This is a genomic window from Xanthobacter tagetidis, assembly GCF_003667445.1.
GTDB classification, from domain to species: Bacteria; Pseudomonadota; Alphaproteobacteria; order Rhizobiales; family Xanthobacteraceae; genus Xanthobacter; species Xanthobacter tagetidis.
The window spans coordinates 168,403-213,363 of record NZ_RCTF01000009.1; the positions used below are offsets into that span (position 1 = coordinate 168,403).

37 protein-coding genes, 3 tRNA genes and 3 pseudogenes (1 of these 43 only partly in view) are annotated in these 44,961 nt (G+C 66.6%); 24 read left to right on the top strand and 19 right to left on the bottom strand.

The features are described 5' to 3' along the window. On the bottom strand, window positions 1-182 hold the 5' end (the start) of the coding sequence (locus D9R14_RS12805; RefSeq protein WP_121623721.1) for a YeiH family protein. The gene continues 883 nt to the left of window position 1, outside the view; the window shows 182 of its 1,065 coding nt (coding positions 1-182); it begins with the start codon at window positions 180-182; the stop codon falls past the left edge of the window. Window positions 183-221: 39 nt separating this feature from the next. Next, window positions 222-389 carry a hypothetical protein gene (locus D9R14_RS23125; protein ID WP_170168600.1) on the bottom strand — a complete coding sequence of 56 codons (168 nt, stop codon included), beginning with the start codon at window positions 387-389 and terminating at the stop codon, window positions 222-224. Between the two features lie 100 nt (window positions 390-489). Here D9R14_RS23125 and D9R14_RS12810 point away from each other — a divergent pair, with 100 nt between their 5' ends. Further along, complete coding sequence (locus D9R14_RS12810; RefSeq protein WP_121623722.1) at window positions 490-1,311, top strand: GntR family transcriptional regulator; 822 nt, start codon at window positions 490-492, stop codon at window positions 1,309-1,311. A gap of 80 nt (window positions 1,312-1,391) precedes the next feature. On the opposite strand, the gene D9R14_RS12815 is transcribed toward D9R14_RS12810, so the two are convergent. Continuing rightward, window positions 1,392-2,408, bottom strand: coding sequence for an LLM class flavin-dependent oxidoreductase (locus D9R14_RS12815; protein ID WP_121623723.1), 1,017 nt, complete (start codon window positions 2,406-2,408; stop codon window positions 1,392-1,394). A 161-nt stretch (window positions 2,409-2,569) separates the two neighbouring features. Here D9R14_RS12815 and D9R14_RS12820 point away from each other — a divergent pair. Beyond that, a tRNA-Lys gene (locus tag D9R14_RS12820) sits at window positions 2,570-2,645 on the top strand. Between the two features lie 135 nt (window positions 2,646-2,780). Here the strand turns inward: D9R14_RS12820 and D9R14_RS22920 are convergent. After that, window positions 2,781-3,212: a hypothetical protein gene (locus D9R14_RS22920; protein WP_147453024.1), complete on the bottom strand. Its 432-nt coding sequence runs from the start codon at window positions 3,210-3,212 to the stop codon at window positions 2,781-2,783. A 345-nt stretch (window positions 3,213-3,557) separates the two neighbouring features. Here D9R14_RS22920 and D9R14_RS12825 point away from each other — a divergent pair, with 345 nt between their 5' ends. The 7 genes and pseudogenes from D9R14_RS12825 (at window position 3,558) to D9R14_RS12855 (ending at window position 15,422) form a co-directional block, all read left to right on the top strand. Then, entirely contained in the window at window positions 3,558-4,862 is a 1,305-nt protein-coding gene (locus D9R14_RS12825; RefSeq protein WP_121623724.1) for a hypothetical protein, read from the top strand. A 682-nt stretch (window positions 4,863-5,544) separates the two neighbouring features. Then, window positions 5,545-6,725: pseudogene (locus D9R14_RS12830) on the top strand (Fic family protein). Between the two features lie 74 nt (window positions 6,726-6,799). Beyond that, a complete protein-coding gene (locus D9R14_RS12835) occupies window positions 6,800-8,620 on the top strand; it encodes an SIR2 family protein (protein ID WP_170168601.1) in 1,821 nt (606 codons plus the stop codon). Next, window positions 8,620-10,068, top strand: a complete 1,449-nt coding sequence (locus D9R14_RS12840; protein ID WP_121623726.1) for an argonaute/piwi family protein — start codon at window positions 8,620-8,622, stop codon at window positions 10,066-10,068. Before D9R14_RS12835 ends, D9R14_RS12840 begins: the two co-directional genes overlap by 1 nt. A gap of 161 nt (window positions 10,069-10,229) precedes the next feature. Further along, window positions 10,230-11,045, top strand: a complete 816-nt coding sequence (locus D9R14_RS12845) for a Hachiman antiphage defense system protein HamA (protein WP_121623727.1) — start codon at window positions 10,230-10,232, stop codon at window positions 11,043-11,045. 46 nt (window positions 11,046-11,091) lie between these two features. Beyond that, window positions 11,092-14,154 carry a DEAD/DEAH box helicase gene (locus D9R14_RS12850; protein ID WP_170168602.1) on the top strand — a complete coding sequence of 1,021 codons (3,063 nt, stop codon included), beginning with the start codon at window positions 11,092-11,094 and terminating at the stop codon, window positions 14,152-14,154. Window positions 14,155-14,331: 177 nt separating this feature from the next. Further along, window positions 14,332-15,422, top strand: a pseudogene (locus tag D9R14_RS12855) (IS3 family transposase). A 215-nt stretch (window positions 15,423-15,637) separates the two neighbouring features. Here the strand turns inward: D9R14_RS12855 and D9R14_RS12860 are convergent. The 4 genes from D9R14_RS12860 to D9R14_RS12870 form a co-directional block, all read right to left on the bottom strand. Then, the gene (locus tag D9R14_RS12860; protein ID WP_121623729.1) at window positions 15,638-16,672 is read right to left on the bottom strand and encodes an AAA family ATPase; all 1,035 of its coding nucleotides are present in this window, start codon (window positions 16,670-16,672) and stop codon (window positions 15,638-15,640) included. Between the two features lie 178 nt (window positions 16,673-16,850). Then, window positions 16,851-17,132, bottom strand: coding sequence for a helix-turn-helix transcriptional regulator (locus D9R14_RS12865; RefSeq protein ID WP_245420793.1), 282 nt, complete (start codon window positions 17,130-17,132; stop codon window positions 16,851-16,853). Window positions 17,133-17,194: 62 nt separating this feature from the next. Continuing rightward, a complete protein-coding gene (locus tag D9R14_RS22925; RefSeq protein WP_147453025.1) occupies window positions 17,195-17,983 on the bottom strand; it encodes a hypothetical protein in 789 nt (262 codons plus the stop codon). After that, window positions 17,983-19,266 carry a tyrosine-type recombinase/integrase gene (locus tag D9R14_RS12870; RefSeq protein ID WP_121623731.1) on the bottom strand — a complete coding sequence of 428 codons (1,284 nt, stop codon included), beginning with the start codon at window positions 19,264-19,266 and terminating at the stop codon, window positions 17,983-17,985. Before D9R14_RS12870 ends, D9R14_RS22925 begins: the two co-directional genes overlap by 1 nt. 147 nt (window positions 19,267-19,413) lie before the next feature. On the opposite strand from D9R14_RS12870, the gene D9R14_RS23130 reads away from it, so the two are divergent. The 4 genes from D9R14_RS23130 (at window position 19,414) to D9R14_RS12885 (ending at window position 22,954) form a co-directional block, all read left to right on the top strand. Further along, window positions 19,414-19,495 (top strand) — tRNA-Ser (locus D9R14_RS23130). A gap of 233 nt (window positions 19,496-19,728) precedes the next feature. Further along, the gene (locus tag D9R14_RS12875; protein WP_210313932.1) at window positions 19,729-20,691 is read left to right on the top strand and encodes a sensor domain-containing diguanylate cyclase; all 963 of its coding nucleotides are present in this window, start codon (window positions 19,729-19,731) and stop codon (window positions 20,689-20,691) included. Between the two features lie 86 nt (window positions 20,692-20,777). Next, window positions 20,778-21,368, top strand: coding sequence for a phospholipase D-like domain-containing protein (locus D9R14_RS12880; protein ID WP_121623733.1), 591 nt, complete (start codon window positions 20,778-20,780; stop codon window positions 21,366-21,368). A gap of 407 nt (window positions 21,369-21,775) precedes the next feature. Beyond that, window positions 21,776-22,954, top strand: a complete 1,179-nt coding sequence (locus D9R14_RS12885; protein WP_121623734.1) for an amidohydrolase — start codon at window positions 21,776-21,778, stop codon at window positions 22,952-22,954. Between the two features lie 9 nt (window positions 22,955-22,963). Here the strand turns inward: D9R14_RS12885 and mazG are convergent, their stop codons facing one another. Next, window positions 22,964-23,857, bottom strand: coding sequence for a nucleoside triphosphate pyrophosphohydrolase (gene mazG, locus D9R14_RS12890; protein WP_121623768.1), 894 nt, complete (start codon window positions 23,855-23,857; stop codon window positions 22,964-22,966). Between the two features lie 69 nt (window positions 23,858-23,926). Between mazG and D9R14_RS12895 the strand changes: the two genes are divergently transcribed. After that, window positions 23,927-24,421, top strand: coding sequence for an SAM-dependent methyltransferase (locus D9R14_RS12895; protein WP_121623735.1), 495 nt, complete (start codon window positions 23,927-23,929; stop codon window positions 24,419-24,421). A gap of 295 nt (window positions 24,422-24,716) precedes the next feature. On the opposite strand, the gene D9R14_RS12900 is transcribed toward D9R14_RS12895, so the two are convergent. Both D9R14_RS12900 and D9R14_RS12905 read right to left on the bottom strand, forming a co-directional pair. Continuing rightward, window positions 24,717-25,538 carry an MBL fold metallo-hydrolase gene (locus D9R14_RS12900; protein ID WP_121623736.1) on the bottom strand — a complete coding sequence of 274 codons (822 nt, stop codon included), beginning with the start codon at window positions 25,536-25,538 and terminating at the stop codon, window positions 24,717-24,719. A 404-nt stretch (window positions 25,539-25,942) separates the two neighbouring features. After that, window positions 25,943-26,020: transfer RNA gene (locus D9R14_RS12905), tRNA-Pro, on the bottom strand. Between the two features lie 253 nt (window positions 26,021-26,273). Between D9R14_RS12905 and D9R14_RS12910 the strand changes: the two genes are divergently transcribed. Further along, window positions 26,274-26,633 carry a septal ring lytic transglycosylase RlpA family protein gene (locus D9R14_RS12910; protein ID WP_121623737.1) on the top strand — a complete coding sequence of 120 codons (360 nt, stop codon included), beginning with the start codon at window positions 26,274-26,276 and terminating at the stop codon, window positions 26,631-26,633. A 1,821-nt stretch (window positions 26,634-28,454) separates the two neighbouring features. Here D9R14_RS12910 and D9R14_RS12915 read toward each other — a convergent pair. The 7 genes and pseudogenes from D9R14_RS12915 to D9R14_RS12945 form a co-directional block, all read right to left on the bottom strand. Next, window positions 28,455-28,733 (bottom strand): annotated as a pseudogene (locus D9R14_RS12915) (MerR family transcriptional regulator); the annotation flags it as partial. A 429-nt stretch (window positions 28,734-29,162) separates the two neighbouring features. After that, on the bottom strand, window positions 29,163-29,744 hold the full coding sequence (locus D9R14_RS12920) for an HXXEE domain-containing protein (protein ID WP_121623738.1): 582 nt from the start codon (window positions 29,742-29,744) through the stop codon (window positions 29,163-29,165). 279 nt (window positions 29,745-30,023) lie between these two features. Next, window positions 30,024-30,341, bottom strand: a complete 318-nt coding sequence (locus tag D9R14_RS12925) for an integration host factor subunit alpha (RefSeq protein WP_121623739.1) — start codon at window positions 30,339-30,341, stop codon at window positions 30,024-30,026. Between the two features lie 211 nt (window positions 30,342-30,552). Beyond that, window positions 30,553-31,527, bottom strand: coding sequence for a beta-ketoacyl-ACP synthase III (locus tag D9R14_RS12930; RefSeq protein WP_121623740.1), 975 nt, complete (start codon window positions 31,525-31,527; stop codon window positions 30,553-30,555). Beyond that, complete coding sequence (plsX, locus tag D9R14_RS12935) at window positions 31,524-32,591, bottom strand: phosphate acyltransferase PlsX (protein ID WP_121623741.1); 1,068 nt, start codon at window positions 32,589-32,591, stop codon at window positions 31,524-31,526. The genes D9R14_RS12930 and plsX overlap by 4 nt, the downstream gene beginning before the upstream one ends. Before the next feature lie 222 nt (window positions 32,592-32,813). Continuing rightward, complete coding sequence (locus D9R14_RS12940) at window positions 32,814-33,335, bottom strand: YceD family protein (RefSeq protein WP_121623742.1); 522 nt, start codon at window positions 33,333-33,335, stop codon at window positions 32,814-32,816. Beyond that, window positions 33,332-33,883, bottom strand: a complete 552-nt coding sequence (locus D9R14_RS12945) for a ubiquinol-cytochrome C chaperone family protein (RefSeq protein WP_121623743.1) — start codon at window positions 33,881-33,883, stop codon at window positions 33,332-33,334. The genes D9R14_RS12940 and D9R14_RS12945 overlap by 4 nt, the downstream gene beginning before the upstream one ends. 126 nt (window positions 33,884-34,009) lie before the next feature. Here D9R14_RS12945 and D9R14_RS12950 point away from each other — a divergent pair, with 126 nt between their 5' ends. Beyond that, window positions 34,010-34,525, top strand: coding sequence for an outer membrane protein assembly factor BamE (locus tag D9R14_RS12950; RefSeq protein WP_121623744.1), 516 nt, complete (start codon window positions 34,010-34,012; stop codon window positions 34,523-34,525). A 71-nt stretch (window positions 34,526-34,596) separates the two neighbouring features. Here the strand turns inward: D9R14_RS12950 and tpiA are convergent, their stop codons facing one another. After that, window positions 34,597-35,355, bottom strand: coding sequence for a triose-phosphate isomerase (tpiA, locus tag D9R14_RS12955; protein WP_121623745.1), 759 nt, complete (start codon window positions 35,353-35,355; stop codon window positions 34,597-34,599). 232 nt (window positions 35,356-35,587) lie between these two features. On the opposite strand from tpiA, the gene D9R14_RS12960 reads away from it, so the two are divergent. From D9R14_RS12960 to lexA, 8 genes are all read left to right on the top strand, one after another. Continuing rightward, the gene (locus D9R14_RS12960; protein ID WP_121623746.1) at window positions 35,588-37,483 is read left to right on the top strand and encodes a peptidylprolyl isomerase; all 1,896 of its coding nucleotides are present in this window, start codon (window positions 35,588-35,590) and stop codon (window positions 37,481-37,483) included. Window positions 37,484-37,491: 8 nt separating this feature from the next. Next, a complete protein-coding gene (trpE, locus tag D9R14_RS12965; RefSeq protein ID WP_121623747.1) occupies window positions 37,492-39,003 on the top strand; it encodes an anthranilate synthase component I in 1,512 nt (503 codons plus the stop codon). Between the two features lie 129 nt (window positions 39,004-39,132). Continuing rightward, complete coding sequence (locus tag D9R14_RS12970; protein WP_121623748.1) at window positions 39,133-39,735, top strand: anthranilate synthase component II; 603 nt, start codon at window positions 39,133-39,135, stop codon at window positions 39,733-39,735. A 169-nt stretch (window positions 39,736-39,904) separates the two neighbouring features. Further along, on the top strand, window positions 39,905-40,939 hold the full coding sequence (gene trpD / locus D9R14_RS12975) for an anthranilate phosphoribosyltransferase (protein ID WP_121623749.1): 1,035 nt from the start codon (window positions 39,905-39,907) through the stop codon (window positions 40,937-40,939). Then, the gene (gene trpC, locus D9R14_RS12980) at window positions 40,936-41,727 is read left to right on the top strand and encodes an indole-3-glycerol phosphate synthase TrpC (protein WP_121623750.1); all 792 of its coding nucleotides are present in this window, start codon (window positions 40,936-40,938) and stop codon (window positions 41,725-41,727) included. Before trpD ends, trpC begins: the two co-directional genes overlap by 4 nt. A gap of 106 nt (window positions 41,728-41,833) precedes the next feature. Continuing rightward, window positions 41,834-42,331, top strand: coding sequence for a cyclic pyranopterin monophosphate synthase MoaC (gene moaC, locus D9R14_RS12985; protein WP_121623751.1), 498 nt, complete (start codon window positions 41,834-41,836; stop codon window positions 42,329-42,331). A gap of 16 nt (window positions 42,332-42,347) precedes the next feature. Then, entirely contained in the window at window positions 42,348-43,562 is a 1,215-nt protein-coding gene (locus tag D9R14_RS12990; RefSeq protein WP_121623752.1) for a molybdopterin molybdotransferase MoeA, read from the top strand. A 208-nt stretch (window positions 43,563-43,770) separates the two neighbouring features. Continuing rightward, the gene (gene lexA, locus D9R14_RS12995) at window positions 43,771-44,481 is read left to right on the top strand and encodes a transcriptional repressor LexA (RefSeq protein ID WP_121623753.1); all 711 of its coding nucleotides are present in this window, start codon (window positions 43,771-43,773) and stop codon (window positions 44,479-44,481) included. Window positions 44,482-44,961 lie beyond the last annotated feature (480 nt).

A 44,961-nucleotide genomic window follows, 5' to 3' on the forward strand; every position in this document is an offset into this window, starting at 1 on the left:
ATGGCGATGACGAGCGGGCTCAGCGCAGACAGGCCCGGCAGAAGCCGCGCGAGATAGGCCGCGCCGGCTATGGCGATGCCCAGCAGAAGGCCGGGGACGATGTTCGTGCCGTCGCGCCGGCCGAGCCGGTCGAGGGACAGCTTCTTGCGCGGGCTGGCGGGGATGAGGGTCGTTTCGGCCATGGTCGGTGCTCCTTGGGGCCGGACCATCGCCGCAGCGAATCAATCAATCAATCGAGTTGTTTTTCTAAAAACAATCATGATTATCGATTGATCGCGATCGCAGCCGCCGTGCACGTCCGGCGTCGGCACGAGGCAATCCATGCGCCGGACAGCGTGGCGCGTGCGCATGCGTGCCGCGTGCAGAACTGCATTCAGAATGCGGTTCATTCAGGCGCCATCCGTCCGTTGATGAGCCGGCATCGCCGCGTTATGGCTTGAAGCGGTCGAGGACAGGCCGCTCTCGGCGGTCGCAGGCGAGGTGGCTTTGATGGCGCGCGAGAACGGCGGGGCGGAGGGTCCATCCGACCGGGTGGGAACGATCTGCCGGGCGCTGCGCCGCGCCATCATCGAGCAGGCGCTGGAGCCCGGCACAAAGCTGCCCGAGGACGCGCTGGGCGAGCGCTTCGGCGTCAGCCGCACCATCGCCCGGCATGCGCTGGGGCAGCTCGCGGCGGAAGGACTGGTGGAGCTGCGCCGCAACCGCATCGCGGTGGTGGCGACCCCGTCCTGGCGCGAGGCACGCGATGCCTTCGACATCCGCATCGAGCTGGAGCGGCTCGTGGTCCGCCAGCTCGCCGGCCGGCTCACCAGGGATCAGGTGGCGCGCCTGAACGCGCATGTGGCGGCGGAGAAGGCGGCGCACGGCGGCCCAGATTCGGTCTCCATCCGCCTCGCCACCGAATTTCATATCCTCCTGGCAGAGATGACACAGAGCCCGATCCTCATCCGCTATGTGAGCGAGATCGCCTATCGCTGCTGCCTGACCCTGTCGCTGTTCAGCCGCCCCCATTCCTCGGAATGCGCGGTGAGCGAGCACCGAGCGCTGATCGACGCATTGGTCGACGGCGACGAGGCGCGGGTGATGAGCTTGATGCACGACCACCTCGAATCGGTGGCCAACCGGGCGCTCGTGCAGCACGCCAAGCCGCGCGGCCGCGACATCATGGACATCCTCGCCCCCTATGCGGGGGAGGGCCGCAGCCCGCCGGCCATGGCCGCGGTCCAGCCGGCGGCGGCGGGGCGGCCTGCGGCAGCGCCCGACGCCACGCCGCGGCGCGCCAAGCGTGCCTCCCGGCCGGGCGCCGGCTGACCGCATGCGCCGACTGCATGCGGGACGGGGCACCGATCCGCTCCAAACTGCATGCAAAATACAGTTCCGGCAGCCGCCGCTCAGCCTGCGGCGAGGGCGGCTTCCGCCGCACCCGAATTCAGCCCCAGCGAGCCGATGATCTCGAACGAGCGCAGCCGCTCGGCATGGTCGTAGACATCCGAGACGATCATCACCTCGTCGACGCCGGTCTCCGCGATGAATGCCGAGATGCCGGCGCGCACCGTCTCCGGGCCGCCCACCACCGAGCGCGCGAGCTTGCGCCGGGCCTGGATCTTCTCCATGGGCGTCCAATAGGTCTCGATGTCGTCGATGGGCGGCTTGCTCAGGCCGCGCGCGCCGCGGAACTGGTCCGCCGCGCTCATCTGCTGGGTGGTGGCGAGGCGGCGCGCCTTCTCGTCGGTTTCCGCCGCAATCACGTTGAGGCCCGCCATGGCATAGGGCCGGGAGAGCACGGCCGAGGGCTGGAAGCGCTCCCGATAGACCGCGAGCGCGTCCAGGAGCTGGTCGGGTGCGAAGTGCGAGGCGAAGGCGTAGGGCAGGCCGAGGATCGCCGCCAGCTGCGCCCCGTAGGTGCTCGAACCGAGGATCCAGAGCGGCACCTGCGTCCCCGCAGCCGGCACCGCCTGGATGCGCCGGTCGGCGGCCTCCGGAGAGAGATAGGCCTGCAGCTCCAGCACGTCCTGGGGAAAGGCGTCGGCGGCCTCATAGGTACGCCGCAGGGCGCGCAGGGTCTCGCCGTCGGTTCCCGGCGCCCGGCCGAGCCCGAGGTCGATGCGGCCGGGGAACAGCCGTTCCAGGGTGCCGAACTGCTCGGCGATCACCAGCGGCGAATGGTTCGGCAGCATGATCCCGCCGGCGCCCACGCGGATGGTGCGGGTTCCGGCGGCGATATGGCCGACCACCACCGCCGTCGCGGCGCTGGCGATGCCCGCCATGTTGTGGTGCTCGGCCACCCAGAAGCGGGTGTAGCCCCATTGCTCCGCATGGGCGGCGAGGTCGCGCGCGTTGAGCAGCGCGCCGCGCGCGTCGGTGTCCTGGGTGATGCGCACCAGATCGAGAATGGAGAGGGAGGCCATGAGAAGGGTTCCGGAATCTGTCCACAGCCGCGCCGCCCCCGGCCGCGACCTTCCCCATCATATGGTGCGCGTTTGCGGCGGCGCGATGGGGGAGGGCACGTCGATCCGTCCGCCCAGCCTTGACGCTGCCCTCCCGGCAGCCTAACCACGCTTGCCCAAGTGAGCCCGTAGCTCAGCCGGTAGAGCACGTGACTTTTAATCATGGGGTCTCGGGTTCGAATCCCGACGGGCTCACCAAAACTCCCATAAAAATCAAATGATTAAATAAATGAATTCAAGGGGTCGCGACATTTTCCGTTTACCGGGTCACGTGGGGGTCACAAATCATCCCCGCACGCTCCCGAACCCATCAATGCAGAAGCGGCGACCCAGTCAGGCGCCCAACTCGATCATGGTTCCGACGATCTGGTGTTCGCCCGCCAGAAGGATCGGCGTTCGCCTTCGGAAACGAGCCTGCCAGTTCTCCGGCTCCGCTTGAAGGTAGATTCCATCGTAGACCGCTTCCGATCCATCATCTGAGGTTGGGTCTGGCGGTACCATGTCGTCCCCTGGGAAGGTATTGAATCCGCACTCGCTCATCCAGCTGGGTATGCCACGGAGGCCGCACTTCGGCGCTCCGAAGCCCCGGAGAAACGACTGGAACGCGTGGTGGCCTGACAGTTCGATGAGCTTGCAGCCGATGTGCCATCGCTTTGCATGCGGCGCGACGACGTCGCTGCCGCAATGCGCGCGCATCAACGGCGCTGGGACGACGCAGATCGTGCCATCGGCTGTTCCGTTACCCGACAGGAAGACACGGGGCATCTGCCGCTGAAGCGCGCGAGATCGCGATGCTTCTTTCGATAGATACCGCGTCTCTTCGCGGTCTCTCCGCAAAGCTCGGCGTGCTGATTGCCGTGGAGGGCCGATGGCGCCGAGGGGCGGCATTTTCCGCGGCCGAACAGCGGCGCATTCGCAGGGATGTAGCGCGCTTGGAGCAATTGCAGCTGCCGAAGTCGATCTACTCTACGGCTTGAAGCAGTTCTCGGGATGCGGATGCTTCGACGCCCATTGCGGGGCGATTGTCTCCCCCGGCGTAGCAGCGGGCGCTGTGAGATTGTGAGCGACATGGGATTGCGAACCCGACCATCGGCACAGCATAGATCAGGCATGAATGAAGCCGATCTCAAAGAGCTCAAGAAGGCGAGCCTCGCACTTCTGCGCCTCACCGACGCCGAATGGCGCGCTATTTCGGGGACGAGGCGGCGCGGTGAGCACTTTTCCCTTCACTTCGCGCACAAGATTGCGCGGGAAGCGCAGCGCGGGGGCCTCGTTCTGGTCGCGGCGCCGGAAGCCGAACTGCGTTTGGGAACGGTAACCTCGATCAACGCGACATCCACCTTCGACTCGCGGGTCGTCTTCGACCGGCTGACCCCTATAGTGCCGGTATCGCTCGAGGAGCTGCTCGCCGGCATCGCGCGCGCGGCGCTCAAGACACCGCGCGCGCGTCTGGAGGCGGCTGGCGCCGGCTTTCATCGAATCTCGGAGAAGCTAGGCGAGGCCATTGTAGACGAGCTGGCGCGGAAGGCGGAGAACGGTCCTGCGCTCGCTCGAACTCTCGCTTACCGACGGCGTCCTCGACGGTTTGACAATGCGAGGGCTCTGCAAGGCGACGCCGTCGCCTTGGCGATCAAGGCCTTCGGCGGATCGAGCGAAGCGGCTGCGGTGAGTTTACCGGGTGGTGATACGGCGCTGGGCTTTGTGCGCCTGCTTGAGGACGCGGTGATTGAGCACGATGCTCGCTGGATGCCGGGCTGGCGACTTTCGGACAGCGATCTGACCGGCCGGGCCACTTTCGAGCGGCGGGGCGAGCGGCTCGATGTCTTCACCGCCAACAAGCGCCCACTGGAGGAGCTGTTTGGCGTGGACCTGATCTACCTGAACGAAGCGCGCGGCGCACTCGTGATGGTCCAGTACAAGATGCTTGAGCCGGAAGAACGCGGACGCCGTCGGATTGAATTCGGTCCATACACCTATGACGTGGTCGACGATCAGGAATGGACGGTGCACATCGACCATCAATTTTTGGACGAGCTGGGCCGGATGCGTCGGTTTGGTCGCGATCTCGAGCCTGACAGCGCGTATAGGCTCCATCCCGGAGCCTTCTTCTTCAAGTTCGTCCGGCGGCGAGCTGCGGCAAATAGCGCCGGCATTCTGCTCAGCATGGGCCATCTCGAGCAGCTTATGGCAGCGGGAGAGCTTGCAGGAGCGCGGGGTGGACTGCGGTTGAGCTATCGCAGCCTCGACGGGCACTACCTGCGAAGCGAGCCGTTCGTCGAACTTGTGCGGTCCGGTTATGTCGGAACGCGGGGAGCGACCACCAAGCACCTACAAACCCTGATCAAGTCTTCGCTGCAGGGCGGCAGAGCCGTCGTGGCGGGTGTGCAGTCTGCTCTTGACGATCTCAGACGTTAGAACCCTGTCGAGGCAGCGCCAAACGAGCCGCCAGGCCCGATAAGCCCTCGATACGGCTGAAAGAAATGATCTACTCGTTTTCGGCCACAACCGTAAATCGAGTGAGATTACCATGTGCTCAACCTGAGTGAGGCCGAGCTGGGCGATGAGTAGGGCCTCTCGGCGCTTCGTTTCGAAGCGCACGTTAATAGCTCGCGACCCGTGCGCGGATGGACTGACATTAGAGACGTCCCAAAAGCCGACATTGCTTGTGAAGCTGCCGACCGCCTGTAAATTTTTGTTGGCGTATGTGTGCGAATCCCCCGCGATCCGCCATCCCGCCGATTGCCCTCTGTAGTGCGATATTGCCGCCGATAACCGCCGATGGCCGCAACGTCATCAAGTAGCATACGCACCGTCGATCACCGCCGTTTCTACGTTACAGCCCTACATATCAGCGTCTACATCGATGATGATCTCGATGGATTGTTCGTTCTAGACAGTGTTTTTGGGGAGGTACTACTCTGCGAATGCAGGTGTAAATTGTACCGCCACTGAAAGCGGAATAATACTGTTACAAACCGTGCACGTGTTCGCGCCCGTGTTGGCATCGACCGTTATTTAAGAACGCTTACCTTAGGCCAACGCCTATTTAGGCCAAGAGCCGATTGCTTAAATAAGGCCACTCCCGCATGGTAGGATCATGTCCGAATCAGCATCCAGCCTCCGGCTAGGCCGCTTTGTCGAGACCGTGTTGCGGGGGAAATCGTGCGCGCATTCGTGCCGCCCTCACTGCCGCCCGAACCGCCGATCGACGTACTAGCCCTTCTGGAGCGGCTAGGCCTGGCCGAACGCGCGTTGGGTCGTCTGGACGGGATCACGATGTTGCTCCCGCGTCAGGAGCTGTTCCTCCACATGTATGCAAGGAAGGAAGCAGTCCTCTCGTCCCAGACCGAAGGAACGCAGTCCACCTTTTCGGACCTGCTCCGCTTCGAGACCGAGGCGCGTGCCGGTCAGCCAATCGACGACATTATAGAAGTCTCGAACTACGTCGATGAAATGATGTATGGGCTGGACCGGCCGGAAAACCTGCCGCTGTCGCTGCGCCTGATCCGCGAGATGCACCAACGGCTACTTCAAAGCGGGCGTGACGGCACTAAAAATCCCGGCGAGTTTCGGCGGTCTCAGAACTGGATCGGTGGGTCACGTCCAGGCAACGCGCTGTTCGTGCCGCCGCCGCCGGCCGAGATGGATGTTTGTCTCGATGCGCTTGAGCGTTTCATGCATGACGACGGCTCCCCTCTACCTGCCCTGATTAAGGCCGGCCTGCTGCATGTCCAATTCGAGACCATCCCCTCGTTCCTTGATGGCAATGGCAGGATCGGTCACTTACAGGTCACGTGGTACCTGTGCGTCAACGGTGTGCTGCGCAAGCCGCTACGCTATCTGAGCCTTTACATGAAAACGCATCGCGCCGACTATTACCGCCTTCTTCAGGAGGTGCGCCAGCATGGGGCATGGCAAGCCTGGCTCGATTTCTTCGTCACCGGTGTTGCGGATACCGCCAATCAGGCATTGGAGGCCGTCACCCGGATTGTCGATCTGTTCAAGGAAGACCGCGAGCGGATTACGATAGAGAGCGACCGGGCAGGCTCCGCGCTGCGTATCCGCGATCTGTTTCAGGAAAACCCGTTCCTGACGGCCAGCCAACTCGTTCAGCAAACAGGTCTCTCAGCCCCCACGGTCAATGCGGCGCTCGCCGATTTGGAACGGTTCGGCATCGTCGAAGAAATCACTGGGCGCAAACGGGGGCGCGTGTTCAGTTACCGGCGATACCTCGCCATCTTGAGCGAGGGAACCGACCCGCTCCTCACGACGGCCTGAAAGGGGAGACTGTGCCGATAAAAACTATCTCCGCCGCACAATTCGCGACAGCGTTCGATCTTAGGCCAAATCTTGTGGCGTGGTTCCTCGGCGCAGGCGCATCGGCCGCCTCCGGCATTCCGACCGGCTATGCCATGATCCGCGATTTTAAGGCGCAAATCTTTTGCCGCGAAACCAACCTGTCAAAGCGCGAGATTGATACGGCTGATCCGATCTGGATCGACAGGATCGATGCCTTTTTCCGCCAAAATTCGCAGTTGCCGCCTGACGGTGATCCTACCGAATATGCCAAGGCTTTCGAAGCGGTTTATCCTGAGGCCCGGCATCGCCGACAGTATATAGACGATGCGATCTCCAAGGGCACTCCCTGTTTTGGACATAAGGTGCTTGGAAGTCTTATGGCTGCCGGCAAGGTCGATTGCGTTTTCACGACCAACTTCGATCCGCTCATCGAGGAGTCGGCGCTTTCGGCAAACGGGATTCTGCCAGCAGACAACCAGAACCGCGCAACTGTGGCGGCGATCGATTCTGCCGACCGTGCCATGCGGTGCCTCAATGAATCGGACTGGCCATTGGTCGCTAAGCTCCACGGTGATTATCAGTCGATCGCGATTAAGAACACGGGATCAGAACTGGAAGAACAGGACGCCCGGATGCGGCATGTGCTGGTGGAATCCGGCAAGCGCTTTGGAATGATCTTCGTCGGCTATAGCGGACGCGACGCTTCGATCATGGAGGCGCTGAACACGGTTCTCGATGCGCCGTCGCCATTTCCGAACGGAGTGCACTGGCTCACCTCTTCAGCTTCCCGTTTACTGCCCGCCGTGATCGAATTCCTAGAGCGCGCCGAAGCGGCTGGCGTGGACGTGGCCGTCGTTGAGTGCGCTACCTTTGACGAACTGGCTGCTGATATCATCAAGGTTACCGATATACCTAAGCCGCTTCTTGATCGGGTGATGGAAGGGCGACCTACGCCGCGCCTCGTACCCGTTCGGATTCCAAATGCCAAAGCCCGCGCCTTCCCGGTGCTGCGCTATTCGGCAATTCTGGTCCAGTCGATGCCGGCCGCAGCCAGACGCATCAGGCTGAGCCAATCGACGACGTCGGCAGAGGTGCGCGAGATCTTCAAGGCGAAGAGATGTCGCGCGACGGCGGCCGCTTTGGGGCGTGAGCTAGCGGCGTTCGGTCGGGACCAAGAAATCCTGGATGCCTTGGCTCCGCTCGGCCCATCGCTCGCTGGAACGGTCGATCTGGATCCGGTCGCCGATAGCTGGGCGATGGGGTTGCTATACGACACGCTCGTGCGATCGCTCGCCCGACAGCGCCCGCTCATCCCACGCTACAGGCGTTCGGGCCATTCGCTCGTCGTTGCGATACCGCGCGACGGCGATGATCCTGATCGAACGCTGCGTCAGCAGCAAACCCTATCCCGGCTGCGCGACGCCTACGGCACCGGCCTGTTTGGCGCAGTGCCCAAGCTTGGCTTCCCGTTTCAGGAGGGTGTCCACCTCAAGCTGGAACAAGTCGATGGAAAGTGGTGGTGCGGCTTCGAGCCTTACACGTTCGTCCAGTTGCCCCGACAAGATACTCCACAAACGGAGAGTGCGGAGGATCTGGTCGTGCAAGAAGCTGCGGCTGAAATGGGCATGCAAGCCGAGCGACGGGGTGATCCTGCCGGTGACTGGCGCCGCGAGCGATGGGCCCCGCGATATAACAGGAATTGGGCCAGCATTATTGGGGCCTGGGCACAGCTTCTGACCGAGACGGGCGGCCCGCTCAGAACCGCTTTCGGACTCGAAGATGGCTCTGGCATTGATGCCGTGTTCAAGGTGTCCCCCGTTACAGGGTTTAGCCGACCGTCGCATCACCATACCTACTTCGACAGGAGCAAATGATGGCGAACCCAGCCCTCACTGAGCTGCCGCCATTCACGCTCTTGGATGAGCCGAACCTGCCGTTTTCGCCATCCGACGCCACCCAGGTAGATGTTCATCCATTGCGCGGCCTCCTGAACTTTGGGCCGTATTCGAAAGGATCGTTTAGCGGATACACTCCTCGCATTCGAATCGCGACGGTTGGCCCGGAAAGCGCTTTCCATCGTCGTGGCGATCTGATGAAGCTGTTGCGCGGCGCGCATCGGCCTTCCGACCGATCAGAATATGTGCCGGAATATCCCGGTTTTGATCGCCTGTTCCGCGTGTCGCTCGATCCCGCGCCAGCGAGCGCTCACATCAAGTGGCCTGAACACCTCGACCAGTTGCCGGGTGACGGCAACGCGCAGCATCGCCTATACCTTGCAATGGATGCCGCGCTCCGCCGCCTTGACGCCGTTCGTAACGAGTTCGACGTTGTGCTGGTCCACTTTCCCGACAACTGGGCCACAGCGACACGCGGAAAATTCTTTGACGCACACGACGTGCTGAAAGCTCTGGGCGCCAAGTATAATATTCCGACCCAGGTTCTGAATGATCGCGTCTTCACATTCAGCTTTAAGGCCTCGCTCGCGTGGCGTCTTTCAACCGCACTTTATGTGAAGGCGGCGGGTACGCCATGGAAGCTCGCGCCGCTGAAGGGTGTGCCAGCAGACACCGCCTACATCGGATTGGCTTATGCCCTGCGCGGTGACCAACAAGACGCGCATTATGTGACGTGCTGCTCGCAGGTCTTCGACATGGACGGTGGTGGCATGCAGTTCGTCGCGTTCGAGGCGCGAGACCCGGTGGCCGACGTGGCTGAAGCCCGCCGGAACCCCTTTCTAAGTCGCGACGACATGCGCGCGGTCCTCGCCCGTAGCCTGGAACTCTATCAGGGGCGCAATGGTGGCAACCTACCAAAACGCATGGTCATTCACAAAACAACCGCCTTCAAGGAGGCAGAAATCGAGGGCGCGTTCGACGCGCTTACCGGCGTAGCGGAAATCGAGTGTGTCGAGGTGAGCTCGGCGTCGTGCTGGCGAGGCGTCTGGCTCATCAAGTCGGGAGTAGTGAAGCCGCCGTCAAAACCGTCGGGATTTCCCGTACCGCGCGGGACGATGGTGATTCGCACGGGCAATTCTGTCTTGGTATGGGTGGCGGGCAATGCTCCCGAGGTTTCAACCAAAGGAGATTACTATCAGGGCAAGAAGAGCATCCCCCGGCCGCTGCAGCTGATCCGTCATGCAGGCAGCGGGCCACTCGAACTCACAGCCCATGAAGCTTTGGCTCTCACGAAGATGGATTGGAATAACGACGCGCTCTACGACCCAGTACCGGTTAGCATTCGCTATTCGCAGAAACTGGCCCGCACGATAGCGAATGTCCCGGACCTGCCGCGAAATGTTTATCCTTATCGATTGTTCATGTGAGAAGATTACCGCAAATGAAAAAAGAAGTAAAATTTTTGTATTTCTAAGGAATATTTCTGACATCTAATTTCAATTATATTGTCTAAGAGGAGTGCATCCAGCATTGCAAAGCTGGATTCAAATTGAGGCCATTTTAGTTATCGCCTTCGGGGGGGCATACTGTGACGACGCCGAGCTATCTGAACTGGCTGGTCGATACTGGAGAGCGTCAGGCAACGGCGTGTGGCCGTGTAATCGAGATATGGAAAATAAATCCTGAAGATGACGCTGAAATTCTTTCAAACTGGGCTCGGCATTTCCGTAACCACTACATAGCTGATGCCGATTTACCGTTCATGGCCGGTGGCACGGGACTCAGCCATACCGATTATCTGAGGAGCATTCTCTTCCCCGATGCGAAGGTAGCACCTGGACCGAGTCTCCGATCGGGAGACTTTGGCGAGATCGTTGTCGCCGACTTCATCGAATATTTCCTAGGATATTGGTGCCCACGCGAGCTGCGCTACCAGGATCGTTGGAATCGAAATGACTCGACAAAGGGTTGCGATGTTATCGGGTTCAAGTTCGCGAACGAGGACAACCCCGGTCCGGCCGACGAGCTTTTTATCTTCGAGTCCAAATCTGGCATGTCGGCGTCCGGCGCGAACCGGCTCCAGGATGCGATCGATGACAGCGTAAAGGACAGACTTCGCGAGGGCATGAGCCTCAATGCCATTAAGCGCCGCTTCTTCGATCGGGGCGAAATGGGCGATGCCCGGAAGGTCGAGCGCTTTCAAAACGAGGCCGACCGACCCTTTCGCCGGATCAACGGAGCGGCCGCCATTCTCGACGAGGCCGTCTTCGCCGAGACCGATATGGCGGCGACCAACGGTGCGGCTCATTTTAACCAAAAGAATTTGTGCCTTCTGGTTATCCGCGGACCGTCACTGATGAAGCTCGTGCATACGCTTTACGAAAGGGCAGCCGATGAGGCCTGAGGCGACCGCGCTCACCATCCTATCCACCGCGCGAGCACGGGCAAAGATGCACGAATTCCGCGTCGCGCCAGCGGACTTCAATGCGTTGCCGCGCGACCCGTCGCTACTCTTCTCATTGGCGATCGGCATCCTGGGAGATGTTGCGGCCGCCGTCGCAGATACGCTCGAAGGTGCAGGAGTTGCACCGGCCTCGCTTCCTCAACCGCCCGGCTGGGACGAGTTAGATGAAGACCCGCAAGACGTGCTACGCTTTTCCTCAGTTTTCTTCGATGCATATTTGAACGCGCAGCTCGATGCCGACTTAGACACCGAATTTTCCCTCCTGTGCGCAGCGGCATATTACATCGCCGGGAATGTCGGCAGCGCGACGGTAATCATTCGGCACATGACGGAGCCGAGCCTCGACCTCGCGGGCGGGCTTGGTCATCTCGTCTACAGCATCCTCAAGAACAGCTTCGTTCCGACCGAGGTGGCCCATGCTCATCAAGCGGCGACGGCCGAGCTTCTCCAGGCGCTAGCCGGCTATTTCAGCTTCGAGGCCGGGGCGGATGGCGTTGCCGAAGTGTGCCGCAGAATCCGAGAGTATTTCCACCGATCCGGCTCACCGCGCGAATTGCTCTACGCCGACATTGCTGGCGCCTTGTGTGCGCTCAAGCTCAGAAATTCTGCCCGGACGATCCTGCCAACAGCATCAGGCTTGGCGCCGGACGCGTGGCGCCAAGCGCTCGCGAAGTCGCATTTTCCGATCGAACTCTGGCCTGCTCAGCAGCGGATCGCGGATGCTGGCGTGTTCGCTGGACGTTCCGTAGTCATTCAGATGCCGACCAGCGCTGGCAAGACACGCGCCACCGAAATCATCATTCGATCGGCCTTTCTATCCGGTCGAGCGCACCTTGCAGTGATCGTCGCACCCTATCGTTCGCTCTGCCACGACATCCGGGGCGACCTGGTAACGGCCTTTGCCGGTGAGAATGTGCGCCTGGACGAAGCATCAGACGCCTATCAATTCGACCTCGCACTCGATGCGCTGTTTGCCGAAGACTCGGTGCTCATCGTGACGCCCGAAAAGCTCCTCTATATGCTGCGCCGGGCTCCGGACCTCGCCCAGAGGATCGGATTGGTGATCTATGACGAAGGACATCAATTCGACGGAATGACTCGGGGGCCGACCTACGAACTCCTCCTGACTTCGCTGCGCATGTCGCTCCCCGCTGAGACCCAGATCATTCTCATCTCTGCCGTGATCGGCAACGCGCCGGATATCGCTGTATGGCTGATCGGCGATGCCGATGCGGTTGTCGGCGCCGAGGGTCTGCTACCGACGACCAAAAGCATCGCTTTTGCGAGCTGGCAGGACCAACGCGGGCGACTCGAATATGTGAAACCGGAGGATCCGGCCGAGCGAGAGTATTTCGTGCCTCGCATTATCAGCGACATCGCTCTGCCGCTCCGCGGCAAGGAAACTGCCCAGCGCAGATTTCCTGAGAAAACCGGCGGTGACGTCGGTCTGTTCCTCGGCCTGCACGTCGTGCGCAACGGCGCCGTTGCGATCTTCTGCGGCCGAAAAGACAGCGTGACGAAGATCTGCTCGCGTGCCGTCGAAATCGTCGATCGCGGCGTCGCGCTCGAATGGCCGATTGAAACCTCGGACGCCGCCGAGGTGGAGAAGATCCGAGCGCTTTGCGAAGTCGAGCTCGGAGCCGGCGTGTCAGCGACCCGCGCGGCAGCGCTTGGAATATTCGCCCATCACGCCGACACGCCGCACGGCATCCGCCTTGCAATCGAACACTCCATGAAAGAAGGTATGGCGAAATTCGTCATTTGCACCTCGACCTTGGCGCAAGGCGTCAATTTCCCGCTCAAATATCTAGTCATCACATCGACCCGCCAAGGCGGCGAACAGATCCTGGTGCGCGACTTCCACAATCTGATGGGGCGTGCCGGTCGCGCGGGGATGCATACCGAGGGCAGTGTCATCTTCTCGACCCCGTCCATCTACGATCAGCGGCAGCAATTTCGCGGCCGGTGGACGTGGGACCGCGCAACCGAACTTCTCGACCCCCGAAACTCGGAACCCTCTCGCAGCTCGATCCTTGCGTTGTTCGATGCGTATCAGCAGCGCCAACCGCCGATCGTCCAAGAGATTCCGCCCGATTGGCTCGACCTCGCCTTCGCCGATGCCGCTCGGATAGACGAAGTCGTGGACGCAGCGCTCGCGGCGCAACCTAATATCAGCGAACGGGAATTCCGCCGGTTCATCGAAGGTCGCGCCCGCGCAGTCCAGAATATCGCCGCCTTCCTCGTTGCCAATATGACCTTTGCCGAGGGAGAGGACGTCAGAGCGCGGATCGGTGAACTTGCGGCTAATACATTAGCTTATCACCTCGCTGACGAGGAGACGCGGGTTCGTCTCGTCGAAGTGTTTCGATCGATTGGGGATTCGATCACGGCCAACACCGATGGCGACCAGCGCGCGCTTATTCGACGGTCGCCCCTACCGCCGGCGGCGGTTGCAGAACTCAAAACTTGGCTGACTGAGAACCTTGAAACCCTGCAGACTGCAGTGCAAGAGGACCGGCTATTCGCCGAAATCTATCCGTTGGCACTCCGTTTCACCACGTCCCGCGCGATCCAGGCGATTAGCGATCAGAATTTAGTTCCGCGCTCTCTTGAGGAGTGGGTGGCGGGCAGATCCTATGCCGTGATCTTCGACATATTGGCTGAGGCAAGAGCCCGCGTCGGGCGTGACCATGTCACCGTGGAAGATGCTGTTGCGCTGTGCGAGAGCGGCTTCGGCTACGATGTTGCGATGATCGTTGCATCGATAGCGGACCTGACCGAGGACTTGGACGACGCACTGCACACGGGCGTCAGCCTGCTGCAAAAGCAGATGAAATACGGCCTGACTGATCGCGCGGCGATTGCGTTTCACGAGGCCGGGTTCGCGGATAGGCATGTCGCGGGCCTTCTCGGTCTCGTCTGGGGAAATGTCGTTGACCGCGGCGGCGTCCGCGCAGCTTGCCAGCAAGAGGAGATTGTACGCGCGGCGCTCGCGGACATTCCTAGCTATTTCGTCAAGGTCGCTGCTGAGCTTGGAGGATGGGCCTAACTTGGGCTGGGCCGGGTAGCTAGAGCGGAATGTACATCTAATGACTGTGATCCAGCTCTATCTTCCCTTCATTCCAATTTTGAGGGACATTGAGGGTGATCTGATCGCCGAAAACTGGACCGTTTGAAGCTGGAGTTTTCCGCGCCATGATCCCTTGGCTGGTAGGAGCGGCAGACGATGAAGGCATCGAAGTTTTGGGACGCACAGAAGGCGTTCATCCCGAAGCAGGGAGCGGACGGTGTCCCGGTGGGAGAGATCTGCCGGCGGGCCGGGATCAGCCCGGCGACCTACTTCAACTGGATAAAAGAGATATGAGGGGCTGGCGCCGCTGGAGATGCGGCGGCTAAAGCAGCTCGAGGACGAGAATACAAAGCTGCGCAAGCTCGTCGCCGACCTCTCGCTCGACCGGGAGATGCTGCAGGATATCGTTCGCCGAAAAATTTGAGGCCTGGTCGCAAGCGCGAGCTCGTCGGCATGATGTGTGATGAGTGGCAGGTGTCGATCCGGCGGGCTTGTGCAGCCCCGGAGTTTGATCACTACAAGTCCTGCCGACCCGGCCAGGCCGGCCTTGCGGCACGGATCAAGGCGATCTGCGAGACGCGTGTGCGCTACGGCTATCGGCGCGTGCAGGTGTTGCTACGACGGGAAGGCTGGGTGATCAATCAGAAGAGAACCCGGCGGACCTACAATGAGTTAAGTCTCCAGCTGCGCAACAAGACCCCGAAGCGTCGAGTGAAGGCGAAGTTGCGGGAGGATCGGGCGACTGCCACTCGGCCGAATGATGTCTGGGCGATGGATTTTGTCGACGACCAGCTCGCCACGGGCCGCAAAATCCGCGTGCTGACCGTGGTCGATACCTTCTCGCGGTTCTCGCCGGTGGTCGATTCACGCTTCAGCTATCGGGCCGAGCACGTGGTCGCGACCCTCGAACGGGTCTGCGCCAAGGTGGGCTATCCGCGGACCATCCGGGTCAACCAGGGCTCGGAATTCGTCTCCCGCGACCTCGATCTTTGGGCCTATGCGAAAGGGGGGCACTGGACTTCTCCCGCCCCGGCAAGCCCACCGATAACGCCTTCATCGAGGCGTTTAACGGCCGCTTCCGGAGTGAGTGCCTGAACACGCACTGGTTCCTGACGCTTGCGGATGCGGCCGAAAAGGTGGAGGCTTAGGTTAGATACTATAATGAGGATCGGCCGCACGAGGCCATCGACCATAAGCCTCCGATCTCGTTGCAGAACCCCGGCGGCGTAGCCAGCGCACTGCCGTGAAACAGGCCGGAAACTCCAGCTTCCGGCGGTCCAGAAAATGGTCTCGGATCAATGATCGACGGACTCTACCTAAATCTGGAGGAGGATCAGGGGCTCAGGTCGAGGGCAGGGCCGCATAGTTGCTGTGCCTGTTCATGAGGACGTTGATCATCTTCCTTGTTCCTCGATTGCTCGGCCTTAGAGCGGGGAGGGGCGTCACCGGCGTCACCCACCCCCTAATAGGGGGTGGGGTGGTGACGCTCCCGGTGACGCTCCCCACCCCCATTGCTCGCGTCACCGGAAGTGACGTCGGTGACGTCGTCGGTGACGGTGACAATCTGGCCATCGATCGAGATAAGTCCGGCCGTCAAAAGGGAAGCCTTGGCCTTACGGAACGCTTCTCGAACAGCGCCTGCGCTCGGGCGAGGACCAAAAGCGGCCGCAGCGGCCGACCGCCATTTGTCCAAGGTCGCCTGTTCACCTAAGTCAGTGAGCGCATTCAGCGCCGTTCTCGCGTCTCGCGAGAGGCGCGACGGATGCGTAGTAGAGCGGGTGACCCCCTCGACCGTCTCCATTCGGAACGCCCCCGTCGGCGCGGCGGAGAGGCGGAACGACACCTCGCTGCCCGCCTCGAAGTCCCGAGCCTTGACGATTGTCATCCGACGGATCGAAGAATTCCCGGTAAGAGACAGGTGGACATCCGCATCAGCCAGGATGGACGAATGGCCACGCACTTGATTGCCCCCCGCCTTTGCGGTGTGAGCGAGCAACAGAACGCTCGCGCCCCGGGCGTGGATCACCTCATGGAGGCTCCCCAGGGCGCGGCTCATCTCACGGCCGGAGTTCTCGTCCGCCCCGCGCGTAGCGGACGCAAGCGCGTCAAGCACCACGAGACGGACGGGTCGCTCGAAGCGCTCCCGCATCTTGTCGATTGCCCCGATAATGCGGTTGGTGGAATCCGGGTCGAGGAGGTCGATCTGTCCGGTCGCGTGGCCAATGGGGAGGCTCAAGTCATCGCCTGCCGCCGCACGAAGCCGGCGCGCGGTCGAGTGTGCGGCCTCGGCCGACACGATCAGAACGGAACCCTGGACGGTTTCCCGGTCCAACAGAAGGTCACCCCGCGCCACCGCGAGGGCCAGCGCGACCGAGACCGCGGTCTTGCCACCCCCCGGCGCGCCAGCGATGGTCACGAGCGAAGCCGCCGGAACGATATCGCGCCAGACCCACCGCATCGGCGGCGGGGGCGGGTCGGTGAGGAAGGAGAGACGCATCACCGGCCCTCCTTGATTGCGAGCGTACCCAACGGGCAGTAGAGCGCCTGAAGACGCGTGCGCACCGCACGCCCGGTCGCGGTCGCGGGGGAGACGATTTGGGGGGCGAAGCCGGCCGCGTGGAGCGCCTGCGCTATGGCTTCGGCGGCGGCCGCCTGCTTGGGGGAAAGTGCCATAGTCATCGCGCCGCCCCGGCCTGGGCGTCACGCTCCGCGATCAGAGACGCGATCCAGCCGTCGATTTCGGAATCAACCCAGCGCGGCGAGCGGGAACCAGTCGACACAGGCGCGGGGAAGCGCCCCTCCAGCACGGCGGCGCGGACCCACCAGCGGGAACGCCCGGTGCGCTCGCACACCTCGGCGAGGGACAGAAGGCGTTGGCCGGGGCGGCGCTCCATCTCCTTTACGGAAACGCGGCGCGAACGGGAGGAAGTAGAGAAAGAGCGACGGGCATTGGTCATGTGGTGGCTCCTCGTAGAAAGTGGGAGCCACACTCAATATGCACACTCTAAGTGAAGTCAGTTCAGTTTTGGGGCCGTTCGCTCTTGTCCCTTTTCCGAACTGCTTCAACGTGCGCTTTGAACATGCCATCGGTAGGAGCGACGCCGTTCACCCGCTGCACCCACGGGTCACGAAAGGGGGGATCAACAATAGAGCCAAAAAATCTCTCGTAATCGTCGCTAAAATCCACTGATTTACCTGATCGACGCCACTCCCACTCCACTACGTCAAAGAGTGTCTTTTTAAAGAGATTTTGCGCAGATGGTCGCAGACGATTGCGAGTAGCGGAAAATTCTTTGAGAAGGGACTCATACTCATCCCTTAGATGATCCCGGTAGGTCTCAAGAGCCTTCAAAGCCGTCATGGCGGCATAGTGGATCGGATCGGGCCTATCTCCGTTAGCGATGATATCTCTAACGTCGGCGATGCGATCTTCAAGCGCCAGCATCGGGTTACCAAGGTTCCGCAATTCGCGCTCTGTGGCACGCGCGAGCTGGTTCGTAACCTTAGACATTTCGTTGATGTCCAATACCGGGATGCGAACCGTCATTTCAATGCAGGAGATTAGCTCGGCAACGTACCCTTCCTCCGCCCCCGGAAGTGCTGAAAAAATGGCCGCCCTTTCGTCAGTGGTGTAGCCGCCCCACGGGGGCGGATCGCCTGGGCGACAGCGGAGTTTTTTGGTTAGCTCATAAAATTGTTCATCGGTGAGGTTGGGTAGTTTAGAGCGCAGGCTCTCGCGCATCACCGACAGCTGTGCATCGGACATCTTGGATCGTAGGTGTTCACCGGTGCCTTTGCGTTTTGTCATCACCGCCCCCTCATCGGCACAACATTGGTCGTGTCGGTCGGCTGGGTCAGCCGCTCCACATGGGCTGCCCATGCATCCAGCGCAGCGCGCTTCTCCGCGAGGTGGTCGTGTAGTGCATAAACTTCCGTTACATCACCTTCTAGGTGGTTCAGAACGGCCTTGATGACTTCGCGCCTCACGCCCAAGGCCCCGAGTTGCGTTGCAACGGTCCGACGCAGATCATGCGGGGTGGGCGGGTCCGCCTTCAAGCGGCGGACCGCAGTGCGAGTGTAGTCAGTCTCCTTCAGGCCGGAGATAAGCCGCTTCATGGCACGCGCGAAGGACTGCCGATCGAACTTCTCGCCGGGGTTTCTCCGCGAGGAGAAGACGTAAGACGTTTCCTCACCACCGGCCACCATCGCGGCTTTTATGATGGAAGCTACAGATGGGGCGAGTGGCACGATATGCGGGCGTCGATTTTTCGTCCGCTCGCCCGGTAGATGCCATCGTGCTGACTCGGGCTGGCCGAGGTCCAGAAGTTCGTCTCGCTCCATTCCGACGACCTCGGACAGGCGCTGCCCGGTGAGAAGCAGCACCCGCATGATGCGCGCCATCTCGGGCACCATAAAGCCGTCGAACGCTGCCCACAGGATCGGAATTTCGTCATCCCTTAGTGTGCGAGTGCGGGCCTTCTCGATGCCCGGCTTTGGGATGCGGTGGACTGGTGAGGTGGTGACGGGAGGGTCACGAAGATCCAACGTCCAATTGAAGAGCTTGGACAAAACCGCAACCATACGGTTTGCCGCGATCGGTGCATCAGCGCCGCGCTTCTCCGAAAGGTCCAGCACGTCGTCACGGGTGATTTCCCGGGCTTTCTTACCCACCCAAGCCTTCCGGGCGGGTGCGAGAGCGCTCCGGTAGCCAATTAGGCTCTTGGGACGCTTCACGGCCACATACTCGGTCAAAAAGCGCTCCGCCAAGGCATCAAAGGAGATGCCGGCGGCGTGTGCGGCCTTCTCCTGACGCTGCACCGCGCGGGGGTTATCCCCATCCGCTATACCGGCAATGCGCTTCAGTGCAATTTCTCGCGCCTTGGCGAGCGGAACAGCTGGATAGCGACCGATAGTCAGGCGCTCCACCTTCCCGGACATTTTGTCGCGGTACCGCAGGCTCCACGATTTCGTTCCGGATGAGGACACCCGGAGCACGAGGCCCGGGGCACGTTCGTCATTGATATCGAGCCGTCCTTCCGCCGGAAGGGAAAGGCCGCGGATGTAGGTATCCGTTAGGTTGACATTCGCCATAGTGTCTCGAAGCCCTAAGAGTGAAACCCCATAATCGAAACCCCTGTAAGTTCCACCTGGGGCACGCAGGGGACACAAAACAGTTCTCCTGCCGTCACCGTACGCCTCCAACTATCTCCTACAATGAATTGAAATGTCAATAAAATTGGGTGTAGGGAGGTGCCGTGACAATGCCTAAAACTAGCTTTTAATCATGGGGTCTCGGGTTCGAATCCCGACGGGCTCACCATTCTCCTATGACATCCGTCCGGCGTCACTCGGCCGCGCAAGTGCCGCGCCCGGACGCCCGTGGCGCCGCGGGAAAATGCCCTACGGCCTCGCTTGCTGCCCGCAGCCGCTTCTTCTAGCCTTCCTGCAACCTCGTCACACCCTCCGGAGCGTGCGAAGCCGATCGTGTGGACGCCGCCATCCCCTCCCGCCAATGAAGCGGAACGCCTGCGCGTCCTTGCGGCGTGCCACATCATGGACACGTCCGCCGATGCACGGTTCGACCGGCTGACGCGGCTGGCGACGCGCTTTTACGGCGCGGACGTGGCCTTCATCGGCCTGGTCGATGCGAGCCACCAATGGATGAAATCCATGTCGACGGCCGGCCTGGCACAGGCGGTGGAGCGGCCGCGGACGGTGTGCAATCTGATCATCGAAAGCGGCCGGTCGCTGGTGGTGGGAGACCTCAAGACCGACCCGCGCTTCGTCGGCCATCCGCTCATTCCCCACCTCGATTTGCGCTTTTATGCCGGCGCACCGCTGCTTGCCGCGGAAGGGCTCGCCATCGGTTCCTTCTGCATCATGGCGCGGACGGCGGGTGACGAGGCGACGTTCGATATCGGCCCGCTGGAGGAGTTCGCCGCCATCGCGATGGATGAGATCGAGCTGTGGCGGCTCGGGGAGGCGTTCAAGGTGCGCGCCGAACAGGATGCGCTCACCCGGCTCGCCAATCGTCGCCGGTTCGACGAGGCGCTCGACCGGGCGCTGCGACGCACCGCGCGCACCGGCGCGCCGGTGTCCCTGCTGCTGCTGGATGTGGACCGCTTCAAGGCGTTCAACGATCTTGCCGGCCACCCGGCCGGCGACCGCGCGCTGGCGCGGCTCGGCGACGTGCTGGAGACGGTGGCGCGCCGTCCGGACGACACCGCCGCTCGCTACGGCGGCGAGGAGTTCGCCTTGATCCTGCCGGATACCGGCGGGGACGGCGCGCTCGCCATGGCCGAGCGAATCCGCGCGCGCCTGCGCGAGGCGGAGATCGCGCACCCGGCGGGCGGCCTGCTCACGGTGAGCATCGGCATCGCGACCGCCGGCGGGCCCGGAGCCAGCGCGGAGGCGATGCTCCAGGACGCCGATGGCGCGCTCTATGCCGCCAAGCATGCCGGGCGCAACGCGGTGCGCCACGCCGGCCCAGTTCCCGCCGGCCCCGCCCCAGGGTAGGGGCGCGGCGCGCGCATCCCGCATTGACAGCCGCGTGGGGGTTGCCGAGCCTGCACCCTCGGGGGCGCCGGGGAAGGGAGCGCATCGTGGGTTCGCATATCTCCGTTTTCGACTTCGCTTGCGGCGCCCGCCGCCGGAATCCCATGGACGGCCTGCGGCGGGCGATGCTGCTCGCAGCCTGCGCGGGCGCGCTTCATGCGGGGCTCGGCGCCCGCGGGGCATTGGCGCAGACAGGCCCGGAACTCCACTTCTCGCCGTCCGAGAACCTGCAGCAGATCGACCTCGGCCTGATCGCCTCGGCGCGCACCAGCATCGACATGACCGCGTTCTTTCTGCGCGACCACGGGATCGCCGATGCCCTCGTGGCGGCGGCGCGGCGGGGCGTCGCGGTCCGCCTCGTGGTCGACGGAAGCGAGGCGCAGGCCTACGACCGGCTCGCACCGCTCGGCGCGGGCGTGCGCCGCAAGCCCGAAAAGCCGATCATGCACCTGAAGGCCTATGTGGTGGATGGCGCGGTGCTGCGCACCGGCTCCGCCAATTTCTCCACCGGTGCCTTGAAAAAGCAGGACAATGATCTGCTGATCCTGCGGGATCCCCCAGCGGTGGCGCTCTATCGCGCGCAGTTCGAGCGAATCTGGGCGAATGCGGTGCCGGCCTTTCCCGCCGGCGGACGCTAGAGCACGCACCGTTCAGGCTGCACCGAACGCGCAGCAAACCGGTCGAACGTCCTGGGACGCCGAGGACCCGCCGGGACTGCACATCCACCAGATGAGCGCCGGATCTGCCCCCTCACGCTTTGCGGGAGGGCCGACTCAACCAATTTCTTAGATGCCCATGAAAACATATATTTTTCAGAGAGATGGCGCGGAAAGCCAACGTGAACCATCGCTTCATCCGGGACGATGGGCCATCGCTCGGTTGACTTGGCCGTGCCGCAGGGCAGCATGGCGCGTGGAGCGATGATCCAGCCGGCGAGGGCCGACCGGCAGCGCCCCTCCTGTTCCATTCTTCAGGCCGGAGCCGGGTCGGGCCTCGGCGATGCCGGATGCCTTATGACCGTGAAAGTCCTGCCTGTGAACGCACCATGCCCGTGAACAACCGCATCGCTGCCGCGGCCGCAGAGATCGCCGGCTGGCGCCAGGCGCTCCACCGCCGGCCCGAGCTGCAGTACGACCTGCCCCTGACGGCTGCCTATGTCGCTGCAAAGCTGCGCGAATTCGGCTGCGACGAGGTGGCCGAGGGCATCGGGGGCACGGGCGTCGTCGGCGTCATCCGGGGCAGGGGCCCGGGCCGGGCCGTCGCCCTGCGGGCCGACATGGACGCGCTGCCCATCGTCGAGGCGACCGGCGCCTCTTATGCGTCTGAACATCCCGGCCGGATGCACGCCTGCGGCCATGACGGCCACATGGCCATGCTGCTGGGCGCCACGCGGCACCTCGCCGAGACCCGCGCCTTCGCCGGCACGGTGAACGTGGTGTTCCAGCCGGCGGAGGAGGGCGGAGCGGGCGCCCGCGCCATGGTGGAGGACGGCCTTTTCTCCCGTTTCCCCTCCGATGCGGTCTACGGCATGCACAACATGCCGGGGATGGAGGTGGGGCGCTTCGCCATGCGGCCAGGGCCGATCATGGCCTCGTCGGACCAAATGGAGATCGTCGTCGAGGGGCGCGGCGGTCATGCGGCCAAGCCCGAGCAGGGCATCGACGCGGTGCTCTGCGCCGCCGCCATCGTCACGGGCCTTCAGCAGGTGGTGGCGCGCAATGTCGCCCCCCTCGATGCGGCCGTGGTCTCCGTCTGCGTGTTCCAGGCGGGGGAGGTGGACAATGTGCTGCCGCCCCGGGCGCGCCTGCTCGGCACCGTGCGGGCGCTCGATGCGGCCGTGCGGCTCAAGGTGTTCAAGCGGGTGGAGGAGGTGGCCCACGGCATCGCCGCCGCCCACGGCGCCACCGCCACGGTGCGTTTCAAGGAGGGCTATCCGGTCACCCGCAACCATGACGCCGAGGCGGCCTTCGCGGCCGATGTGGCGCGCGAGGTGGTGGGCGACGACCATGTGGACGACGCCACCGTGCCCATGATGTGGGCCGAGGACTTCGCCTTCATGCTGGAGGCGCTGCCGGGCGCCTACGTGTTCATCGGCAACGGGCCGAGTTCCGGCTTGCACAGCCCGACTTATGACTTCTGCGACGACGCCATCGCCTACGGCGCCTCCTATTGGGTGCGGCTTGCCGAGCGCGCGCTCGGCGCGGCCCGGGAGGTGGCGGCGTAAGGGGCGCGCTCAGTTGGCGTCGGCGCGCGCGCCTTCCGCGGTGACGTCGCCGGCTGCGCCAGCCGCTCCGGCGGGCGCAGCCCGTTCAGTGCGCTTCGCCGCCTGCCAGAGCGCCTCCATCTCGTCGAGGCTGGCCGCACCGGGCGTCCGGCCTTGCGCTTCAAGCGCCTGTTCCAGGAAGCGAAAGCGGCGGGTGAACTTGTCGTTGGTGCCGGCGAGCGCCGCCTCCGGGTCGATGCCCGCATGGCGGGCGAGGTTCACCACCGCGAACAGCAGGTCGCCCACTTCGTCGCGCACCGCATCGAGGCCGCCCGCATCGAGCGCCTCGGACACCTCGTCGGTCTCCTCGCGGATCTTGGCCAGCACCTGGCGCGCATCGTTCCAGTCGAAGCCCACGCGGCCTGCTTTCTCCTGGAGCTTCAGGGCGCGGGTGAGCGCGGGCAGGGGGAGGGGCACCCCGTCGAGCACCCCTTGGGTCTCCTCGGGCGGCAAACCGGCTGCGGCACGGCGCGCCGCCTTCTCGCGCTTTTCCTCGGCCTTGATCTGCGCCCACAGGCCCTTCACCGCCTCCGGCGAAAGATCGCGCGCATCACCGAACACATGCGGATGCCGGCGCACCAGCTTGGCGGTGATCGCCTCCACCACGTCCGGAAACGCGAAGGCGCCTTCTTCCTCGGCCATGCGGGCGTGGAAGACGACCTGCAGCAGGAGGTCGCCCAGCTCCTCCTTCAGGTCGCCGAGATCGCCGCGGGCGATGGCGTCGGCCACCTCGTAGGCCTCCTCCACGGTGTAGGGGGCAATGGTGGCGTAGGTCTGCTCCAGGTCCCACGGGCAGCCGCTGCCCGGCGTGCGCAGCGCCGCCATGATCTCGATGAGGCGCGCAATGTCGCGGGACGGGACCATGGAAACCTCCTTGCGGGCCGATCGGGGCACCATAAGCTCTTCCGGCGGCGGAACGAACGGGAGGCGGGCATGTCTGCGGTGGAGAACGAGGCGGGCGAGGGCATCCGCGCCGGCGAGCGCCAGGTGCCGCTGCCGGAGCGCTTCGATGCCGGCGTCTATTTCATCGGCCACATTGAGACGCCCTGGGCGGCGCGCGCGGATTGCCCGCGCCGCGGCGACATGACGGACGGCCCACTCTGCACGCTGCACATCGACCCGCGCTGGGCCGAGGCCCTGACCGGCCTTGCCGGATTCAGCCATGTGCAGGTGCTGTACTGGATGGACGAGGCGCGACGCGATCTCGTGCTCCAGGTGCCGCGGGGCGGAACGCCGGCCGGCACCTTCGCGCTGCGTTCGCCGGTGCGGCCGAACCCGATCGCGTCGTCGGTGGCCGCGCTGGTGGCGGTGGAGGGCACGCGCGTCATCGTGCGAGGCCTCGACTGCCGGACCGGCACGCCGCTGATCGACCTAAAGCCGGCGCGAACCCCAGCGGAAGGAGCGCCGGCGTCGGACGCTAAGGCCTGACGCGGAGCGTCCGCAGACGCAGCGGGCCGCCAGACAGAGGAATCGTGAAAGAGGTGGTGCGGGCGCCTCGCCCAGGCGCCCCGATGAAGCGCAGAAGATATATTATGGAACATAATTGACCATGAGCGCAGCACGGCACCGGGGCTCCGGCATGGCAGTCAGGCCTCAGCTCTCACTCAAACAGCGTGCGTTCAAGGCGCTGGCCTTCACAAAAATACACCGCATTATCAATGCCTTGCGATTAACAACTCATACGCACCTTGAATCGCAGATGGCCCATCAATCCCTGCTCGACTCAAGGTGAGATGAAGCGCATCCGGTCAAACGCGGGCACCACGCCTTCGGTCAGCGCTGCGCCGAGGCGGACATAGTCCAAGTCGGTGTGGAGGTTCGTGAGGATCGACCGCTTCGGCTTCATCCGCGCGATGTGGTCCAGCGCCTCGCCGACGGTGAAGTGCGACGGATGCGGGGTCTCGCGCAGTGCGTCGAGGATCCAGACTTCGAGATTATGCAGATAGGACAGGCTGTTGTCGGGAAAGCCGTTGACGTCACTTGAATACGCGACGCCGCCGAAACGGAACCCGAACGAGTCGATGTCGCCGTGGTGCTGGCGGAACGGCAGCGCCACGATGGGCCCACCGGCGCCGTCCACCACGATCTCCCGCCCCTCGTGGAACCGGTGCTCGGTGAGGATGGGAGGATAGGCGCCCCCCTGGGGCGTTGCGAAGCAATAGGCGAAGCGCGCGTGGAGCGCGGCCGAGGTCTCCGGATCGGTCCACACGTCGATCCGCCGCCGGTGCAGGATCGCCAGCGGCCGCAGGTCGTCGATGCCATGGGTGTGGTCGGCGTGGGAGTGGGTAAACAGCACCCCGTCGAGCGCGGTCACTCCCTCGTCGAGCAGCTGCTCGCGCAGATCGGGGGACGTGTCCACCAGGACGGTCGTCTTGCCGCCGGGACCGTGGCGCTCCACCAGCAGCGAGCAGCGCCGGCGCCGGTTGCGCGGCTCCGCCGGATCGCATGCGCCCCAGCCCTGCCCCACGCGCGGCACCCCGCCCGACGAGCCGCAGCCGAGGATGGTGAAGGTGAGGGGCGTCGGGTCCGTGGCTTCGGGCGGCATGGAAGGGCGGTCTCCTCAAGGCATTCGGGCGCGCAACAACTGCGCCGTTGGGTACAGAGCCGGGAAATAGCACGCCCCCGCCCTTGCTATGCATCCTTATCCGCGATCGGCAGGACGAAGGGGCGGTAGCTGTCGATGAAGCAAACAAGCGACCGCCTGCATTCGACGACGGCGATGATGTCTTCGGCGAGCGAGACATGATCGCGGACGTGAATCGCATGGCCGTTCAAAACGAGGAACAGCCGGCAGCGGCCCAGGCGGTCCGCTTATTGCGCTGCACGAAGGAATGGTTCTCAGCGATAGCAAACGTCTCCGTTGCGCCGCCTTCCAGAGACACAGCGGGGAACAAGGAGACGTGCGTGGATTATTAGATATTTTAGAGACTTAGAGCGTCTGAGAAGCAATGGTCGGAGCGGCGGGATTTGAACCCACGACCCCTAGTCCCCCAGACTAGTGCGCTAACCGGGCTGCGCTACGCTCCGACGTGGGGCGAGCCTTAGACCATCGCTGTTCGCCCGACAAGCCTTAATCGCCCTGCCCCCGCGCCCTCCCCAGAAGATCGCGCCGGGAGCTGCCGGACGCCCCACTGAGGATCAAGATCCGGCTGACGATGCGCGCCAGGAGTGTGGCGACGCCAGGGCAGGTCGCCAGAAAATTGCCCCCCGATGGTGACACTGAGGCCCCATTCGGCGGTCATTCGGCGCTCTCCCCTCAACAACACGGAAGCTTGAACGCATGAAGAATCGCGTGAGCCTGTGCCTGTCCTTGTCCGCTTTGGCGTTGTCCGGCGGGCTCCTGTCGGCCACCGCCGCCCGAGCCGATACCGGCATCGCCTCCTATTACTGGCAAGGCCAGAGCACGGCCAGCGGTGAGCGCTTCAACCCGTCGGCCATGACCGCAGCACACCGGAGCCTGCCTTTCGGCACCAAGGTGCGGGTGACCAATCTGCGCAACGGGCGCAGCGTCGTGGTGCGGATCAACGATCGCGGACCGTTCGTGCGGGGCCGCATCATCGACGTCTCCAAGGCGGCGGCGTCCGAGCTGGGCTTCACCGGCAACGGCATCACCAAGGTGCAGCTCGCGGTGCTCGACTAGCCGCCCCCTCCGGGCAGGTCATGCGGCCTGCCCGAGACTTCCGATTTCCCGCTAATTTTCAATCGCCTGGGCACTCTCGCCGGGGCCGGCGCGCCGCTCCCGGCCGGTCGCGTCGCCCATCAGCCGGCGGCATTCCGTCAGTTCGTAGAGCGCCGCCTGGAGCCGGTGGACGTCGGCGCGGGAGAGCACCGGCGCGGCGCCCGGCGGCTGGCCGGCGATGCGCGGCTCGGAGCGCAGATGCGGCGGCAGATACTGCTCCGGCGGGCCGTGGCGCAGGGGCTCGGGCGGGGCCGGGCGGCGCGGGCCCTCGGCCTCGAACGGATCGTGGCCGTGCCACTCGACGGCGCGCCGCGACCGTGGCGCCGGCGGGATTTCACGATCGAAGTCCCCCCGGGTCTCCGCTGGTCCCGCATAAGTCGTCTCGGCATGCGGCAGGAGCTCCGGCCCGGGCGGCGCGATCTCCTCCGCCGGACCGGCGAACGGGCCGAAGCGAGGCACGGTGCGCCGCGGCGGCCCCTCGGGAACCGGCTCGGCCCAGCTGCCGCGGACGTCATCAGGCACGCCGAGGCCATGCCGCGGATCCGCCGGTCCGCGCTGGTCCCACTCCTGGTCTCGCTGGTCTTTGCCGAAGGGGCGCGACCAGGGTTCCGCGCGGGATTGCGGGCGGTGATCGGCCGAAAGATCCGCTCGGGCAGGCGGCCGCCGCGCGGCCTCCCGGCGTGCCTCGGGGCGCATATCCTCCGGGGGCCACTCGTGCGGCCGGTAGGGCTCGGCCCCGCGCTCCGGCCGGCGGGGCGGCGCGAAGGGATCGTCCGCCTCCGCCTCGGGCGCCCATCCCCTGCCCTCGGTGACGGGCGGCGCGAAGCCGTCGCCGTCTTGATCCTCGCCCCATTCGCCGCGTGGGCGGCGGGCATCGGCGCGCATCCGCGCTTCGGGCCGCCGCGGGCTGCGATCGCGCGCGGGATCGTCGCGGAACGCGCCGTCGTCGGCGTCCAGTTCATCCCAGGACAGCCGCCCGTGCCTTGGAGCACTGGGTGGCGCGCCGGTTGGCTCGGGCGCCGGGTGCCGCGCGAGCCCCATGTCCGGGTCCGCCGGCGGCGGACGCTGGCGCGCGGCGCGGCCATGGGGATCGGCGGCGGCGTCGTGCGGCGCCTCAGGCGCGGACCGCAGCCGGCGCTCCCGCGGCGGTCCCTCCTCCAGCCGGGGGTGATCGCGCCGGCCCTCGGCCTCGGCAGCGATGTCGCCCTTCAGGCGGCGGATGCGCGCGTCGAGCGGCTCGGAAAAAGCGGCAGGCGCCGGGGGCGCATCGTCGAAGAACGGCAGCAGCGGATCATCGAACGAGCCCGGGGCGGCCTGGGCATCGTGCTCCGGTGCGATGCGCGCGGCCGGTCCGCGGGTCGGCCGCTGGCGCGGCGGAGCGGCGGCGGGCAACGGCCCTCCCCGCTCCTCAAGGTCGGGCTGCCGCGCCTCCGCTCGCGCCTCCGGCGGACGGCGCGGCCCGCCGCGGCCGCGCGGCGGCGCGAAGGACGGATCGAGGCGCGGCTCCGCGGCGTCGCGTTCCTCGTCCGGGGATCGGGCCGCTGGGGCGTGACCGGTCGGCCTCCGGCGCAGGGGGACGTCCAGCGGCGGCGCATCGCGCCCGGTCTCCCGGTCCGCCTCCGGATCGGGGAAGGGCAGCGGAAGCTCGTCCATCTCCGGATGCGCCTCGGCGGGCCGCGGCTTGCGGCGCGGCAGCAGGCCGAGCAGGCCGCCGAAGGTGACGCCGTCCTGCGGGCTGCGCTCGCGCGCGCTGCGCATCACCGCCACGTCGTGCTCGACGCCGAGGTCCTGCACATGCCGGACGCCCTGCTCCTTGAGGATCTTCTGCACACCCTTGATGGTGTAGCCGTCGGAATAGAGCAGGTGGCGGATGCCGCGCAGGAGATCGATGTCCTCCGGCCGGTAGAAGCGCCGGCCGCCGCCGCGCTTCACCGGGCGGATATGGGTGAAGCGGGTTTCCCAGAAGCGCAACACGTGCTGCGGCAAATCGAGGTCCTCGGCGACCTCGCTGATGGTGCGGAAGGCGTCCGGGGCCTTCGAGGTGTCGCGTGCGTCGCCCACTTGACCTCCTGCCTTGCGGCCCAACCCCGCGCCCCGCCTTGCGGCCCGTGTGAGCCGGCGCGCACTGCGCGTTCCGGCCGAATCGCCGGCCGCCTGAGGCGCGATGATAGCGACAGGCACGGTGCCGGAAAAGGAAGGCGGGAAAGGCTGGTGCAGCCGACGCTTCACCAAGCATGCGAAGCGACGCCTGCGCTTGCGAGCCAGCCAGAGCGATCCGATCAAATTGAGTGAAACTGATCGGTGGACCGCCCTCTAAATTGCTCACGGAGAACGCGTTATCCTGCTCAGCTTTCGGTGCAAGCTGAGCGGCGCGTGCTCTGGAGCGCGGTCCGATCAAATTGAATCAAAGTGATCGGTGTCGCTCCCTAAATTATTGGCAGAGACAGCGTTATCCGATCAGCTTGCGATGGAGGCAGATCGGCGCGTGCTCTATTGCGGCTCGACCGGCCTCATGCGCCGGATGCGCAGGAGAACGTCGGCCAAGATGAGACCATGGAGGGCGACCGCCAGGCTCAGGGCTGCGACGTGGAAGCCGGCGCCCACCGGCCCGATCGTGAGGATCGTCCAGAGGCTGAGCGGCAGGAACACGGCCGCCGCCGTGCCCAGCCCCGGATTATAGCAGCGCAGACGCGCCGCGGCCCCCATGTGGGTGATGGCGTTCACCAGCATGGCATAGGGCGCCACCAGCCCATAGCCGGGGGCCCAAAGATAGGCCGCATAGAGCGCCGCCAGATTGAGGCCCCACACGACCGGAATATTGATGACAAGGACGGCCGCGACGGTGAGCGCATCCCGGCCGCCGAAGACCCGCTCGTTAACGAAGCTGCGGAACCGGTCGCCGGCATGCTCCTCCACCTGATGCAGCATGTAGGCCGGGCTGTGGAGAAAGAGCAGCACGAGCGGCAAGGCATAGGCGGCGTCAAGCAATGGCAGGATGGCGAGGAGCGCCCCGGCCATGAACCCGGCCGCCGCCACCCAGCGGCCCGCCAGCCACGCTTTCAGGTTCTGCATCGCCTTCGCCGCTCTCGGCAGATGATTTCGCCAGGTGAATTCGGATGGGGCGGACCCGTCCGGCCCGTGACGCCGGCGCCTCGCCAAACGAAGCGCGCTCGCGCCAGTGGGCGCCTGCGCCGTTGCGGAGCCTTTGCTCAGCGTTCCGCGATGCCCCCTTCATGCTGCTCCCCTTCCATGGGAAAGGGCGGGCCTGAGGTTCACGCGGAGAGAGAGAAAGCTGTGCCGCGCAGGCCGGCCGGCGCTTGACGAAACGGCGGCGAAAGCCGGCCTCAGGCGTCAATCCTCGTCGGCGCCATCCGGCGATGTGCCATTGATGCGGTGCTTGAGGATGCTCGACGGCTTGAACACCATGACCCGGCGCGGCTCGATCGGCACTTCCTCGCCGGTCTTGGGATTGCGGCCGATCCGCTCGCCCTTGTCGCGCACCACGAAGGAGCCGAACGAGGACAGCTTCACGGTCTCGCCGCGAACCAGGCAATCCGCGATCTCCCGCAGCACCAGTTCCACCAGCCCTGCAGATTCAGTCCGGGAGAGGCCAACCTGCTGGTAGACCGCCTCACATAAATCTGCGCGCGTTACTGTCCGTCCAGCCATATGTCTCCCCGACCCAAAAGAGAGCACCGTCCACTTTCGGCGGCACCACGCCAAAAGTTCGACCTCTCTTCCCCATGTGTAGCAGGTCCGATACACCCCTGTGACGGAAAGTCAGCGGCACGACCTTGGCCGAGGTCAAAACTCGGAAAGAAGCGTCGTCACGCAAACTAGCCGCCAGAGGCGAGAAAGGTCAACGCCAATAAGGCGTCGTTTACCAACGCACCAGCGCCGAACCCCAGGTGAACCCGCCGCCCATCGCTTCGAGCAGGACCAGATCGCCCGGCTTCACCCGCCCGTCCCGGACCGCTAGGTCCAGCGCGAGGGGGATCGACGCCGCGGAGGTATTACCATGAAGCGCAACGGTGGTGACAACCTTTTCGGGCGCAATGCCCAGCTTCTGCGCGCTGGCGTCGATGATGCGCCGGTTGGCCTGGTGCGGCACGAACCAGTCGATGCTCTCCGCGCTCTCACCGGTGGCGGCGAAGGCGTCGACGATCACGTCGGTGATCATGCCGACCGCATGCTTGAAGACCTCCCGGCCCTCCATGCGCAGATGGCCCACCGTGCCGGTGCTGGACGGGCCCCCGTCCACATAGAGCTTGGTGCGGTGGCGCCCGTCCGTGCGCAAATGGGTGGTGAGCACGCCCCTGCCCTTCGCGGCGTCCGTCTCCACCGCCTCCAGCACCACCGCCCCGGCGCCGTCGCCGAACAGCACGCAGGTGCCGCGGTCCTCCCAGTCGAGGATGCGCGAGAAGGTCTCGGCGCCGATCACCAGCGCCCGCTGGAACGCGCCGGTCTTCAGGTAGGCGTCGGCGGTGGCGAGCGCGAACACGAAGCCGGAGCAGACCGCCTGCACGTCGAACGCGGCGCCGCGGGTGATGCCCAGCTCCGCCTGGATGGTCGCGGACGTGGCCGGGAAGGTCTGGTCCGGGGTCGAGGTGGCGAGCACGATCAGGTCGATGTCGGCCGCCGCAAGCCCGGCCGCCGCGAGCGCGCGCTCGGCCGCCTTGAGGCCGAGGTGCGAGGTGAACTCGCCCGGCGCGGCCACATGCCGCTGGCGGATGCCGGTGCGCTGGACGATCCACTCGTCGGACGTGTCGATGCGGGCGGCGAGGTCCGCGTTGGTCACCACGTTTGCTGGGAGATAGGACCCGATGCCCCGGGCCACGGACCTGATGCCGCTCACGATTGTCCTTCCGCCTCGGCAGGTTCGCTCGCCTCGCCCGGCGCGGCCGGCGGGAGGCGGTTGACGAGGTTGTTCTCGATGCGCGCCAGAAGCTCGTGGCGCACGAGGTCATAGGCGAGGTCCACGGCGGAGGCGAAGCCCTGCGCATCCGCGCCGCCGTGGCTCTTGATGACGAGGCCGTTGAGGCCGAGGAAAACGCCGCCGTTCGCGCGGCCGGGGTCCATCTTCTCGCGCAGCACCTGGAAGGCGTCGCGCGCCAGGAGATAGCCCAGCTTCGACCGGAGCGTGCGGCCCATGGCGGCGCGCAGATAGCCGGCGAGCTGCTTGGCGGTGCCCTCGGCGGTCTTGAGCGCGATGTTGCCGGCGAACCCCTCGGTGACCACCACGTCGACCGTGCCGGCGCCGATGTCGTTGCCCTCGACGAAGCCGTGATAGTTCACTGGCAGGTTCTCGTCCCTGAGGATGCGGCCGGCCTCGCGCACTTCCTCGACGCCCTTGATCTCCTCGACGCCGATATTGAGCAGGCCCACCGTCGGGCGCTCCAGGTCGAACAGGACGCGCGCCATGGCCGAGCCCATGAGCGCCATCTCCACCAGGCTCTTGGCGGTGGCGCCGATGGAGGCGCCGACGTCCAGCACCACGCTCTCGCCGCGCAGCGTCGGCCACAGCGCCGCGATGGCGGGGCGCGAGATGCCGGGCATGGTGCGCAGGTTGAAATTGGCCATGGCCATCAGCGCGCCGGTATTGCCGGCGGAGACGGCGGCGTCCGCCTCCCTGTGCTTCACGGCATCGATGGCGCGCCACATGGAGGATTTGTAGCGGCCGCGCCGGAGCGCGATGCTGGGCTTGTCCTCCATGCCCACCACCACGTCGGTGTGGACGATGCGCGCGGCCGCAGCGAGCTTCGGATGCGCCTTGAGCACCTCCGCGATGCGCGTCTCGTCGCCATAGAGGATGAAGGCCGCGTCCGGATGCCGCCCGAGCGCGATCTCCGCGCCGGCGAGCACGGTTTCGGGACCGTGGTCGCCACCCATGGCGTCGATGGCGATGCGGACTTGGCTCATCTGTGCAGCGCTTCCGCCAGGCTCTGGCCTCGGGGAGATGGGAACCGGCGCGGGGGCGCTCCGGGGCGAAACCGACACGCGCTCACCGCGCGTCCTTCCCGCGAGACGGGAGCGGGCGAAGCGCCGCGCCGCCGGCGGGCGGAATCGGCGAACGCGCCTCGGCCGGCGTTCGGGCGGGCGGACAATAGCGGCTTGATGCCTCTTCGCAACACCCCGCGCGCGTCACGAGCGATCCTTGAGCCGGGCAAGGGCGGAAAACGGCGAGGCGGCGCCCGCCGGCTCGGCCGGCGGCTCGAACACGACGCCGGGCTTGCGCGGATAGGGATCCATCCCCAGCGCAAGGAATTCCGCCGCCAGCGCGCCCACGTCGATGGCGCCGCCGACGATCTCGTCCGGCGGGTCGAACTCCTCGCCTTCCTCCGGCTCCGGCACCGGGGTTCCGGCGGGCACGAAGTGCACGTCGACCTCCTCGGCGAGCGGCGCGTCGAACGGCTCCAGCGTCACGCCGCAGGCCTGGGTGACGCTCGCCTCGACCCGGCCGGTGACATGGACGCCGCTCGCCTTCTCGGGGGCGAGGTGGAGCACCGCCCTGAACGCCGGCAGCGCCAGCGCGCCCACATGCCGGGCAAGCGCGGCGCGCTCGGCCTCGCCGGGCTCCAGGGTGAGGTCGATCCCGGAGGGCGGCATCTCGACCACGGGGACGAGGCGGGAGATCGGCCCGGGGGCAGAAGGGGTGTCGGTCATGTCTGGTCCTCCGCCGCATCGGGCGCCGGCAGGGCGATCTCGCCCCGCGCCAGGGTCTCCCAAGGCGTGCGTTCGAGCGTGAGCGCGGCGCGGCGCGCATAATGGGCGAGCGCGCGGGGCGCGCCGGCCCGGGGCTCCGCCGCGTCATCCAGGATATTGCGGGCGAGCGCGGCCGCAAGGGCGGCGTCGTCCGGATCCCGCAGCGCCCCATCATACGCGGCGGCGCGGCCGTAGAAGGCGGCGCCGACCTTCTTCATGCGCTTCGGCACGGTGAGGTCGCCGACGCCCATCTCGCGCATGGCGGCGTCCATGTCGGCGAGGAAGGCGTCGAACACGTCCTGCGACATGGCGCGCTCCGCCTCCCCGCCACCCTTGAGCCGGCGGCAGACAAGCACGGTGTGCAGCACGAGCATCTCGAACCGCCCCTCGGGCGTGTCGGGCACGCCGAGGACGGCATAGAAGTGGGGATGCCGCGACTGCGCCACGATCCCGCCGTAGAGGCGCTCGATGGTTCGCCGCGATGCGGCGGGGCGGAACAGGTTGAACATTGCTCTTAAGGGTCGGTCAGGATTAGTGGTGTACGCACCTCTGGCCGAGCGGCGTAGCGCGGTCATAAGGCACGCGCAAGGCCGCCGGGCCTCGGCCCGTTCCGAAGACGTGGAGGATGGAAGGGCATGCGCGTGGGCTCTCAGGTGAAGGCGGCGACGGCAGATTGGCGAAACGGCGGTGCGCTCAGGGCGCGGCGCTGGACCTTCGGCACGGCGCTGATGCTGGGGCTCGCGGTGCTCTCCGGATGCGGCAATACCGGCGCCGGCACCTCCGTTTCGGGCATCACCCGCACCTACCAGCGCGGCTATGTGCTGGCCGAGGGCGCGCTGGACCAGATTCCGGTGGGATCGAGCCAGGAGCAGGTTCTGCTCGTGCTGGGCACGCCCTCGACCGTCGCCACGGTGAACGGCGAGGTGTTCTACTACATCTCCCAGACCACCCAGAAGGTGGCGTTCCTGAAGCCCGAGGTGATCGAGCAGAAGGTGCTCGCGGTCTATTTCGACAAGAACCGGCGCGTCACCCGCATCGCCCAGTACGGCCTCAAGGACGGCAAGGTGTTCGACTTCGTGTCGCAGACCACGCCCACCAGCGGCGAGGAACTGAGCCTGATCCGCCAGCTGATCGGGCTGGTGAGCTTCTGAACCGCGACGGGGCGGCGTGGCCGCCCCGCTCTCCCCCCGAGGGGGTCAAAACGCTCCGGATGCCGCCGCCCTCACAGGGCGGCGCGCGCGATCGCCAGGAAATCCGCCGCCTTCAGGCTCGCGCCACCCACCAGGGCGCCGTCCACGTCGGCGGTGGCGAGCAGCGCGGCGGCGTTGTCCGGCTTCACCGAGCCGCCATAGAGGATGCGCATGCCCTCCCCCTCGGCGCCGAATCGCTCGGTCAGCACCCGGCGGATGGTGCCGTGGATCTCCGCCACGTCGGCCGTGGTCGGGGTGCGGCCGGTGCCGATGGCCCAGATCGGCTCGTAGGCGACCACCAGCGTCGCAGCGCTCGCCCCGTCGGGAATCGACTGGCGCACCTGGCGCGTCACCACCGCCGCCGCCTCGCCCGCCTCGCGCTCCTCAAGGCTCTCGCCGACGCAGACCACCGCGAGGAGACCGGCGCGCCAGGCCGCCTTGGCCTTGGCCTTCACCACCGCATCGCCCTCGCCGTGATCGCCGCGGCGCTCGGAATGGCCGACGATGACCGCGCTCGCGCCCGCATCCTTCAGCATCTCGGCGGAGATGTCGCCGGTATGCGCGCCGGAGCCGAGCGGATGGCAGTCCTGTCCGCCCAGCATCACCGGCGTGCCGGAAACCGTGTCCGCGAAAGCAGCCAGCAGCGTCGCCGGCGGGCAGACCAGGAGGTCGAGCCGCGCGCGCAGCGCCGCGTCATAGGCCCCGGCGATCGCCGCCAGCTCGCCGGCGGAGGCCTTCAGCCCGTTCATCTTCCAGTTGCCGGCGATCAAGGGGCGGCGGGATGCGGGCATGAACGTCCTCCGTGATTTTGCTCTCCCGCCACGTAGCAGAGCGGCGCGCGGCGCGCCAAGCGCCCTTTTGCCCCTGATCGGGCAGCGCTTTCGCGCGGAAAGGCCGCGCCTTCCGGCCGCGGGGCGCCCGCAAACGACGGCCCGGCGGCGCCGTTGCGGGCACGGAACCCCATCCCTATGATGCGCGCCCTTGGGCGCCGCCCCCCGGCGCGTGACTTTCAAAGAACGGACGATGGCACTTCAGACTCTCCGCAAGGGCGCTTCCGGCTGGATCGCCAAGATCTTTCTCGTGGTGCTCATGCTCTCCTTCGCGGTCTGGGGCATCGCCGACGTGTTCCGCGGCTTCGGCGCGAGCACGGTCGCGAGCGTCGGCGGCACCGACATCTCGGCCAACGACTTCCGCGCACGCTATCTGGAGCAGGTGCAGCAGATCGGCCGGCAGACCGGGCGTGGGCTCTCGCCCGAGCAGGCCCGCGCCATCGGCCTCGACCGCCAGGTGCTGAACCAGATGATCGCCGATGCCACGCTGGAGGCGGAGGCCAAGCGGCTCGGCCTCGCGGTGAGCGACCAGCAGCTCGCCGAGGCGGTGGCCGCCAACCCGGCCTATCGCCGGCCCGGCGCAAGCGCGTTCGATCCCGCCTATTTCGCCCAGCTCCTGCGCTCCAACAGCCTCACCGAGGGGCGCTTCATGCATATGGAGCGCGCGCGCATGCTGCGCGACCAGATGATCCAGTCGCTCGGCACCGGCCTCGCCGTGCCCTCCGTGCTGGTGGATGCGGTGCACCGCTATGAGAGCGAGGCGCGCGACGCCGCCTACATCCTCGTCACCGCCGAGGCGGTCGGCACCCTGCCCGCCCCCACCGAGGACGAGCTGCGCGCCTTCTTCGAGGCCCACAAGGTCACGTTCCGCGCGCCCGAATACCGCAAGGTCTCGATCCTGGCGCTGACCCCGGACGCCCTCGCCGCCCAGATCAAGGTGGGCGAGGAGGAGGCCCGCGCGGTCTATGATCGCGAGCAGACGCGCTTCGGCACGCCGGAGCGGCGCGAGCTGCGGCAGATCGTCTTCTCCAAGGCCGAGGACGCCGCGGCCGCCTCCGACAAGATCAAGGCCGGATCGAGCTTCTCGGACATCGCCGCCGAGCGAGGCCTGAAGCCGTCCGATACCGACCTCGGCCTCGTCACCAAGGCCGCGATCCTCGATCCCAGGATCGCCGAGGTGGCGTTCCTGATCGAACCGGGCGGCACGAGCGCCCCGATCGAGGGGCGGTTCGGCTTCGCCCTCGTCAACGTGACGCGCGCCGAGCCGGCGAGCCGCAAGCCGTTCGAAGAGGTGAAGGCCGAGATCGAGAAGGACCTCGCGCTCGCCAAGGCGCGGCGCGAGCTGCTCGACCAGCACGACGCGGTCGAGGATGAGCGCGCCTCCGGCTCGACGCTCGGCGAGATCGCCAAGAAGCTCTCCCTCAAGCTCGACGTGATCGATGCGGTGGACCGCTCGGGCCGCGATCCCGCGGGCCAGGTGGTCGAGATGCCGGCCCGCCCCGAGGTGATCGCCGGCGCGTTCGCCACCCAGCCGGGGGTCGAGACCGACACCATCCAGCTGCCGGGCAGCGGCGGCTTCGTCTGGTACCAGACCGACGCCATCATCCCCGCCCGCGAGCGCACCTTCGACGAGGCGCGCGCCGCTGTGGAGGCGCGCTTCAAGGAGGAGGCGGTCGCCAAGGCGGTGGAGGCGAAGGCCACCGCCCTGCTCGACCAGGCCAAGGCCGGCGCCGCGCTCGCCCAGGTGGCCGGCGGCGCCGATTTGCCGCTGAAGGTGGCCGAGGGGCTCCAGCGCGGCCGCGCCGCGCCGCCGTTCTCGGTCGAGGCCATCGCCGACGTGTTCGGCGCCAAGGAGGGCAGCGTCGGCATGGCGGCTGCGGCCGAAGCGCCCGACCGCATCGTGTTCCAGGTGTCGAAGATCACCGTTCCGCCCGAGGGGCCGCAGGACCAGCAGATCGCCGCCCAGATATCGACCCAGATGGAGAACGACCTCCTGGTGCAGTATCTCGGCGCGCTGCAGCAGCAGCTCGGCGTCACGGTCAACCAGCGCGTGCTGTCCCAGTCGGTGGGCGCAGGGGCGGGAATCTGAGGCCCGCCATGAACGCCCCCACCGACTTCGAGCTGTTCGCGCGCCGCTACCAGAAGGGCGAGGCGCAGGTGGTGTCGACCACCCTGGTGGCGGACCTTGAGACGCCCGTCTCCGCCTTCCTGAAGATCGCCGGCGACCAGCCCAACGCCTTCCTGCTGGAATCCGTCGAGGGCGGGGAGACGCGCGGGCGCTATTCCATGATCGGGCTGAAGCCCGATCTCATCTTCCGCGCCTCGGGCGACACCGCGCAGATCAACCGCACGCCCGACGCCGACACGGCCGCCTTCGTGCCGTGCCCCGGCAAGCCGCTGGAGGCGCTGCGCGCGCTGATCGCCGAGAGCGCCATCGACCTGCCGGAGGGCGCCCCGCCCATGGCGGCCGGGGTGTTCGGCTATCTCGGCTACGACATGGTGCGGCAGATGGAGACGCTGGCGCCCGCCAAGCCCGATCCCATCGGCGTGCCCGAGGCGCTGCTGATCCGCCCGACCATCATGATCGTGTTCGACGCGGTGAAGGACGAGCTCACCGCCGTCACCCCGGTGCGCCCGGCGCCCGGCGTGAGCCCTCAGGCGGCCTATGAGGCGGCGCTCGACCGGCTGGAGCAGGTGGTCCAGGGCCTGGAGCGCGCCATCGCCCACCCCGTGCCCGACCCGTTCCACGGTGAAGTGGCCGCCACCTCCAACACGTCGGAGGCGGAATTCTGCGCCATGGTGGAGCAGGCGAAGGACTATATCCGCGCCGGCGATATCTTCCAGGTGGTGCTCTCCCAGCGCTTCGAGAGCCCGTTCGCGCTGCCGCCGTTCGCGCTCTACCGGGCGCTGCGGCGGGTCAACCCGGCGCCGTTCCTCGTCTACCTCAACTTCGAGGGCTTCTCGGTGGTGTGCTCATCCCCCGAGATCCTGGTGCGGCTGCGCGGCGGGGTGGTCACCATCCGCCCGATCGCCGGCACCCGCCGGCGCGGCGCCACCCACGCCGAGGACGAGGCGCTCGCCACCGAGCTTCTCGCCGACGCCAAGGAGCGCGCCGAGCACCTGATGCTGCTGGACCTCGGCCGCAACGACGTGGGCCGGGTGGCTGAGACCGGCACGGTCAAGGTCACCGACAGCTTCTTCATCGAGCGCTACAGCCAGGTGATGCACATCGTGTCCAACGTCGAGGGGCGCATGGACACCCGCCTCGACGTGATCGACGCGCTCGCCGCCGGCTTCCCGGCCGGCACCGTCTCCGGCGCGCCCAAGGTGCGCGCCATGGAGATCATCGACGAACTGGAGAAGGACAAGCGCGGCATCTATGCCGGCGCCATCGGCTATTTCGGCGCCAATGGCGAGATGGACACCTGCATCGTGCTGCGCACCGCCATCGTCAAGGACGGGCGGATGTACGTCCAGGCCGGCGCCGGCATCGTCTATGACAGCGTGCCGGCGAGCGAGCAGCAGGAGTGCGTGAACAAGGCCAAGGCCCTGTTCCGCGCCGGCGAGGAGGCGGTCCGCTTCGCCGCCCGCGCCAAAAGGGGGCAGTGAGGGATGGAGACGATGCGCCGCGAGCGATGGTGACAGCCTGCGCCGTGCTGTTGACCTTGCGCCTGCCCTGCCCTTACCTCCCCCGCTGGCTCCTTGGAAAAACGGGCCGCACGGGGCCCGGAGCATCCCATGACCACCGTCACGCTGATCGATAATTACGACAGCTTCACCTACAACCTCGTGCACTATCTCGGCGAGCTCGGTGCCAGCGTCACCGTCCACCGCAACGACAAGGTCACGGTGGAGGAAGTGCTGGCCGAGAAGCCGGACGCCATCGTCCTCTCGCCCGGCCCGTGCACCCCCAACGAGGCGGGCATCTGCCTCGATCTGATCGCCAAGGCGGGCGACAAGGTGCCGATCTTCGGCGTGTGCCTCGGCCATCAGGCCATCGGCCAGGTGTTCGGCGGCGACGTGGTGCGCGCGCCCTCGCCCATGCACGGCAAGATGAGCGAGATCCGCCACGAGGGGAAAAGCGTGTTCCGCGGCCTCAACCGCGCCTTCCAGGCGACGCGCTACCATTCGCTGATCGTCGAGCGCGAGAGCCTGCCGCAGGACCTGGAGGTGACGGCCGAGACCGCGGACGGCCTCATCATGGGCCTCGCCCACAAGAGCCTGCCGATCCACGGCGTTCAGTTCCACCCCGAGAGCATCGCCTCGGAGAACGGGCACGCGCTGATCAAGAACTTCCTCGACCTCGCCGCCGACTTCAATGCGCGCAGGGCAAAGGACTGACGAATGAAAGCCCTCTCCCGCGTGCGGGGGAGGGTTGGGAGGGGGAACCGCGGCCCGCGCACCGGCTCCGCGACGGCGCGCCAAGCCTGCCCCCTCCCCGGCCCTCCCCCGCACGCGGGAGAGGGCGCAGTCCCACGCCCGGCACGAGAGACACGCTGAAGGACCCGCCATGGACCAGTTCAAACCCCTCCTCGGCAAGGTGGCGACCGGCGCGAGCCTGACGCGCGAGGAGGCGTCCTACGTGTTCGACCGGATGATGTCGGGCGAGGCGACGCCGTCGCAGATCGGCGCCCTGCTCATGGGCCTGCGGGTGCGCGGCGAGACCGTGGACGAGATCACCGGCGCGGTCGCGGTGATGCGCGCCAAGATGCTGCCCGTGACGGCGCCGGAAGGCGCGGTGGACGTGGTGGGCACCGGCGGCGACGCCTCCGGCTCGTTCAACATCTCCACCTGCGCCTCCTTCATCGTCGCCGGCGCCGGCGTGCCGGTGGCCAAGCACGGCAACCGGGCCCTGTCCTCGAAGTCGGGGGCGGCGGACGTGCTCACCGCGCTCGGCGTGCGCATCGACCTCGACCCCGCCGGCATCGCCCGCTGCATCGCGGAGGCCGGCATCGGCTTCATGTTCGCGCCCTCGCACCACCCGGCGATGAAGCATGTGGGGCCCGCGCGGGTGGAGATGGGCACCCGCACCATCTTCAACCTGCTCGGCCCGCTCTCGAACCCAGCCGGCGTCAGGCGCCAGATGGTGGGCGTGTTCGCGAAATCCTGGATCGTCCCGCTCGCCGAGGTGCTCAAGGAGCTGGGCTCGGAGCGCGCCTTCGTGGTGCACGGCTCGGACGGGCTCGACGAGATCACCATCTCCGGCACCACCGACGTGGCGGCGCTGGAGGACGGGCGCATCCGCACCTTCGAGATCGCGCCCGAGGACGTGGGCCTGGCCCGTGCCCCCGCCGAGGCGCTGAAGGGGGGCGACGCCGCGCACAATGCCGAGGCGCTGGGCGCCGTGCTCGACGGCGCCCCCGGCGCCTATCGCGACGTCGCGCTGTTCAACGCGGCCGCCGCGCTGTTCGTGGCCGGCCGCGCCAAGGATCTGAAGGAGGGTGTCGCCCTTGCCGGCGCCAGCCTCGATACCGGCGCCGCGCGCGACCGGCTCCTGAAACTGGTGGCGGTTTCCGCCGCCCTCGCCCCGGAGGGCGGCCGATGAGCGACATCCTCACCCGCATCGAGGCCTACAAGCGCGAGGAGATCGCCTGCGCCAAGCGCTGCCGGCCGCTCGCCGCGCTGGAAGCCGCGGTGCAGGGCGCATCCCATGTGCGCCCGTTCGCCGGCGCCATCGCCGCGACGCTGGCGGAAGGGCGCACCGCGCTGATCGCCGAGATCAAGAAGGCGAGCCCCTCCAAGGGCCTGATCCGCGCCGACTTCGACCCGCCCGCGCTCGCCCGCGCCTACCAGCTCGGCGGCGCCACCTGCCTCTCGGTGCTCACCGACACCCCCTCCTTCCAGGGCGCGCCGGACTACCTGAAGGAGGCGCGCGCCGCCACCCGCCTGCCGGCGCTGCGCAAGGACTTCATGTACGACACCTACCAGGTGGTGGAGGCGCGCGCCTGGGGGGCGGACTGCATTCTCATCATCATGGCGGCGGTGGACGACGCGCTGGCGCTCGACCTCGCCCAGGCGGCGACCGCGCTCGGCATGGATTCGATCCTCGAAGTGCACGACGACGCGGAGCTGGATCGGGCGCTGAAGCTGCCCTCCAAGCTCGTCGGCATCAACAACCGCAATCTGCGCACCTTCGAGACCGACCTCGCCACCAGCGAGCGCCTCGCGCCGCGCGTGCCGAAGGACCGCATCGTCATCGGCGAGAGCGGCATCTTCACCCCCGCCGACGTGGCGCGCCTCGCCGCGGTCGGCATCGGCACCATCCTGGTGGGCGAGAGCCTGATGCGGCAGGAGGACGTCGCATCGGCGACGTCGTTCCTGCTGAACGCGTGATCGCGGCCGGCTCCGCCGTCCTGTCCCTGCGGCACGCCAGCGCCTAGACTGGGCGCGCCCTGCCGGGTTCGAACCGCAACGACCGCCTTTGACTGACGGCTGCCCCATGACCGCACCCACGCATCCGACCTTGACCCATCTCGACGCCCAGGGCGCCGCGCGCATGGTGGACGTCTCCGACAAGGCCGTGACCGACCGCGAGGCGGTGGCCGAGGGCCGCGTCGCCATGGCGCGCGAGACGCTGGAGCTGATCCTCTCCGGCAATGCCAAGAAGGGCGACGTGCTCGGCGCCGCGCGGCTCGCCGGCATCATGGCCGCCAAGCGCACCCACGAGCTGATCCCGCTCTGCCACCCTTTGATGCTCACCAAGGTGGAGGTGGAGCTTGCGCCCGAGCCCGATCTGCCGGGCCTCGCCATCACCGCCCGCGTGAAGACCTCCGGCCAGACCGGCGTGGAGATGGAGGCGCTCACCGCCGTCTCGGTGGCGGCGCTGACGGTCTACGACATGGCCAAGGCGGTGGACCGCGCCATGCGCATCGAAGGCGTGCGGCTGGTGGAGAAATCCGGCGGGCGCAGCGGCCATTTCCGCGCCGACCCGCTCTGACCCGCGAGGACACTCCATGGCACTCATGAGCGTTGCCGAGGCTCTCGCCCGCGTCGCCGGCCCGGTCCAGCCGCTGGCCGAGGAGTGGGTGCCGGTGGCCGAGGCGGCGGGCCGGGTGCTCGCCCGCGACCTGATCGCCAACCGCTCCCAGCCGCCGGCCGACATGTCCGCCATGGACGGCTATGCGGTGCGCGCCGCCGACATCGCCGCGACCCCGGCGCAGCTCGCGGTGATCGGCGAATCCGCCGCCGGCCGGCCGTTCGCAGGCGCGGTGGGGCCGGGCGAATGCGTGCGCATCTTCACCGGCGCGGTCCTGCCGGAGGGGACGGACACGGTGGTGATCCAGGAGAACACCACCCGCGACGGCGGCCTCATGGCCACCACGGCGCCGACCGCGGCGCTGCGCAACGTGCGCAAGGCCGGCTGCGACTTCGCGACCGGCGCGCCTGGCCTTATGGCGGGCCACCGCATCACCGCGCGCGACATGATGCTGGCCGCCGCCATGGACCATGCCGAAATCCCGGTGGCGCGCCGCCCGCGCGTCGCGCTGGTGCAGACCGGCGACGAACTGGTGATGCCGGGCCGCGGCTCCGGCGCCGACAGCGAGATCGTCGTCTCCAACGCCTTCGGCCTTGCCGCCATCGCCCGCGCGGCGGGCGCGCAGGTGATGGACCTCGGCGTGGTGCGCGACGACCTTTCCGCCATCCGCGCCGCCATCCGCGAGGCCATGGAGGCGGGCGCCGACGTGCTCGTCTCCTCCGGCGGCGCCTCGGTGGGCGACCACGACCTGATGGCGCCGGCCCTGAAGGCGGAGCAGGTGGAACTGGAGGTGCACAAGATCGCACTGCGCCCCGGCAAGCCGCTGATGTTCGGCCGGCGCGGCGCGGTGCGGGTCCTCGGCCTGCCGGGCAATCCGGTGTCCTCGCACGTCTGCGGGCTCCTGTTCCTGGTGCCGCTGATCCGCGCCCTCCAGGGCGACACGGCGCCGGCCTATCGCACGCTGCCGGCGCGCCTCGGCTGCGACATGCCGGCCAATGACTGGCGCATGGACTTCATGCGCGCGACGCTCGAAGACGACGGCGCCGGCGGCCTCGTTGCGACCCCCCTGCCGGTGCAGGACAGCTCGCTGCTCTCCGTGCTCGCGGCGGCGGACGCCCTGCTGATCCGCGAGGCCGACGCCCCCGCCGCCGCGGCTGGGGCGCCCTGCCGGGTGATCCCGTTCGCCGATTGAGCGCCAGAGGCGCGCGCGTTCACCGCAGGCGCAGGCCGATGCACGCGGGCGGCTTTACGGGATCTTCACCACTTGCGGAACACAAAAGGAACAGATAAGGGTTGTTCATGATTTGTTTCTCCGCCCGGTTGCGGCGGCGGGGACGGGTCGGACGAAGGTGCATGCCTGACCGGCATGCCCCGCGGCCGGCGGTCAACGGGGGCGAGGAATGCTGACGCGCAAGCAATACGACCTGCTTCGGTTCATCCATGAGCGGCTCAAGGAAACCGGCGTCCCCCCCTCGTTCGACGAGATGAAGGAGGCGCTGGACCTGCGCTCCAAATCCGGCATCCACCGCCTCATCACTGCTCTGGAGGAGCGCGGCTTCATCCGCCGGCTGCCGAATCGAGCGCGTGCGCTGGAGGTGGTGCGGCTGCCGGACAGCGTGGCGCCGGGCCTTGCGGCCGCGCGCAGCGGCCGCGGCTTCTCTCCCGCGGTGATCGAGGGCAGCCTCGGCAAGGTCCGCCCCGTGGCCGAGGACGAGGACGGCGGCGGGCAGAGCGTCGCGGTGCCGGTCATGGGCCGGATCGCCGCCGGCACGCCGATCTCCGCCATCCAGTCGCGCAGCCACAACCTCAACATCCCCCCGGAGATGCTCGGCTCGGGCGAGCACTTCGCCCTGGAGGTGCGCGGCGACAGCATGATCGAGGCCGGCATCCTGGACGGCGACACGGTGCTCATCCGCCGCTGCGAGAGCGCTGACACCGGCGACATCGTCGTGGCCCTGGTGGACGACGAGGAAGCCACCCTGAAGCGCCTGCGCAAGAAGGGCGCCTCCATCGCTCTGGAGGCGGCCAATCCCGCCTACGAAACCCGCATCTTCGGCCCCGACCGCGTCCGCATCCAGGGCCGCCTCATCGGCCTGATGCGCCGCTACTGACGGGGCGCGGGGCTTTCTCGGGCGCTCGCGCGGGCCTTTCGCGGGCGCCGGCGCCGGATCCGCCTTGCGCGGAACGTGTTGCGCGGAACGTGTTGCGTGGAACGTGTTGCGCGCCGCCTTCTTCCGCCTTTCCCCACCATCTCCCCCGTCCCGCCGTCGCCCTCCGGCTTGACCGGAGGGCCCATTTTGCGGCCAGGCGCTGGGCAGGACGGCGGGCGTGGATGCTCCGATCAAGTCGGAGCATGACGGCGGTTTGGAGGGATGCGGTCGGGTGTGGCGGGAGACATTTTCGCAAGCCAGGCTGCCTTCGCCCCGTCCGTCTTGACCTCTTTCCCGCCATCTCCCCCGTCCCGCCGTCGCCCTCCGGCTTGTCTGTTTGAGATGTGTTGGAATGAGAGCGCCTGCGGAGCGCCCCTAACGCTCCGCAGGCGCGGGCGGGAGGCCGTTTACTCCGGCAGGCCGGGGGTCCGGCGAGGACCC

What these genes read in the sequence shown, in the direction of transcription:
- tpiA (WP_121623745.1), bottom strand. Translation starts at nt 35,355, where the DNA reads ATGCCCGCATCCCGCCGCCCCTTGATCGCCGGCAACTGGAAGATGAAC.
- D9R14_RS12840 (WP_121623726.1), top strand. Translation starts at nt 8,620, where the DNA reads ATGGCGAACCCAGCCCTCACTGAGCTGCCGCCATTCACGCTCTTGGAT.
- trpC (WP_121623750.1), top strand. Translation starts at nt 40,936, where the DNA reads ATGAGCGACATCCTCACCCGCATCGAGGCCTACAAGCGCGAGGAGATC.
- D9R14_RS12815 (WP_121623723.1), bottom strand. Translation starts at nt 2,408, where the DNA reads ATGGCCTCCCTCTCCATTCTCGATCTGGTGCGCATCACCCAGGACACC.
- D9R14_RS12900 (WP_121623736.1), bottom strand. Translation starts at nt 25,538, where the DNA reads ATGCCGCCCGAAGCCACGGACCCGACGCCCCTCACCTTCACCATCCTC.
- D9R14_RS12970 (WP_121623748.1), top strand. Translation starts at nt 39,133, where the DNA reads ATGACCACCGTCACGCTGATCGATAATTACGACAGCTTCACCTACAAC.
- D9R14_RS12850 (WP_170168602.1), top strand. Translation starts at nt 11,092, where the DNA reads ATGCACGAATTCCGCGTCGCGCCAGCGGACTTCAATGCGTTGCCGCGC.
- trpD (WP_121623749.1), top strand. Translation starts at nt 39,905, where the DNA reads ATGGACCAGTTCAAACCCCTCCTCGGCAAGGTGGCGACCGGCGCGAGC.
- D9R14_RS12960 (WP_121623746.1), top strand. Translation starts at nt 35,588, where the DNA reads ATGGCACTTCAGACTCTCCGCAAGGGCGCTTCCGGCTGGATCGCCAAG.
- D9R14_RS12910 (WP_121623737.1), top strand. Translation starts at nt 26,274, where the DNA reads ATGAAGAATCGCGTGAGCCTGTGCCTGTCCTTGTCCGCTTTGGCGTTG.
- D9R14_RS12810 (WP_121623722.1), top strand. Translation starts at nt 490, where the DNA reads ATGGCGCGCGAGAACGGCGGGGCGGAGGGTCCATCCGACCGGGTGGGA.
- mazG (WP_121623768.1), bottom strand. Translation starts at nt 23,857, where the DNA reads ATGGTCCCGTCCCGCGACATTGCGCGCCTCATCGAGATCATGGCGGCG.
- D9R14_RS12865 (WP_245420793.1), bottom strand. Translation starts at nt 17,132, where the DNA reads ATGACCAATGCCCGTCGCTCTTTCTCTACTTCCTCCCGTTCGCGCCGC.
- moaC (WP_121623751.1), top strand. Translation starts at nt 41,834, where the DNA reads ATGACCGCACCCACGCATCCGACCTTGACCCATCTCGACGCCCAGGGC.
- D9R14_RS22920 (WP_147453024.1), bottom strand. Translation starts at nt 3,212, where the DNA reads ATGCCCCGTGTCTTCCTGTCGGGTAACGGAACAGCCGATGGCACGATC.
- D9R14_RS12895 (WP_121623735.1), top strand. Translation starts at nt 23,927, where the DNA reads ATGTCTGCGGTGGAGAACGAGGCGGGCGAGGGCATCCGCGCCGGCGAG.
- D9R14_RS12825 (WP_121623724.1), top strand. Translation starts at nt 3,558, where the DNA reads ATGAATGAAGCCGATCTCAAAGAGCTCAAGAAGGCGAGCCTCGCACTT.
- D9R14_RS12950 (WP_121623744.1), top strand. Translation starts at nt 34,010, where the DNA reads ATGCGCGTGGGCTCTCAGGTGAAGGCGGCGACGGCAGATTGGCGAAAC.
- D9R14_RS12885 (WP_121623734.1), top strand. Translation starts at nt 21,776, where the DNA reads ATGCCCGTGAACAACCGCATCGCTGCCGCGGCCGCAGAGATCGCCGGC.
- D9R14_RS12925 (WP_121623739.1), bottom strand. Translation starts at nt 30,341, where the DNA reads ATGGCTGGACGGACAGTAACGCGCGCAGATTTATGTGAGGCGGTCTAC.
- lexA (WP_121623753.1), top strand. Translation starts at nt 43,771, where the DNA reads ATGCTGACGCGCAAGCAATACGACCTGCTTCGGTTCATCCATGAGCGG.
- D9R14_RS12990 (WP_121623752.1), top strand. Translation starts at nt 42,348, where the DNA reads ATGGCACTCATGAGCGTTGCCGAGGCTCTCGCCCGCGTCGCCGGCCCG.
- D9R14_RS12875 (WP_210313932.1), top strand. Translation starts at nt 19,729, where the DNA reads ATGGACACGTCCGCCGATGCACGGTTCGACCGGCTGACGCGGCTGGCG.
- D9R14_RS23125 (WP_170168600.1), bottom strand. Translation starts at nt 389, where the DNA reads ATGAACCGCATTCTGAATGCAGTTCTGCACGCGGCACGCATGCGCACG.
- D9R14_RS12860 (WP_121623729.1), bottom strand. Translation starts at nt 16,672, where the DNA reads ATGCGTCTCTCCTTCCTCACCGACCCGCCCCCGCCGCCGATGCGGTGG.
- D9R14_RS12920 (WP_121623738.1), bottom strand. Translation starts at nt 29,744, where the DNA reads ATGCAGAACCTGAAAGCGTGGCTGGCGGGCCGCTGGGTGGCGGCGGCC.
- D9R14_RS12945 (WP_121623743.1), bottom strand. Translation starts at nt 33,883, where the DNA reads ATGTTCAACCTGTTCCGCCCCGCCGCATCGCGGCGAACCATCGAGCGC.
- trpE (WP_121623747.1), top strand. Translation starts at nt 37,492, where the DNA reads ATGAACGCCCCCACCGACTTCGAGCTGTTCGCGCGCCGCTACCAGAAG.
- D9R14_RS12870 (WP_121623731.1), bottom strand. Translation starts at nt 19,266, where the DNA reads ATGGCGAATGTCAACCTAACGGATACCTACATCCGCGGCCTTTCCCTT.
- D9R14_RS12940 (WP_121623742.1), bottom strand. Translation starts at nt 33,335, where the DNA reads ATGACCGACACCCCTTCTGCCCCCGGGCCGATCTCCCGCCTCGTCCCC.
- D9R14_RS22925 (WP_147453025.1), bottom strand. Translation starts at nt 17,983, where the DNA reads ATGACAAAACGCAAAGGCACCGGTGAACACCTACGATCCAAGATGTCC.
- plsX (WP_121623741.1), bottom strand. Translation starts at nt 32,591, where the DNA reads ATGAGCCAAGTCCGCATCGCCATCGACGCCATGGGTGGCGACCACGGT.